This window comes from Anabaenopsis sp. NIES-4685, from assembly GCF_059725405.1.
In genome coordinates this window covers 403,506-461,176 of the sequence record NZ_AP043602.1, presented here as the reverse complement: position 1 = coordinate 461,176, position 57,671 = coordinate 403,506, and the positions used below count along the sequence as shown (strand labels likewise).

49 protein-coding genes, 1 tRNA gene, 7 pseudogenes and 1 CRISPR repeat array (2 of these 58 cut by a window edge) are annotated in these 57,671 nt (G+C 42.0%); of the genes and pseudogenes, 22 read left to right on the top strand and 35 right to left on the bottom strand.

From position 1 onward, the window contains the following. From AC6IZ0_RS02125 to AC6IZ0_RS02115, 3 genes are all read left to right on the top strand, one after another. Positions 1–684, top strand: the final stretch of a protein-coding gene (locus tag AC6IZ0_RS02125; protein ID WP_497724892.1) for a hypothetical protein. It extends 1,071 nt beyond the left edge of the window; the window shows 684 of its 1,755 coding nt (coding positions 1,072–1,755); its start codon lies off the left edge, out of view; its stop codon occupies positions 682–684. Between the two features lie 378 nt (positions 685–1,062). Beyond that, positions 1,063–1,641, top strand: a complete 579-nt coding sequence (locus tag AC6IZ0_RS02120; RefSeq protein ID WP_497724891.1) for a Uma2 family endonuclease — start codon at positions 1,063–1,065, stop codon at positions 1,639–1,641. A gap of 54 nt (positions 1,642–1,695) precedes the next feature. Continuing rightward, a protein-coding gene (locus AC6IZ0_RS02115) for an IS630 family transposase (RefSeq protein ID WP_497722827.1) occupies positions 1,696–2,570 on the top strand; the annotation gives its coding sequence in 2 pieces (ribosomal slippage) (positions 1,696–2,025 and positions 2,028–2,570; 873 coding nt in all). Between the two features lie 285 nt (positions 2,571–2,855). Here the strand turns inward: AC6IZ0_RS02115 and tsaE are convergent. Further along, the gene (tsaE, locus tag AC6IZ0_RS02110) at positions 2,856–3,314 is read right to left on the bottom strand and encodes a tRNA (adenosine(37)-N6)-threonylcarbamoyltransferase complex ATPase subunit type 1 TsaE (protein ID WP_271734359.1); all 459 of its coding nucleotides are present in this window, start codon (positions 3,312–3,314) and stop codon (positions 2,856–2,858) included. A 7-nt stretch (positions 3,315–3,321) separates the two neighbouring features. Next, on the bottom strand, positions 3,322–4,692 hold the full coding sequence (locus tag AC6IZ0_RS02105) for a gluconeogenesis factor YvcK family protein (protein ID WP_497724890.1): 1,371 nt from the start codon (positions 4,690–4,692) through the stop codon (positions 3,322–3,324). 152 nt (positions 4,693–4,844) lie between these two features. Between AC6IZ0_RS02105 and ruvC the strand changes: the two genes are divergently transcribed. Both ruvC and AC6IZ0_RS02095 read left to right on the top strand, forming a co-directional pair. After that, positions 4,845–5,336 carry a crossover junction endodeoxyribonuclease RuvC gene (gene ruvC / locus AC6IZ0_RS02100; RefSeq protein WP_497724888.1) on the top strand — a complete coding sequence of 164 codons (492 nt, stop codon included), beginning with the start codon at positions 4,845–4,847 and terminating at the stop codon, positions 5,334–5,336. A gap of 636 nt (positions 5,337–5,972) precedes the next feature. Further along, the gene (locus AC6IZ0_RS02095) at positions 5,973–6,485 is read left to right on the top strand and encodes a hypothetical protein (protein WP_271734353.1); all 513 of its coding nucleotides are present in this window, start codon (positions 5,973–5,975) and stop codon (positions 6,483–6,485) included. Positions 6,486–6,542: 57 nt separating this feature from the next. Here AC6IZ0_RS02095 and AC6IZ0_RS02090 read toward each other — a convergent pair whose 3' ends face one another. Next, positions 6,543–7,124 (bottom strand): thioredoxin family protein, encoded by a 582-nt coding sequence (locus AC6IZ0_RS02090; protein WP_497724886.1) that lies wholly within the window; start codon positions 7,122–7,124, stop codon positions 6,543–6,545. 140 nt (positions 7,125–7,264) lie between these two features. After that, on the bottom strand, positions 7,265–7,480 hold the full coding sequence (locus tag AC6IZ0_RS02085) for a CAB/ELIP/HLIP family chlorophyll-binding protein (protein WP_271734349.1): 216 nt from the start codon (positions 7,478–7,480) through the stop codon (positions 7,265–7,267). A 566-nt stretch (positions 7,481–8,046) separates the two neighbouring features. Here AC6IZ0_RS02085 and thyX point away from each other — a divergent pair. Further along, positions 8,047–8,767: pseudogene (thyX, locus tag AC6IZ0_RS02080) on the top strand (FAD-dependent thymidylate synthase). Between the two features lie 27 nt (positions 8,768–8,794). Here thyX and treY read toward each other — a convergent pair. Genes treY through treZ form a run of 3 tightly spaced genes read right to left on the bottom strand, consistent with a single transcriptional unit; the run spans position 8,795 to position 13,486 of the window. Next, positions 8,795–11,320, bottom strand: a complete 2,526-nt coding sequence (gene treY / locus AC6IZ0_RS02075; protein WP_497724884.1) for a malto-oligosyltrehalose synthase — start codon at positions 11,318–11,320, stop codon at positions 8,795–8,797. A 19-nt stretch (positions 11,321–11,339) separates the two neighbouring features. Beyond that, on the bottom strand, positions 11,340–11,627 hold the full coding sequence (locus AC6IZ0_RS02070) for an alpha-amylase family glycosyl hydrolase (RefSeq protein WP_497724882.1): 288 nt from the start codon (positions 11,625–11,627) through the stop codon (positions 11,340–11,342). Between the two features lie 23 nt (positions 11,628–11,650). Beyond that, positions 11,651–13,486 (bottom strand): malto-oligosyltrehalose trehalohydrolase, encoded by a 1,836-nt coding sequence (gene treZ / locus AC6IZ0_RS02065; protein ID WP_497724880.1) that lies wholly within the window; start codon positions 13,484–13,486, stop codon positions 11,651–11,653. A gap of 371 nt (positions 13,487–13,857) precedes the next feature. On the opposite strand from treZ, the pseudogene AC6IZ0_RS02060 reads away from it, so the two are divergent. Further along, positions 13,858–14,824: pseudogene (locus tag AC6IZ0_RS02060) on the top strand (SDR family oxidoreductase). A gap of 32 nt (positions 14,825–14,856) precedes the next feature. On the opposite strand, the gene rppB reads toward AC6IZ0_RS02060, so the two are convergent. Further along, positions 14,857–16,233, bottom strand: a complete 1,377-nt coding sequence (gene rppB, locus AC6IZ0_RS02055) for a two-component system sensor histidine kinase RppB (protein WP_497724879.1) — start codon at positions 16,231–16,233, stop codon at positions 14,857–14,859. Next, positions 16,230–16,937, bottom strand: a complete 708-nt coding sequence (rppA, locus tag AC6IZ0_RS02050) for a two-component system response regulator RppA (protein WP_497724878.1) — start codon at positions 16,935–16,937, stop codon at positions 16,230–16,232. The genes rppB and rppA overlap by 4 nt, the downstream gene beginning before the upstream one ends. 151 nt (positions 16,938–17,088) lie before the next feature. Here rppA and AC6IZ0_RS02045 point away from each other — a divergent pair, with 151 nt between their 5' ends. Genes AC6IZ0_RS02045 through AC6IZ0_RS02025 form a run of 5 tightly spaced genes read left to right on the top strand, consistent with a single transcriptional unit; the run spans position 17,089 to position 23,602 of the window. Continuing rightward, complete coding sequence (locus AC6IZ0_RS02045; protein WP_497724877.1) at positions 17,089–17,673, top strand: permuted SH3 domain-containing protein; 585 nt, start codon at positions 17,089–17,091, stop codon at positions 17,671–17,673. 5 nt (positions 17,674–17,678) lie between these two features. Continuing rightward, positions 17,679–20,810: an efflux RND transporter permease subunit gene (locus AC6IZ0_RS02040; protein WP_497724876.1), complete on the top strand. Its 3,132-nt coding sequence runs from the start codon at positions 17,679–17,681 to the stop codon at positions 20,808–20,810. Then, positions 20,795–20,944: a hypothetical protein gene (locus AC6IZ0_RS02035; protein ID WP_497724874.1), complete on the top strand. Its 150-nt coding sequence runs from the start codon at positions 20,795–20,797 to the stop codon at positions 20,942–20,944. The genes AC6IZ0_RS02040 and AC6IZ0_RS02035 overlap by 16 nt, the downstream gene beginning before the upstream one ends. 16 nt (positions 20,945–20,960) lie before the next feature. Next, positions 20,961–21,911 carry an ABC transporter ATP-binding protein gene (locus AC6IZ0_RS02030; protein WP_497724873.1) on the top strand — a complete coding sequence of 317 codons (951 nt, stop codon included), beginning with the start codon at positions 20,961–20,963 and terminating at the stop codon, positions 21,909–21,911. Between the two features lie 44 nt (positions 21,912–21,955). Continuing rightward, complete coding sequence (locus AC6IZ0_RS02025; protein ID WP_497724871.1) at positions 21,956–23,602, top strand: hypothetical protein; 1,647 nt, start codon at positions 21,956–21,958, stop codon at positions 23,600–23,602. Positions 23,603–23,667: 65 nt separating this feature from the next. Here the strand turns inward: AC6IZ0_RS02025 and AC6IZ0_RS02020 are convergent, their stop codons facing one another. Continuing rightward, entirely contained in the window at positions 23,668–25,803 is a 2,136-nt protein-coding gene (locus AC6IZ0_RS02020; protein ID WP_497725979.1) for an NHL repeat-containing protein, read from the bottom strand. 194 nt (positions 25,804–25,997) lie between these two features. Between AC6IZ0_RS02020 and AC6IZ0_RS02015 the strand changes: the two are divergent. The 3 genes and pseudogenes from AC6IZ0_RS02015 to AC6IZ0_RS02005 all read left to right on the top strand — a co-directional run bounded on the left by AC6IZ0_RS02015 (position 25,998) and on the right by AC6IZ0_RS02005 (position 29,715). Further along, positions 25,998–27,166, top strand: a pseudogene (locus AC6IZ0_RS02015) (glycosyltransferase family 4 protein). Positions 27,167–27,258: 92 nt separating this feature from the next. After that, positions 27,259–28,389 (top strand): glycosyltransferase, encoded by a 1,131-nt coding sequence (locus tag AC6IZ0_RS02010; RefSeq protein WP_497724870.1) that lies wholly within the window; start codon positions 27,259–27,261, stop codon positions 28,387–28,389. 174 nt (positions 28,390–28,563) lie between these two features. Further along, the gene (locus AC6IZ0_RS02005; protein ID WP_497724869.1) at positions 28,564–29,715 is read left to right on the top strand and encodes a glycosyltransferase family 4 protein; all 1,152 of its coding nucleotides are present in this window, start codon (positions 28,564–28,566) and stop codon (positions 29,713–29,715) included. 95 nt (positions 29,716–29,810) lie between these two features. Here the strand turns inward: AC6IZ0_RS02005 and AC6IZ0_RS02000 are convergent, their stop codons facing one another. After that, positions 29,811–30,074 (bottom strand): hypothetical protein, encoded by a 264-nt coding sequence (locus AC6IZ0_RS02000; RefSeq protein ID WP_497725978.1) that lies wholly within the window; start codon positions 30,072–30,074, stop codon positions 29,811–29,813. Positions 30,075–30,320: 246 nt separating this feature from the next. Next, complete coding sequence (locus AC6IZ0_RS01995; RefSeq protein WP_497725977.1) at positions 30,321–31,928, bottom strand: mechanosensitive ion channel family protein; 1,608 nt, start codon at positions 31,926–31,928, stop codon at positions 30,321–30,323. A 417-nt stretch (positions 31,929–32,345) separates the two neighbouring features. On the opposite strand from AC6IZ0_RS01995, the pseudogene ahcY reads away from it, so the two are divergent. Further along, positions 32,346–33,622 (top strand): annotated as a pseudogene (gene ahcY / locus AC6IZ0_RS01990) (adenosylhomocysteinase). A 127-nt stretch (positions 33,623–33,749) separates the two neighbouring features. Here ahcY and AC6IZ0_RS01985 read toward each other — a convergent pair. The 5 genes from AC6IZ0_RS01985 to AC6IZ0_RS01965 all read right to left on the bottom strand — a co-directional run bounded on the left by AC6IZ0_RS01985 (position 33,750) and on the right by AC6IZ0_RS01965 (position 35,912). Beyond that, positions 33,750–34,286: a helix-turn-helix transcriptional regulator gene (locus AC6IZ0_RS01985; RefSeq protein WP_497724868.1), complete on the bottom strand. Its 537-nt coding sequence runs from the start codon at positions 34,284–34,286 to the stop codon at positions 33,750–33,752. A gap of 27 nt (positions 34,287–34,313) precedes the next feature. After that, positions 34,314–34,562: a hypothetical protein gene (locus AC6IZ0_RS01980; RefSeq protein WP_497724867.1), complete on the bottom strand. Its 249-nt coding sequence runs from the start codon at positions 34,560–34,562 to the stop codon at positions 34,314–34,316. 61 nt (positions 34,563–34,623) lie between these two features. Further along, complete coding sequence (locus tag AC6IZ0_RS01975; RefSeq protein WP_497724866.1) at positions 34,624–34,827, bottom strand: transposase; 204 nt, start codon at positions 34,825–34,827, stop codon at positions 34,624–34,626. Next, positions 34,812–35,009 (bottom strand): transposase, encoded by a 198-nt coding sequence (locus tag AC6IZ0_RS01970; protein ID WP_271733809.1) that lies wholly within the window; start codon positions 35,007–35,009, stop codon positions 34,812–34,814. Before AC6IZ0_RS01970 ends, AC6IZ0_RS01975 begins: the two co-directional genes overlap by 16 nt. Positions 35,010–35,453: 444 nt before the next feature. After that, positions 35,454–35,912, bottom strand: coding sequence for a hypothetical protein (locus AC6IZ0_RS01965; RefSeq protein WP_497724865.1), 459 nt, complete (start codon positions 35,910–35,912; stop codon positions 35,454–35,456). 238 nt (positions 35,913–36,150) lie between these two features. Between AC6IZ0_RS01965 and AC6IZ0_RS01960 the strand changes: the two genes are divergently transcribed. After that, positions 36,151–36,600 carry a type II toxin-antitoxin system RelE/ParE family toxin gene (locus AC6IZ0_RS01960; RefSeq protein WP_497724864.1) on the top strand — a complete coding sequence of 150 codons (450 nt, stop codon included), beginning with the start codon at positions 36,151–36,153 and terminating at the stop codon, positions 36,598–36,600. 14 nt (positions 36,601–36,614) lie between these two features. Further along, entirely contained in the window at positions 36,615–36,797 is a 183-nt protein-coding gene (locus AC6IZ0_RS01955; RefSeq protein WP_229476245.1) for a hypothetical protein, read from the top strand. 144 nt (positions 36,798–36,941) lie between these two features. Here AC6IZ0_RS01955 and AC6IZ0_RS01950 read toward each other — a convergent pair whose 3' ends face one another. The 4 genes from AC6IZ0_RS01950 to AC6IZ0_RS01935 form a co-directional block, all read right to left on the bottom strand. Next, a complete protein-coding gene (locus tag AC6IZ0_RS01950; protein WP_323216016.1) occupies positions 36,942–37,460 on the bottom strand; it encodes a helix-turn-helix domain-containing protein in 519 nt (172 codons plus the stop codon). Continuing rightward, on the bottom strand, positions 37,457–37,909 hold the full coding sequence (locus AC6IZ0_RS01945) for a DUF6932 family protein (RefSeq protein WP_271733807.1): 453 nt from the start codon (positions 37,907–37,909) through the stop codon (positions 37,457–37,459). Before AC6IZ0_RS01945 ends, AC6IZ0_RS01950 begins: the two co-directional genes overlap by 4 nt. Positions 37,910–37,969: 60 nt before the next feature. After that, on the bottom strand, positions 37,970–38,092 hold the full coding sequence (locus tag AC6IZ0_RS01940) for a hypothetical protein (RefSeq protein ID WP_271733806.1): 123 nt from the start codon (positions 38,090–38,092) through the stop codon (positions 37,970–37,972). A 398-nt stretch (positions 38,093–38,490) separates the two neighbouring features. After that, positions 38,491–39,207 (bottom strand): cyclase family protein, encoded by a 717-nt coding sequence (locus AC6IZ0_RS01935; protein ID WP_497724862.1) that lies wholly within the window; start codon positions 39,205–39,207, stop codon positions 38,491–38,493. Positions 39,208–39,317: 110 nt separating this feature from the next. Between AC6IZ0_RS01935 and trxA the strand changes: the two genes are divergently transcribed. After that, entirely contained in the window at positions 39,318–39,644 is a 327-nt protein-coding gene (gene trxA, locus AC6IZ0_RS01930) for a thioredoxin (protein ID WP_271733804.1), read from the top strand. A gap of 158 nt (positions 39,645–39,802) precedes the next feature. Here trxA and AC6IZ0_RS01925 read toward each other — a convergent pair whose 3' ends face one another. The 5 genes and pseudogenes from AC6IZ0_RS01925 to AC6IZ0_RS01905 all read right to left on the bottom strand — a co-directional run bounded on the left by AC6IZ0_RS01925 (position 39,803) and on the right by AC6IZ0_RS01905 (position 43,796). Further along, positions 39,803–40,969, bottom strand: coding sequence for a pyridoxal phosphate-dependent aminotransferase (locus AC6IZ0_RS01925; RefSeq protein ID WP_497724860.1), 1,167 nt, complete (start codon positions 40,967–40,969; stop codon positions 39,803–39,805). Positions 40,970–41,048: 79 nt separating this feature from the next. Continuing rightward, positions 41,049–41,190, bottom strand: a pseudogene (locus AC6IZ0_RS01920) (class I fructose-bisphosphate aldolase); the annotation flags it as partial. Between the two features lie 470 nt (positions 41,191–41,660). Further along, positions 41,661–41,963: a DUF1816 domain-containing protein gene (locus AC6IZ0_RS01915; protein ID WP_271733802.1), complete on the bottom strand. Its 303-nt coding sequence runs from the start codon at positions 41,961–41,963 to the stop codon at positions 41,661–41,663. A gap of 251 nt (positions 41,964–42,214) precedes the next feature. Next, complete coding sequence (gene rlmB, locus AC6IZ0_RS01910) at positions 42,215–43,183, bottom strand: 23S rRNA (guanosine(2251)-2'-O)-methyltransferase RlmB (RefSeq protein ID WP_497724858.1); 969 nt, start codon at positions 43,181–43,183, stop codon at positions 42,215–42,217. Between the two features lie 97 nt (positions 43,184–43,280). Further along, on the bottom strand, positions 43,281–43,796 hold the full coding sequence (locus tag AC6IZ0_RS01905) for a Mini-ribonuclease 3 (protein WP_280805616.1): 516 nt from the start codon (positions 43,794–43,796) through the stop codon (positions 43,281–43,283). A gap of 394 nt (positions 43,797–44,190) precedes the next feature. Here AC6IZ0_RS01905 and AC6IZ0_RS01900 point away from each other — a divergent pair, with 394 nt between their 5' ends. Then, positions 44,191–44,523, top strand: coding sequence for a hypothetical protein (locus tag AC6IZ0_RS01900; protein ID WP_497724857.1), 333 nt, complete (start codon positions 44,191–44,193; stop codon positions 44,521–44,523). Between the two features lie 188 nt (positions 44,524–44,711). Here the strand turns inward: AC6IZ0_RS01900 and AC6IZ0_RS01895 are convergent, their stop codons facing one another. The 5 genes and pseudogenes from AC6IZ0_RS01895 to AC6IZ0_RS01875 form a co-directional block, all read right to left on the bottom strand. Then, a complete protein-coding gene (locus tag AC6IZ0_RS01895; RefSeq protein ID WP_497724855.1) occupies positions 44,712–45,107 on the bottom strand; it encodes an STAS domain-containing protein in 396 nt (131 codons plus the stop codon). 653 nt (positions 45,108–45,760) lie between these two features. After that, positions 45,761–46,898, bottom strand: a pseudogene (gene carA, locus AC6IZ0_RS01890) (glutamine-hydrolyzing carbamoyl-phosphate synthase small subunit). A gap of 337 nt (positions 46,899–47,235) precedes the next feature. Further along, entirely contained in the window at positions 47,236–48,309 is a 1,074-nt protein-coding gene (gene trpD, locus AC6IZ0_RS01885; RefSeq protein WP_497724853.1) for an anthranilate phosphoribosyltransferase, read from the bottom strand. 492 nt (positions 48,310–48,801) lie between these two features. Then, the gene (locus AC6IZ0_RS01880; RefSeq protein WP_280802029.1) at positions 48,802–49,068 is read right to left on the bottom strand and encodes a DUF7219 family protein; all 267 of its coding nucleotides are present in this window, start codon (positions 49,066–49,068) and stop codon (positions 48,802–48,804) included. Positions 49,069–49,235: 167 nt separating this feature from the next. Further along, a complete protein-coding gene (locus tag AC6IZ0_RS01875; protein WP_271733360.1) occupies positions 49,236–49,418 on the bottom strand; it encodes a hypothetical protein in 183 nt (60 codons plus the stop codon). Between the two features lie 129 nt (positions 49,419–49,547). Here AC6IZ0_RS01875 and trmFO point away from each other — a divergent pair. Both trmFO and AC6IZ0_RS01865 read left to right on the top strand, forming a co-directional pair. Then, positions 49,548–50,862, top strand: a pseudogene (gene trmFO, locus AC6IZ0_RS01870) (FADH(2)-oxidizing methylenetetrahydrofolate--tRNA-(uracil(54)-C(5))-methyltransferase TrmFO). A 128-nt stretch (positions 50,863–50,990) separates the two neighbouring features. Further along, positions 50,991–51,063, top strand: a tRNA-Arg gene (locus tag AC6IZ0_RS01865). A 211-nt stretch (positions 51,064–51,274) separates the two neighbouring features. Here AC6IZ0_RS01865 and AC6IZ0_RS01860 read toward each other — a convergent pair. From AC6IZ0_RS01860 to AC6IZ0_RS01845, 4 genes are all read right to left on the bottom strand, one after another. Further along, a complete protein-coding gene (locus AC6IZ0_RS01860) occupies positions 51,275–51,742 on the bottom strand; it encodes a restriction endonuclease (RefSeq protein ID WP_280793303.1) in 468 nt (155 codons plus the stop codon). A gap of 2 nt (positions 51,743–51,744) precedes the next feature. Beyond that, positions 51,745–52,215: a hypothetical protein gene (locus tag AC6IZ0_RS01855; RefSeq protein WP_497724851.1), complete on the bottom strand. Its 471-nt coding sequence runs from the start codon at positions 52,213–52,215 to the stop codon at positions 51,745–51,747. Positions 52,216–52,481: 266 nt separating this feature from the next. After that, positions 52,482–54,060: a CRISPR direct-repeat array (repeat unit 36 nt; unit sequence GTTTCCATTCAAATAATGTCCCCAGCGAGTGGGGAC). A gap of 751 nt (positions 54,061–54,811) precedes the next feature. Next, positions 54,812–56,116, bottom strand: coding sequence for a murein transglycosylase A family protein (locus tag AC6IZ0_RS01850; protein WP_497724850.1), 1,305 nt, complete (start codon positions 56,114–56,116; stop codon positions 54,812–54,814). A gap of 382 nt (positions 56,117–56,498) precedes the next feature. Beyond that, a protein-coding gene (locus tag AC6IZ0_RS01845; RefSeq protein ID WP_497724849.1) for a M61 family metallopeptidase crosses the window boundary here: on the bottom strand, positions 56,499–57,671 show its 3' portion. It continues 612 nt past the right edge of the window; 1,173 of the gene's 1,785 nt are visible here — the last part of the coding sequence; the start codon falls outside the window, past its right edge; its stop codon occupies positions 56,499–56,501.

Genomic DNA, 57,671 nt, shown 5'->3' with positions numbered 1-57,671 from the left:
ATTCCGGTTCAAATCCAAGAAATTTACACCATTATGCGGAGTGTTGCCCCCGCGGTCATCTATATGCCCAGTATTGGCATGGAAATACACACAGTCTTGGCCGCCTCTCTGCGTTTTGCCCCCCTACAGATCATGAGCGGCGGTCATCCCGCCTCCACCCATTCCCAAGGCATAGACTTTATTACCGTACGAGACGATGTTGAGTTGACAACATCCCTATTCAGTGAGCAACCTTTGTATTTTCCAGTCAACAGTTTCCCCTGGGCAGATCATCCCGATCTAGCTGAGATCAAAGCCAGTCAGCCGGAACGGGGGGCAAAACTCCCCGGAGAAGCGGTAATAGTGGCAGTATCAGCCACCTCCATGAAACTCTCCATGCCCTTCCTTGCAGCCTGTCGCTCCATCCGCGATCAAGCCACCCAGCCCCTGCACTTCCGCTTTTTCCTAGCCGAGGGTAGGGGCATCAGTTACCATTATATCAAAAGAATCATCCACTCTTTTCTGGGCAACAGCGTCACTGTATTCCCCCAACAAGATTATAAAGATTATATGCGCCAGTTAAGGGAGTGTGATCTTTCCCTCAGCCCCTTTCCCTTTGGGCATACCAATACGATTTATGACTGCAGCCACTGTGGTGTGGTGAGTATCTGTCTGGATCGGACCGTTTTTCCCCCAGACCGCTGAAAAAGCTCTGTTCAAAAGATTAGGACTACCAGCCGAACTGGTTACCCCGTCTGTAGAAGAGTATATTGCCAGGGCTGTCAGCTTGATTGATGACCACGAAAAAAGATCACACCTGAGTCAATATATTCAAACTAAGGTGGAAGAGTCCCCCTTCACCCAGGGAGAACCGGAAAAATTTGGGGAAATTGTTTACCAAAAATACCTAGAGACTTGCTCATTGAAGTAAGAAATAAATGTCTAGACTTGTCTAGGATTTATATAGCAGGGTAGTTAATATAGCAATCCTAAATGATTCATGAACAATTTCTGTTCCCTGTTCCCTGATCGGTGTGTTCCCTTTCCTCACTGATAATTTCTCAAGTCAAATAGGATGACTATATGACAGCACTAACATTAAATCTCAATCCCATTATTCAACTAAATAGAGAGCAGTTTTACCAACTGTGTGCAGAAAACCCCGATTTAAAATTAGAACGCAATGCCCAAGGACAACTAGTTATCATCCCACCAACGGGAGGGGAAACAGGAAAAATTAATGTTAATTTAATATTTCAACTAACATCATGGAATGAAGCAACGGGGCTAGGAGAGGTTTTTGATTCTTCCACAGGTTTTACTTTACCAAATGGTGCTGATCGCTCTCCTGATGTTTCTTGGGTAGAAAAATCTCGTTGGGATGGGTTGACTAAAGAACAAAAAGAAAAGTTCATTCCCCTATGTCCTGACTTTGCTATTGAAATTATGTCACCATCGGATAATTTGAAAAAAGTTCAGGAGAAAATGCAGGAATATATCTTAAATGGTTGTCGTTTAGGTTGGTTAATAAATCGGAAAAAACAGGAAGTAGAAATTTATCGTCCTGGACAAGAGGTAGAGGTTTTAAAATTGCCATTAACCTTGTCTGGTGAGGATGTTTTACCTGGGTTGGTAGTTATAGCAACCGCCAAGGTAATTTAAGCATAAACTATAAGTAGTCCCTTTTCATGTGAAGCGATCGCTTGCTACAGGTATATGCCCAAGCCGTACAGTTACGACCTTCGTCAAAAAGTAATCCAAGCGATTGAACTCGATGGCTTGAAGAAAACTGAAGCCAGTCAAATGTTTAATATTAGTCGCAACACCATCACCCTATGGTTGAAGCGAAAAACCGAAACGGGGGACTTCCAAGCCTTGCCTAGTAAGCGTCCTGGGAATGGTCACAAAATTACCGATTGGGAAAAATTTCGTGAGTTCGCTTCCGTGCATGGCGATAAAACCCAAGTAGAGATGGCCTCACTTTGGCCTGAAGAAATTAGCGAGCGCACAATCTCAAGAGCTTTGAAAAAAATTGGTTTTACGCGAAAAAAAAGACTTATGGCTACCGTGAGCGCGATGAGGTTAAACGACAGGCTTTCGTAACGCAGTTGTCTAAGTTACCTGTGGAGAAGATTGTATACCTCGATGAGTCAGGAATGGACAACCGAGACCAGTATGATTACGGTTGGAACTCAAAAGGACAGCGCTTCCATGCACTTAAATCAGGTCGTCGTCAAGGTCGGGTGAACATAATTGCCGCGCTGTGTAACCATCAGCTGATAGCTCCTTTCACTGTTGAGGGTGCGTGTAATCGAATAGTATTTGAGACTTGGCTTGAAGCTTGTTTGCTTCCCACACTCAAACCGGGACAGGTTGTGGTGATGGATAATGCTACATTTCATAAAGGTGGGCGCATTCAACAACTGATTGAGTACGCAGGGTGTGAAGTGTTGTACCTACCACCTTATTCTCCAGACCTGAATCAGATTGAAAAATGTTGGTCTTGGTTAAAAAGTCGAATCCGCAAAAAACTTGAGCAGTTTGATTCTTTACGAGATGCCATTGAGGATGTCTTACTTTTTGCGTCCTAACCTCCTTGGCGGTTGCTATAATTTGGGGAAAATTTGGGGATGATGTCTAACCGGTAAGAGGATGTTTGTCAAGTCATGATTAGTGTATCGAATATTATTTGACCCCTCCCTCCCCTTTCCCTTTATAAGGGAAAGGGGACTGGATTTGATTGTTTTTTGTGTGTCTTGGGTGTATTCCCTGTTCCCTGTTCCCTGTTCCCTGTTCCCTGTTCCCTTTTGGTCGATCGCTTTTTGAACTTGTGTGGCTTAAGGCGATCGCTCTTTCAGCCTACAGCTAAACCATACCTAGAGCCTAGTAATTTGGGCTTGACGAGTCCCGTCTTCCCCATAGGTCAATAACACCCTCAGATAACTATCCGGCTTGTAGCACATTCGTTCTGGCCATTCAATGGCCACAATTCCCGGTATCACCTCCACACCTTCCCAATAGGTTTCTAGGTTCAAAGCCACAACCTCAGCGGGTTCTAGGCGATATAAATCTAAATGGTATAGAGGTATACGCCCTTGGGTATACTCATTAATCAGGGTAAAAGTAGGACTAACAATTGATTCAGTGATGCCTAAACCTTGACCAATTCCCTGCACTAGGGTAGTTTTACCACTGCCTAAATCACCTTCTAATAAAATTACAGTCCCAGGAGTGAGGTTTTGACCAAGTGCAATGCCTAAGCTGAGAGTTGCCTGTGCATCTGTAAGTACAATATTCCCAGACGGGTCAAAATGGGATATTTTTTCTGGTTCCATTTTGAATTCACTTGCCATGATGATTTCCACTGTACCACCGTAATAACACTCGTGCTAGTTTCTGGGGATTGTGACGCACGTAACCTGTTTCATCTTCATGTAAGACATTAGCTAGAACAATTCGCCGCCCTAATAGGGTGACATTTTCTCTATCCAAGAATACTGGATGGGAATTTTGTTGAGCATAACGGATGAGTGATGTCGCAGAGGGAGATTTTTTGTGTACTAAAACCGCATCAAACAGTTGTCTGTTTCCGCAGACTGCATCAATAGCTTGAATATGGTCACCAACAGTATATCCCTGGGTTTCTCCTGGTTGAGTCATAATATTGCAAATGTAGATGCGAGGGGCTGTAGATTTGGCGATCGCATCGGCGATTTCTGGTATAAGTAAATTCGGAATGATACTAGTATACAAACTACCAGGGCCAATAATAATATAGTCAGCCTCCTTAATGGACTTAATCGCTGCGGGCAAAGCCGGTGGATTTGGCGGAATACAGCCAATTTTGACAATTTTACCCCCCGCTTCAGGAATACTAGATTCTCCCTGAATGCGACGACCATCCTCTAATTCTGCCCAGAGGCTCACATCACTTAGAGTAGCCGGTAACACTTGTCCTTGTACGGCTAGCACCTTAGAACTTGCTGCTACCGCCTGTTCTAAATCCCCAGTAATATCACTCATAGCAGTTAAAAACAAATTGCCAAAACTATGGCCTATCAACCCATCCCCAGCCTTAAAACGATATTGAAATAATTCTGTTAATAACTTTTCTTCATTTGCCAGTGCTGCTACACAATTACGAATATCCCCCGGTGGTAAAACACCAAATTCCTGACGTAACCGCCCCGAAGACCCACCATCATCAGCTACAGTTACAATAGCGGTAATATTGGCGCTATAGGTTTTCAATCCCCGTAATAAAGTAGAAAGTCCTGTACCACCACCAATCACGACAATTTTTGGACCGCGGTATAATCGGCGATGTGCCATCAGAACGTCAATTAATTCCTCTTCGCTATCTGGTCGTAGCACCTGAGTAATTGAGCCTACAGTCCGAGTTTGACCCCAAAGCAGCAACAGTAAACCAGCCAGTAACACCAACGGTCCACTAATATAGTGGGGTAAAACCTCAGCAATTACTGCCAAAAAACTCCTAAGCAACTCTATAGCCCAAAAAATTGGGGTTAGCTTCACCGATATTGCTAACCCCAAAATTGCCAACAGTACACCCCCCAGACTGATAAGTAACCAACGTTTTATAGCTAGTCCTGGGGATAACCACTTGAACCACTGGTTGAGACGGTGAGAGGTGAAGCAGGTAGACTGCTTTTGCAGGGCTTTAAGAAGCCGATTGAGAAAACCAATTGACATACCTGATTCAGACCAGTGCTACAAAATAAATGATTAACAGGAAACTTACCCTACTTGGTCTTAACATCAAATGTGAAATTTCAACTTGATTCAGGATTTTAGATTAGCAGCAAGTGGTCAAACTTGCCAGTGTGACTTTCAACTTGAATTTAATGGAAAAACGTATTTTAGGATTAGATCCGGGATTAGCAATTTTGGGCTTCGGGCTAATTAGTTGCACCCAGAATCCGGCTCAAATCACCGATACATCGGTGAAAATGGTAGATTTCGGGGTCATCCAGACCTCTGCTAAAATGGAAATGGGACAGCGCCTGTGTACGTTATTTGACGATTTACACACTGTGATTCAGGAATTACAGCCAGATTTGGTAGCGGTAGAAAAATTATTTTTCTATCGGATGTCGAGTACAATTCTTGTGGCACAGGCTAGAGGTGTGCTTTTGTTAGCTTTAGCACAGCATCAGCTGACCTATGTGGAATTTACTCCCGCCCAAATTAAACAAGCACTAACGGGTTATGGTAATGCCGATAAGTCTGAAGTGCAAGATGCTGTGGCGCGGGAATTGGATTTAGATGAGATCCCCCGACCAGATGATGCTGCTGATGCTTTGGCTGTGGCTTTGACGGCTTGGTATAAACTATAGCACTACGCATACACGTTAGGACATCATAATTGTGGTTTTAAGGGAACAGGGAACAGGGAACAGGGAAATGTCCTAACACTTGTGGTTACTGCTATACCTCCAGTTTAGGGGAAGCCAACTAGAGGTAGTTCCTTCTAATTGTGGTTTTAAGGGAACAGGGAACAGGGAAATGTCCTAACACTTGTGGTTACTGCTATACCTCCAGTTTAGGGGAAGCCAACTAGAGGTAGTTCCTTATAATTGTGGTTTTAAGGGAACAGGGAACAGGGAAATGTCCTAACACTTGTGGTTACTGCTATACCTCCAGTTTAGGGGAAGCCAACTAGAGGTAGTTCCTTCTAATTGTGGTTTTAAGGGAACAGGGAACACACCGAACAGGGAACAGGGAAATGTCCTAACACTTGTGGTTACTGCTATACCTCCAGTTTAGGGGAAGCCAACTAGAGGTAGTTCCTTCTAAAATATTTTAGATTTTTTGATTTTTCTAGGGATTTTTGTGTTAACTTATTTCACTTACCCAATCAGCAAATTCAGTTAGTATTGAGGATGTTTGACCCTTTACTTGCTGATTGTCACAGCTAAAAGTATTAGTGTTATTTTTATCTCATTCAATAGCGTTTAGCTCCCATCGCTCCCATGCTCACCCATCACCGCAAACCCGTATGTTTATCACTTATTTCCACTGATCTGCCCCTCCGGTCTGTGGTTGAGACTGACGGTACACTGTATCAAAAAGATACGGATAAATTCCATTTACTGTTGACAGTACCGCCCCTAATTACCTGTGAAGTGGCCAGTTCTTTAGGTTCACAAGACATCTATCACGGAAATCACAAGCAAGCTCAAACCCCCAGAAGTCCGCGAATTTTGTGGCTGGAGATTTCGCCCTACCGCGTAATTATGACTATGCAAGGTCATGATCAAGTTAGTTATCGTCATTTCTGGGAACAAGGCGTTTATGGACTGAGCCGTTATTGGTTACCTACAGAGTCTTTGCAATCTCATACCCCCATGCGGTTACGAAATTTTACGAAAATCCTCTCACTCAAGGGAAGTTATTTACCAGAGTATTTGCATCTGGAATATGAATTATGGGCTGAAAAAGTCCAATTGGGAAGTTACATCTTGAATCTGGAAATTCATCACTAACCAAGGTTTTTTTGGGACTGGGAACCGGGGATGAATTGCTTTCATCCCCAACCGCAATCACCCAAAATAACTGGGTTCGTTACCGGGTCTCCATTTAATATTGCAGCCAATACTAGGCTTTTGTTCTATGGTAATGGGTTGACCGGCCAACACTGCGGCGATCGCACTGCGTAAATCTGCACCTGTCACCGGTTGATTATTACTGGGACGGCTATCATCTAGTTGTCCCCGATAAGCCAGTTTACCTTCTGAGTCAAATAGGAAGAAATCAGGTGTACAAGCTGCTGTATAAGCTTTTGCAGTTTCTTGGGTCTGGTCGTAACACAAAGGAAACTTCAAATCAAGTTCTCTGGCCATTGCTTTCAAAGACTCTGGCCCATCATCTGGGTATTTTTCCGCATCATTGGCACTGATAGCAAGGATACCTAACTCACTGTTGAAATAATCTTTTCCTAGCTGGGCTAATTCCGTTTTAATATGTTTGACAAATGGGCAATGCTGACAAATAAACATGATTAACAATGCTTTTTTATCAGCAAATGTATTTAGGGAAATTGTTTTTCCAGATACCACTTCTGGTAGATGAAAATCTGGTGCTTGTGTGCCTAATGGCAACATTGTGGAAGCAGTTAAAACCATAGTTCACCCTGATAATTTAATCTGACAACGGCTCTTGCTGGTGCGTTACTGTCAAAATACCATCGAACTCTCCATAAAATTAAAGACGTTTATAGTAAACGTCTTAATAATATTTTATATGTTAAAGTCAAGATTAATTTTTACAGGCTTGCCAAAAGGCCGAAGATACCATGTCCTGTGAATACTTCTAAGGCTATAAGAGAGACAAAACCAATCATTGCTAAACGACCGTTGAGTAATTCGGCGTAGGGAGTAAACCCGGTGCGATCGCCTTGCTCATCTACATAAACCTTTGGCTCAATGGCAAAGTTGTTCATTAGACCTTGGTCGTCAACAATGCTTGTGTTGCTACGCATATAATTTTTCCTGTTTTTTACTTCTTATGTAAATAATTATAACAAACAGATTAATTTTTGTAAACTATCTGAACTGAATTAATTTTGAGGATGCTCCCTGATCTTGGTTGCGTAGTGGGTTAAATTGGGTTGACCAGAAAACGAGACCTGAGCCAATGGCTTTTAGACATGGGGATAAGTCGATAGGGACTTTAGTCGCATTAGAACGATTGACTGGCTTTAGCCACAGTGGTATAATAGTCAAAGGGAGTAAGAATAACCATCTACGTGATGATTCATCCTAGTGCGGAGAAATCCCGGCAACGGACATATCCAACTTGATTTGGAATAGTTAAAGGGCGAATAATGGCAGGATGTTGAGCGTACCTAACTGGCATTGCGATGGACTCACCAAAGCAAAAAAAAAGTAAGCGCAATTGCAATACCTTTTGCATTGATGTTGTTATGAGCGTGTAGGGTGTTTTTGCCAGCACCATTGAAGGTCAGTTTGGTGACTCTTCAAGAATCCCCCGGCTTTAGACGTGGGGAGTGTCAAAGACATTTAACGAACAGGCTGCAATTTATCAATGGATCGATTTCGAGTAGAGGTGATTGCCAAAACACCAAATCCTCAGCAGGTGATTTACGCTGCCATGCACCAAGATTATAGTGATGGCTTGGTGTATGATCAGCGTGACTCCTGGCCTACAGAGTCAAAATGTGGCGAAATTATTCTTAAGCGACTATTAGCGGGGGAGAGGGGACATTATGGACCTGGAGCATCCCCAAATTGTTTTCAACTGTGGTTATTTCCCCCATAGTGTGATGCAGCAGGCTCGTACTCATAGAATATCTGTATCTTTCGATGTACAGTCTTTTAGGTATACGGGTAACCAGTTTATTGATGTAGTGGAAGGAAAAAAAGACATTGAAGAGGTTTTTTACCTGCGTCCAGTTGGTTATTACTCCGATAGAAACGGTAAGAAATATTACTACTCTCCCGAACAACGCACAGCGGATTTAGCATGGTGTCTGGAAGCTGCGAAGCGTTATAAAGCCGATTTTGAAGGGGGAATGTCTGAGGAACACGCTAGAGGTAAGGTACCTTTTGATTATCGCCAGCATTTTGTGGTCAGTTTCAATTTACGCTCCTTCATGCACTTTTGCGATATGAGATATAAAAAGGATGCTCAATTGGAAATTCAAAAGTTGTGTGAACTGATGTGGCCTCATTTTGTAGAATGGACACCGGCGATCGCACAATGGTATGAAAAGCAGCGTCAAGGTAAAGCTCGGTTAGCTCCTTGAATTTTGTCAAGGTATAGTTTAATCCACCTATCGCCAAGTTTTTTGATCTGAGTTACAATTTTTTAAAAGTGCTACGGGGAAGTTTTGCAGTGCTTCCCCAACTGCGATACTTTTATCAGCTTTGAGCTTTTCCCCGGTAATGCTATCTTGCCACATCAAAGACGCGGATGGTGGTAAACTAATATAAGTGTCATCCCAGACTGATAAACCAAGAGGATATTCACCTGGTTGAATTACACTGGTAAGAAAGCGGGGTGCAATGGTAATTATTTGAGCATCACCATGTATTCTCGCAAAAGCAATGATATGGTCTGAAAAATTTCCCCCAGTTTCTAAGGGAATATAGCTACCCTCTTGAAAAACCCTGATGTTTTCCCTTCTGGCTTTTAAGGCTTGGATAGTGAGAAATAACTTTATTCTACCATCTTCTTTGGTGGCTAATAGTTCATCTATCAACTTAAAAATATCCCTCTGGATTTGTTGTTTAATGAATTTGAGATGATCCTGGCGAATTTCAAAATCAACTTGACGACGATTATCCGGGTCTACCATACTCAAATCCCAAAGTTCAGTTCCTTGATAAAAGTCTGGAACTCCTGGGGAGGTGATTTTTATTAATGTCTGAGATAAAGAGTTAAAAATACCATAGTAGGCGACCTTTTGCTGAAAGGGTAAAAATTTCTGCCAAAATTTATTTTCTGGGGATAATTTTAAGACTTCGGCCACAAATTTAGTTAAAGCATTTTCATAGGTTTGATTGGGTCGCAGCCATGCTGTATAAACTTTAGCTTCTCTAGCAGCTTTGAGTACATAATCTTGAATGCGTTTATTAAAATTGCTATACTCATGTTCAAAAAATGGCAATGCCCCTATGAGCATCTGATATAATTGATATTCGTCATTAGTATCTGGTATGGATAAAGTTTTATTTATACTGGTTTTGTGAACACGGTTGATTTCACAAAATCCATAAACTTGTTTTTGCCATTCTTCGGGAATTTCTGATAAAACATTTAATCTGGCGCGAACATCTTCACCTCTTTTGGTATCATGGGTAGAGGTAGTATTCACCGAGTGTAGCCAACGAGTTTGGCGCTGTTGGTTAAAGTCGTGGAAATCGGTAATACTCAAACCAAATTTAGCAGGGTTTCCACCGACTTCGTTTAAGGAAATAAACCGGTTATAAACATATAATGCAGTGTCTTCAACGCCTTTAGCCATTAACGGACCAGTATACTGTTGTAGTCGCATGACAAAATACAGCCATTGCTCTTGGTCTTCTGGTGTGAGAGAATTTTCATATTCCAGTAACAGGACTTTTTCAATAAAAGTTAATTCATGGTGTAATAGAGGTAGATTTGATTTAGCTTGTTGAATTACTGCTGTGATATATTGGCGGTCTGCAGCTAAAATCTCACTCTGATGGGTATAAGTGCGGTAAATGGGAAATAAAGTGAGGATTTGGGCGATCGCTCTTTTTAAACCGTTAATGGTAAAATCATTACCATAACGATGTTTACTCGCTATTTTCTTAAAAATATAAGTTAAATTATCAACATCTCCTGCTAAATTTGTTTCTAAAATTAAGTGCTTCTTATCAACAGTCAGTTGCTCATAGTCTGTTCTAAACCCCGTAATATTACAGTAAGTTTTGGTTAAAGCTTGTGCGCTTACAGATTGACAAAAAATACCATTCAGATAATTTAAGAAATCATAACCCGTAGTCCCCTGAATTGACCAGTGGTGAGGTAAATCTTCTCCCGCTTCCAGAATCTTTTCAACTATAATGTATGTATCACCTACTTTTGCTTGTAATCTCTGCAAATACTCAGTTGGGTTATAAAGACCATCAATATGGTCAACTCGTAAACCGGTAATTTGATTTTCCTTCACCAAGTTAGTAATTAAACTGTGGGTGTGTTCAAATACCTGAAAATCTTCACTTTTAACAGAAATTAACTCGTTAATAGTGAAAAACCTCCTGTAATTAATCTCTTCTGCGCCCACCTTCCAAAAAGCGAGGCGGAAAAATTGTTCAGAGAGTAAACTATCTAAAAGATTAAAGCTTTCTGGGTTACCGGGTTGACCATTAAAAAAATTGATATTATTATCAATAAATCCTTTAAAATCTCTATTATCTGTATAAAGTTCCCACAACAATCCTTTGACAAAATCAATTTGGTCTTGTCGTTCCTTTGCTGTGACATCAGCAGGTATATGTTTGACTACATAAAGAATACCTAGAAGTCTGACAAATATAGGATTATTTCTACCTAAAACTTCAGATAATTTAGCTATATTTTGATTCAGAAACGTAGCGTAAGATTCCAGTTTCAGTGGGAAGCTCAAATCATAATAATTAACACTCAAGCCATTTTGACCATATTTAAGTTTAATTTCCCCATTTTCCAAAGAATCACCATAAAAGTTACCAAGTAAAGGTGCTAATAGTTGTTGTTGATTCTCACCAAATCCATTAACTATGGGAGAATTCCAAGAAATATCAAAATAGTTTGCATAAACAGAATTACTACCATTTTCTAGAACATTCATCAGATATTGGTTTTGGCTATCATAAAGCCATATGGTTAGGAACAATATCTTGTAACCACCCCATATTATGCTGTTTTAGTTCTGCAACTAAAGCCGCAAAATCTGCTGGTGTTCCTAACTCTGGGTTTAACTGATTAGGGTCAACTATATCATAGCCGTGAGTACTAGCTATTCTGGCTTTAAATATTGGTGATGCGTATAGGTCAGAAATACCTAAATCATCCAGATAATTGACAATTTTTTCAGCCGAATTAAAATTAAATGTACAATTGAATTGAATGCGATAAGTTGCTGTAGGTATGCGCATAGCAAAAATAACTCCTTTTTAGGTTATTCTTTGTCTGTGGGTGTTGATTTTTGATAAACTACAAAACTTTGCTGAGGTAGGGTTAATTGCTGCTGTAATTTAACTTTATCCGGTAACTGTGAACCCCTACCTAACCATTTAGTTGCAGCAGAATCTAAAACTTTAACCCAATTATTACTTGCAAAGTTATGGTTAAATCTAACTTGATAATTATGAAAATTCATGGCGCAAAATATCTGGTTATTTTCCCGACATTTACACCATAAAATTAGCTTTTTATCTTCATAAAATCCTATTTCTAAATTTTGTCTGCTGCTTTGTAATAAAGAGAGATTTTCGCGGCGTATCTGAATCAAATTTTGGTAAAATGATAATAAAACTTGATGCTGACCTGCTTGGCGTTTTTCCCAATTCAGCTTACAGAGGTTAAAGGTGTTAGTTGACTCTGGGGGGGGTGGTTCTCCTTGAGCAGAAAAACCCGAAAATTCCTGTTTACGTCCCTGTTTAACTGCTTGAATTAAATGGGGGTCTGAATGACTAACAAAGTATATAAATGGTGATTGTTCGCCATATTCTTCACCCATAAATAACAGGGGAATATAGGGAGAAAGTAAAACTATACCAGCAGCTAATTTTAAGGAGTCAAAATTTACCAGTTGCGATAATCTTTCACCTAAAACTCTGTTACCTATCTGGTCATGATTTTGGCTGTAAACTATAAATTGAGATGGAGGGCGATCGCTGGTGTTATTTCCGTGATAACGTTGGCGATAATGGGAATATTGCCAGTCATAAACAAAAGTATCTTGGTAAGCTTTTACTAGATGTTCACACAGACCAAAATCCTGATAGTATCCTGTGCGATCGCCTGTCAACAAACTATATAATGAATGATGAAAGTCGTCACTCCATTGAGCATCAATACCATAACCACCCAACTCAGGTGGGCGAATAATACGCGGGTCATTTAAATCACTTTCAGCAATTAAATAAAGTTTCCGTCCCTGTTGCGCAGAAAGCACAGCTACATTTTCAGCCAGTTCAGCTAAAAAGTGTTTTGCACCCAAATCATAAATAGCGTGAATAGCATCTAAGCGTAAAGCATCAATATGAAATTCAGTTAACCAATATATGGCATTTTGAATAAAAAATTGCCGGACATTATAGCTATGTGCATGATCAAAATTAATCGCACTACCCCAAGGAGTGCGATAAGTTTCTGTGAGATAAGGTGCGAAGCGACTTGTATAATTACCCTCTGGGCCAAAGTGGTTATAAACCACATCTAAAATTACAGCTATTCCCTCTTGATGACAAGCATCAACTAATTGTTTTAACTGCTCAGGGGAACCATAAGAATTATGGACTGCAAAGGGATAAACACCATCATAACCCCAATTGCGTTCTCCGGGAAATTGGGCTACAGGCATAAGTTCAATAGCATTTATTCCCAATTCTCGTAAATCTGGGAGTCGGGGAATAATCGCCCTAAAGGTTCCCTCCGGGGTGAAAGTACCAACATGCAACTCATAGATAATCATCGTTTCCAATGGAATACCAGACCAACTGTGATCACTCCAACCAAAACTATGATTTATCACTTGGGAAGGTCCATGTACATCTAAAGGCTGAAAATGTGATGCTGGGTCAGGTCGAGACTCACTATTATTTAATAGATATAAATATTGTGTTCCTGGAGCAATATCTCTCCCGGTAAATTGCCAATATTCCCCTAACTGCTGCATCGGAAGTAAACGCCGCTGGGGGGAGATAATTTCCAGTGAGACTGTTGCTAAATTGGGACCCCAAACGGTAAATGTACAAACACCATCACCTAAATAATCAGTGCCAATTTTCATAACACCGCCAGAGAATGATTGTAATTTGACTTTAGCTCGGTAATGATGCTTTTTATTCCATCACTGGAAATATTCAGAGGTAGATTTATATAGCATTTCCCATGGTCGTGAGATACAATTTTTTTTAGTTTGAGGGAACAGGGAACAGGGAACAGGGAACAGGGAATAGGGAATTGGTGTGTACTTCATGAGCCTGAAAAAGGCTTTAATGAACTGCAACTTACTCCTGGACTGGGGATAATCATAATTAGAAATATCTATCTTAAGGTTGTGATAAAAATGTCAATATTTTCTATAGGATTGGTACGAGTATTTTTAAGTAATTAAAGGCAATAACGCTAAATCATACATTTTCTGGTGGAGAAAGAAATATGACACGACCGATTAGAAATTCAGTCATTGTAATTACAGGTGCATCAACCGGTATTGGACGGGCGACAGCTCTAGAATTTGCCAAAAAACGGGGAACATTAGTTTTAGCAGCACGGAATCAAACAGCATTGCAAGAAGTTCCAAGAATGTCAACACTTGGGTGGAACGGCTCTAGCCATACCAACCGATGTTAGTAATGAGTCGGAAGTTCAAGAATTAACCCAGCGGGCGATCGCATCTTTTGGCAGAATTGATGTATGGGTAAATAATGCCGCTGTTAGTTTATTTGCCAGATTTGAAGAAGCACCCCCGGAAGTATTTCGCCAGGTAATTGAAACCAATCTATTTGGTTATATTTACGGTGCGCGGGCTGTGTTACCGTACTTCCGAGAACAAGGTAGCGGTAACCTGATCAATGTTTCCTCAGTAGTGGGGGTAACCGGTCAGCCATACACCAGCCCTTACACCATCAGTAAATATGCGATTCGTGGTCTTTCCGACTCTCTGCGCATGGAATTGTATTTAGATAATGCCAAAGACATTCATGTTTGCACAGTACTACCAGGTTCTATAGATACACCAATTTTTCAACACGCTGCCAATTACACCGGTCGCCAAACTAAGGCCATGACCCCTGTATACCCGGCTAAACAGGTAGCTGATGCCATTGTCGAGTTAGTGAATAAACCACAGCGAGAAATTGTCGTTGGTCAAGCTGTATACTTGCAGATATTACAAAAAACCTTAGCCCCAGACCTATATGAACCGATGATGGCAAAGCAAGTTGATCAGGATCACTTTCAGGATCACAAACCAGCCCACATCACCGACGGTAACGTATTTCAGCCCATGGGAGATTATACAGGCATCAGTGGCAATTGGCGAGGTACGGGGGGCATCACATCCCAAGATGTCTGGGATATGGCCAGGGAGACAGCACAGAAAATTGGTTTACCGCTGTCATAGTTTCTGATAGCGATAGCGTGGCGCTAGCCATACTACTCGTGAGGTAGTTCAGTGCCACGTGTTTCTAGCCGTTGTATTTTCAATACTAGCGTGAAAATGCTACCTTTTCCCACCTGACTTTCAACTTTGAGAATCCCCTGATGTTTTTGGGCGATCGCCAGAGCAATCGCTAGCCCCAACCCTGTACCTCCGGTTTTACGAGAGCGATCGCCATCAACACGGTAAAAGCGCTCAAAAATTCGCTCCTGATCAGCAAGCCCAATGCCAATCCCTGTATCTTTCACCGCAATCACAGCAGTGTAATCACTCTTGACTAGGCTAACAGTTACATATCCCCCAGTGGGTGTGTACTGAATGGCATTGGCAATCAAGTTTGACACTAAACGGTAAAGTTGGGATTCGTTACCTAAAGTATAAACCTCGTAAGTGGGAATTTGGCAGGTTAAGTGAATATCACCAGCAGTAGCCATCTCTAAAAATTCTTCGGTCAAATCGCTCACCAAATCATTTAAGCAACAAGGAACCGAAAATTGCTCTCCATCTGAATTTTGCTCAAGACTGGTTAACAAGAGTAAGTCCGCGATCAAATGGCTCAATCGTCGTCCTTGGCGCTCAACAGTATAAAGCATTATTTGCATATCCTGTGGATTTGATTGGGGTATGCGCAGAATAGCTTCCACAGTTGCCAACAGGCTAGCCAGGGGCGATCGCAATTCATGGGCCGCATTGGCGGTAAATTGTTGGTGTTGCTGATAGGAGTGGTAAATCGGCTGCATTGCTAATCCTGAAAGCCACCAACTAGAAGTAGCAACCAAGCTCAAAGCAATAGGCAAACCAATGGCCATAATCGATTGAATTCGCCTGATTTCCTGATCAAAATGTTCTAAAGTGCGCCCAATTTGCAAATAGCCCCAGGATGAATCAGCATTGGCACTATGTAAAATCGTGGTGAATTGGTGATAGCGAATACCCTTAGCGGTGCGGAAGGTTTGCCATGAATTGCGGTTGAGAGTTGGCGGCACAGATAGGGGTTGATTGGGTGAAAAAGCCAGGAGTTTCCCTTGATGATTGAACAGCCGAATATAATATGTGGTGCGATCGCTGATACCAATGGTGTGTCGTTGAATCAGGGTTGGCGTAGCCTGACAAGGTTCCCCACTCAAACACAGATCAGGAAAAATTTGTTGCAGCACAGCAGTAGGTTCTTCCCCAGCGGGTAGTAGTGGTTCGACGCTATCGTGTAAAGTTCCCGCAATTGATTCTATTTCGCGCTCCATTGCTGCCCAGTTTGTTTGTACCATTGCTCGATACATCCCCAACCCAGAAACACTCAAAATCACACCCATGACCCCAGCATACCAAAGGGCTAGCCGTAGACGACTGCGCCAAAAAAGTGAGTAGCTATTCATAGCCGAGAATCAAGTTGAGAGTTAAAGCGATAGCCAGCACCTGGAACAGTTTCAATAGGACAGGGACAGCCATGATTTGCTAACTTACGCCGCAATAAGCGCATTTGCGCTGCAACTACATTACTAATAGGTTCTTCTTCCATGTCCCAAAGTTGATGACGCAATTTGCTACCGGGAATGATCCGATTGGGGTTCTGCATCAAATACATGAGCAGCTGAAATTCTTTGGTAGTTAAGGGAATCAGCAGGGGCGTAGACCGATCTAAATTCACTCCTAGGACATTGTTGGCTGTATCCAGAGTAAAACCTGCAACAGTCAGGGTGGATGGTTGTAGTTGAGGCGATCGCCTCTGTAGCGCCCGCAACCGCGCCAGCAATTCTTCCATGAAAAACGGTTTGACCAAATAATCATCAGCTCCCGCATCCAGCCCCGCCACACGATTTTCCGGCTGTCCCAAAGCAGTGAGCATCAGCACTGGTAAGGGATTTTGGTGCAGTCTCATCTGCCGACATAACTCCAATCCCGACATTTCCGGGAGCAGCCAATCAACAATCGCAACTGTGTAATCTGTCCACTGGCTTTCTAGGCATAGCCAGGCTTGAGTGCCATCTGTCAACCAATCCACTACATATCTTTCGCTAATTAAGACTTGCTTGATTGCCAGTCCCAAATCCGCTTCATCTTCTACCAGTAAAATTCGCATTGCTCCAGAGAATCAACTATGAGGGAGCTTCATATATTTTACAAAAACATCTGCCATTTCACCTGAATTTCATCTGGCCTTTGGCAAACTTATGGAGAACTTTTGTTTAACCCCTATCTTGTGAGGAGTGATCATGAAATCCTTTGGCCTAATGAGTTCGATTCTGGCAGCCAGTTTAATTGTTTGTGTCCCTACAGTTGGGTTTGCTCATGTCGGACATGGTGATGAATTTCAAGCAACCGGTGGCATTAATCGGGTGAAAGTCAATCCCCAAACCGATCAACTATTAGGTATTGTGGTCACAGCGATCGCCTCCTCTGCTCAAGGCGGGTCTGCCGTGATGATTCCGGTGACAGCATTGGTTGATGCCAACGGTAAACAGATAGTCTTTGTACAGTATGAGAATTTTTATGAGCCTGTGGAAGTCACCACCGGTGCGACCAAAGGCGAACTAATCGCAGTCACCACAGGATTGTCAGTTGGCGAAAAACTGGTTACTCAAGGTGCTTTGTCCCTATATGCTGAATCGCGCAAAACCCAAACTGCGGATACCCCTGGGACTCCAACAGCCAGTGAGACTCCCACAACCCTAGCTGAAGCAGACAATCAGGATACTACACAGCAGGCCAGTGGATTACCAATGGGTATCTTAGCAGGAGTCGGTGGTGGAGTCGTCCTTGTGGGCGGTGCGATCGCTGTTATTGCTGGGAATCGCAAAAACAAGGGAGGCGTTTAATTGAGATGTTGAACTCCATTGTCAATCAGATTCTCAAAAACTCAATTACCCAGCGTTGGTTCATAGTTATCTGTGCGATTTTAGTGACCCTGTGGGGAGTGTTCACTGTCACTCAGATGCCACTAGACGTGTTTCCTGAATTTGCGCCTCCCCAGGTGGATATTCACACCGAAGCGACTGGACTAGCTGCAGAGGAAGTGGAATCACAAATTACCGTGCCGATTGAAAGCGCGGTGAATGGTTTGCCAGGGGTAACTACGGTGCGTTCTTCCTCCAAAGTCGGTCTGTCAATGGTGCAGGTGGTGTTTGACCAGGATGCCGACATTTATCAAGCCCGGCAATCAGTGACCGAACGACTCCAACAGGTGACCAATCAGTTACCTGAAGGGGTGCATCCGCCGGCAATTTCACCCTTAGCATCACCATTGGGGACAATTTTACAGTATGCCTTAACTGTGAATGGCCAGGGTAAAACCTCCCTGATGGATTTGCGCCGTCTGGTGGATACTACCCTGAGCAATCAAATTTTGTCTGTGCCGGGAGTCACCCAAGTTAGCGTTTACGGTGGGGATGAACGACAGGAACAAGTGTTAGTTGATCCGGCAAAATTGCGATCGCTCAAGGTTTCCTTGACAGAAGTTACCAATGCTGTTAGGGGTGCAAATTCTAACGCTCCTGGTGGATTTCTCATTGGTGGCGGTCAAGAACTTTTGGTACGCGGTATTGGCCAGGTAAAATCAATTGCAGACTTGCAGCAATCGGTGGTCAAGGTGCAAGATGGGAAACCGATTTTGCTTCAAGATGTGGCGCAAGTAAAAACCGGTGCTGCACTCAAGCGGGGAGATGCTAGTTTTAATGGACAGCCGGCTGTGGTGATGATGATTAACAAACAGCCTGATGTTGATACTCCCACGGTGACAAAAGCAGTAGAAGCGGTAATGCAATCCTTGCAACCAACCTTTCCCCCTGATGTGCAAGTGAAACAAACGTTCCGGCAATCTAACTTTATTGATACTGCCATTGTCAATGTCAGCAGTTCCCTGATGCAAGGCATCATCATTGTATCAGTGATTATGCTGTTATTTCTGATGAATTGGCGTACTGCGGTAATTACTCTGAGTGCAATTCCTCTGTCACTGTTAATTGGCTTAATGTTCATGAAAGCTTTTGGCTTAGGCATTAACACTATGACCTTGGGTGGTTTAGTCGTAGCCATTGGCTCAGTTGTCGATGACTCAATCGTGGACATGGAAAACTGTTATCGGGGTCTGCGAAGCAATCAGGCCCAGGGCAACCCCAAGCATCCCTTTCAGGTGGTCTATGACACATCTGTGGAAGTACGGTTAGCCGTGATTTTTTCTACAGTGATTATCGTCGTCGTGTTTGCACCAATTTTTAGTTTGACAGGGGTTGAAGGCAACATTTTTGCCCCAATGGGTTGGGCGTATTTGCTTTCCATCTGTGCTTCTACTTTGGTGGCTATGACCCTTTCCCCTGCCCTGTGTGCAATTCTGCTGGCAAACCAAACCCTACCGCCTGAAGGTACATTCATTTCCCGTGGGGCAGAACGGTTATATCGTCCACTGTTAAATCTGTCCCTGCGATACCCTCAAATCATTCTGGGTGTGGCCCTGGCTGCATTGGTTGCCGCTTTTGCGATTATTCCCTCCCTGGGACGGGTGTTTCTGCCGGAATTTCAGGAGAAATCATTGGTAAATTCTATGGTTTTATATCCAGGGGTTTCTCTGGATATGACCAATCGGGCGGGGATGGCTCTGTCTAGTGCGCTTAAAGATCATCCTTTATATGAGTGGGTGCAAGTACGGGCGGGACGCACTCCAGGGGATGCAGACGGGGCGGGAGTAAGTATGGCTCATGTAGATGTAGAACTCAGCGATCTCGCTCTCCAAGACCGGGAAGCCAGCATTAAACAATTGCGGCAAGAGTTCAATAAACTGCCTGGTGTGGCATCTAATATTGGTGGGTTTATTTCTCACCGCATGGATGAAGTGCTGTCGGGGGTGAGAAGTGCGATCGCTGTCAAAATCTTTGGCCCTGATTTAATCGAACTGCGGAAGATTGGCGAACAAGTACAAGATGTGATTCAGCCCATCCCTGGGGTTGTAGATTTGCAGCTCGAACCCCAACTGCCCATTCGTCAGGTACAAATCCATTACGATCGCGCGGCGGCCGCTAATTATGGATTGAGTATGGAGCAGTTATCGAAGGTGGTGGAAACTGCCCTCAATGGTCGTGTAGTCTCGCAAGTGGCAGAAAATCAGCAACTCATTGATGTTTATGTCTCCTTGACGGAGAAAGCCCGCAATAGTTTAGATGCCATTCGCGCTATTCCTCTGATTACCCCTACTGGGCAAACCATCGAACTGGGTGCTGTAGCCACGGTAGACTACGGTATGGGAATAAATGTGGTGAATCGGGAAGATGTATCGCGGCTGATAGTTGTTTCGGCAAACGTTGCCGAGCGTGATTTGGGCAGTGTTGTTAGTGATATTCAATCCCAAATTAAACAGAAAATCAAACTCCCCAATGGCTACTTCATCCAGTACGGCGGACAGTTTGAATCGGAGCAACGGGCTACTAATAATCTACTGGTATTTAGTATCTTGGCAGCGATCTTGATTGCGGTGTTGATGTTCTTCTGTGTTAAATCCCTCAGCGCGACCATCGCCATCATGCTCAATCTGCCTTTGGCTTTGGTGGGTGGTATTGTCTCTATTGCCTTGAGTGGCGGTGTGATGTCCATTGCTTCTTTGATTGGATTCATTACCCTATTTGGGGTTGCTGTCCGCAATGGCTTGTTGTTGGTAGACAACTATAACCATAAGTTGGCTCAGGGAATGCCCCTCAAAGATGTGATTGTCAACGGTTCTCTAGAACGAGTTAATGCTATCCTGATGACCGCGTTTACTTCCGCACTAGGTATGCTGCCTTTGGCGATCGCCGGTGGAGCAGGAAATGAAATTCTACAACCCTTGGCAATTGTGGTTTTGGGCGGTTTATTTACTTCTACCGCTTTGACTTTATTAGTCATTCCGGCTCTCTATGCCAAGTTTGGCAAACAGTTTATCCCTCTACACAAACCTGCTTTGATTAACCAAACATGGTCAAACTATTGACACTCCCCACGGCTAGAGTCCGGGGGATTCTAGTTTCACGTTATCGCGATCGCTTTGCTTCGCAGTCCATCGTAATTTTGTCACAATATTTATCAAAGCTGTATCTAAAAGGTATGTTACTATCTCAAACATAACTGCACCAAAACAGCTATGGTAAAAGAATTAGCGATTCGTACCTGCGGATTAACTAAGCAATTTGATCAACATATTGTTGTCAACAATGTTGATTTAGAAATCCCAGAGGGTGAAGTATATGGATTAATTGGCCCCAATGGTTCCGGGAAAACCACTCTCATCCGGATGTTGGTCACTGCTGAACAACCAACCACGGGGGAAATTTATCTTTATGGTCATCCCCTAGAATTTGACAAGAGTAACTCAACTCTCAAGCGTCGTCTTGGCTACTTACCCGATAACTATCCCCTATATGAAGATTTAACAGTCTGGGATTACTTAGACTATTTTGCCCGGTTGTATCATTTGCGGGAACCATATCGTACCCAACGCTTACACGCAGTTTTAGAACTTATCCAACTGGAGAATAAACGTCAAGCCCTAATTTCTACCCTATCCCGGGGGATGAAGCAGCGCTTAGGTTTGGCGCGGGCGATTATTCACGAACCAATTTTACTCATTTTAGATGAGCCGGTTTCTGGACTTGACCCTATTGCTAGGATGCAGTTTCGCGACATCATTACAGCTTTGCAAGCTGCGGGAATGACTATTTTAATTACTTCCCATATTCTCAGTGATTTAGCGGAACTATGCACTAGTATAGGCATTATGGAATTGGGGTGTTTGGTAGAAACCGCTTCCCTGGAAGAAATCTACCAACGATTTTCTCAACAACACATCATCTTATCAACCCCTGGAAGTTTAGAGTTAATCGAGCAGGAATTACAAAACTATTCCTTGGTGCAAAGTTGGCAAAAAATCCCCGGTGAAAACAGTCTCAAGGTCAGTTTTACCGGAACACCAAAAGATGGCGCTGATTTATTGCGTTCTCTGGTTCTATCGGGTTGTTCTATCAGTAACTTTGACAGTACACAAGAAGATTTAGAAAGCATTTTCTTAAAATTAGGGCACAAACAAGCATCCTAACAAGTCAATAATTATCTGTGTATATCTGTTCGGGGAGTAGGCTCATGATGCGGAATATGATCTCTGGTTTAGGTGAATTAAACCCCCAATTCTTACGAGAAATTAAGGGACGTTTAAAAACTCGCAACGTTTTATTAGCATTATTTGTCAGTGTTCTGGTTCAGTTGATGGTGTTTAGTTCCTTCCAAGCTGAACTACCAACAAACGAAAATCTCGAATATCTCCATCCAGCTTATTGTGAATATGAATGGACGACTTCATCACAAATTGTTAAATGTGCTGTTGATCAGTATGGTAAGGTAATTATTGATTGGCGAGCATGGCATGATGATCTTTTCTCCTCTCTGAGTCTGATCATCGTTTTTGCTCTTGTGTTGGTCGGAGTTTATTTACTCATCGATGATTTAGCCAGGGAAACCAGGCGAGATACCCTCGGTTTTATACGTCTAGCTCCCCAATCACCTCAAAGTATTCTTGTGGGTAAAATCCTTGGGGTTCCCATCAATTTATATATTGCCATTTTATTCGCAATTCCTTGGCATTTGTGGTTAGGTTTAAATGCTGAAAAATCCTTATATCAGATACTAACTTTTTATGGCATTTCCCTGGCACTTACCATTTTCTACTATAGCGGTGCATTACTATTTAGTTTAATAGCTTCTTGGTTAGGTGGGGTTCAAACTTGGTTAGGAACTGGTTTACTTGCAGCTATTTTTCTATTCTATAACCTTCTAGATATTAACAATGCTCGACTAGATAATATACTCACATTGCAGCTAATTATGCCGCAATATTTTATTCCTGACTCTTATTATGGTGGTTTCAGATTGACCTATTTCCATTGGTTCGGTGTAGCACTAGGAGAGAATGTTGCCATAACCATCAGCTTTAGTTTATTAATTTCCCTGGTTGGCACTTACTTTTTCTGGCAATCTATCAGACGTTGCTATAGTGTCTCCCATACTACCATGTTAAGTAAACAGCAGAGTTATTTATTAACTAGTATTTTTACCATCATAACTGTAGGATGTGCTAATTGGCAAAACTTGACATATATCCATGGGGATATATTGCTTTTAATGTTTGCCAATTTCTGGCTATTTTTATATCTGATTGCTGCATTAACACCCCATCGGCAAACAATTCAAGAGTGGGCGAGATATCAGCACGTTTATAGTCATAGTTATCCTGGAAAGCACAAATTAATCAAAGATTTAATTTGGGGTGAAAAAAGTCCCAACATATTGGCGATCGCCATCAACGCTCTAATTTATGTCATCGGTAGCAGTATATTCATTTTAGCCTCATCGCTGCCTGTATTGCATAAGTTAAATATTCTTCTTGCCTTAACTTTTGTCTTCACTTTAATAGTAATTTATGCAGCGGTAGCACAGTTAATGTTATTGATGAAAAATGGGCGGCGGTTGTTATGGACTAATGTGATTTTAGCCGCTGTGATGATCGTACCAACGATTTTGTTAGCAATGCTTTTTCGGGACTCTGCTCACAGTTCACTATTGTTTTCTGTGTTGGCACCGGTTGTAATTATATCCTCAGAAACTGCTGCCATAACTAATGCGATCGCAATTATGGGACATATAGCTATTTTCGGGCTATTACTCTGGCAAATTAAACGCCAATTAAAAACATTAGGGGAGTCAGGAACAAAAGCATTATTAAAATCAAGTTAAGGACTAACACAAACAAAAAAAATGGGTGACTAGAGAATGTCCAGAAACCCATTTAGATGATATAGTTACAGTCTGAAGCGATAGATAATCACTTTACCTTTGGCATTTTCTTCTACAAATAGGAGATACTCACGATTATTTCGTCGCATAGCACGAAGACCATAGGGGATATCAATCCAACCACTTTCCGATGCAACTTCTGGACCGGGTGTTAAGTTTTTCACAAACGCCCCGGTTCTGGCATTATATATATATACTTTTGCGGTTTTACCCGTCACAGCAAAAACATAGTCACCCGTTACACTCATGGCTGAGGTAGAAACTTCACGTTTACCGGTATTATCGTAGGGAACTACTATCGGCCAACGGGGTGTTCTATTTCCCCGACTCCAATTATCAAAACGCACAATCTCAGAACCCACAACTTTAGTATCATCTCCAACCGCTGGATGATCTAGCGTAAAGCCTGATAAATACATGGTATCGGTTTCGGGTAAATACTCAATCCGCCGCAAATCGGTAAACATAGTCGGGGTTGCTTCCTTTTCCATGGATGCGTAGGTATAGATGGGGTTACCATGGTCATCTAGTCCCTGTAAAGGATAGTGTCGGATACCCTCCTTAGTTCGTACGGTTTTCCACACATCCCCTTGAGTATCTACCCACCATCCGCCAATGTAGGGATAATCTTTGGTGTTGTCGTATTCAATCCGATCAAACTTACCGTTATTGTTGCGATCGCGCCAAATCCATTCTCCCTCTTGTGGCTGATCAGGAGGCCAATTTCCCGGAATTGATTTTCCCCCACCCCCACGAGTACCCACAAACATTCCCGACGGAATCGCGATTTTACCATCCGTCTGAGGATTAAAGCGATAAATTTGCAGAAAACTTTCATACATATCAGTCAGGAAAACAAAAGGTTTACCTTGAATGCGACGCACCCAGGTAGCATCTGGGGAGGTATGTAACCGTGGATCTTGGGGATATTTGAAAGGATTTAAGGTGTAGGCTTTATAAGTCCATTGCTTACCCGCAGGTTGACTATAATCCATCAAGAATTCTTCTTGTTTGGTAAATAAGCGTACTCCATCACTGGTGGGGTCAGCATCAGCATTATCAACAAACATCAATCCCATTAACTGCCATAATAACTTTGCTGATGATGAAAACTTGCGTAAATCTGTACCTGAGTTGTTAAACCCATTACTATTTACATAGATATTACCTGCAAAATCTGTACCGACTCCCGTCAAACCGTACAGTTTTAAATCTTGGATTTCACCAGGAACACCCGCATAAACTCCCCCCGGAGTACCGAAGGTACTCACCAGAACAGGTTGATCTTTAACTTGGTAAATCAGCACTTGCTGACGAGGGCCATTTTCTCCTACCAAAATTCGGTTTTGCAGATCAACTGCGATCGCACTGGGTTCTACAATCTTGGTTATTTCCTGGGGTAACCGCTTTCCTTCCCGGGAATAATGGACAATTTTAGCGGGATTACTCCCATGTTTGGTTTTAATAATCCAGAGGTTACCCTGTCTATCAACAGCTATCCCCCCCGGACTACCAACGCTAAAGCTGCGTATTTCCTGCATGGTTTCTGTATTATACACACGCAGACGGTTAGTAGCAGCATCACTAACATATAATTCATTTCCCCTAGTTGCTAATCCAGTAACTGGACTTTGGTTACTGACAATTAACATACTTTTATCCCAGCCACGTCCTTGAGCAAAGGGTGCGGATTTCCCAGATAAGTGGTAGCGTCTGACACAATGCCAAGTTGTCCCTTCTGGGGGATAGTCTTGATCTTTCCTATTCACAAAATCTTGGCGCATGCCAATATAAACATATTTATCATTGGCTGTCACAGCCTGTCCTCCGAGACGACCCCAACCGTGAAGATCCGCCAATCTCCCAATCACATCACCATCTTTGTATATTCCCGCCTCTCTACCTGCTTCATCCCAGAGACTATTAGTATAAACTGTACCATTGGGTGCCACATACATGGCCTGAATATAATTTTGTACCCATTTTTCTCCACCACCAAAGGTATTACCAATCCAAGAAGTTTGATATGTCCGTTGAGGGGTTCTGCTATTAACCTCATGATTGGCAAATACCAGAGAAGTCAAAATTATGACTACAGCTATAATAGATACAAAATTTACCAGTTTAAATCTGTGATACATCATACAGAATTTATATTATATCAATCATTAAATACCTTATTTCATAACAAATAATCCTCATGAAAAAATGAATATTCATGCAAAAAACACATACTTAAAGACTCTATAGATTAGGGGATGAAAATGACTGATTTTCTAGATAATAGCAGGAGATAAGACTAGCATCCATCTAGATCATAGGAGCTAAGTAGTAGGTGGAAAGTAAAAAAGAAAAATTTAAAACAACACCTGCATCTATTCTCACCCTGGGAACAGGTTGGTTTCCTCAAAATCCCGGCGGATTAGAAAGGTACATTTATGAACTAACTCATACATTAGCAGCCAATCAAGACAAAGTGGAACTGTGCGGAGTTGGTCTACCAGAATCTAAACTAAATTTACCCATAAAGTTGACTAACTTAGCCGATCCAAATCAGGGAATCTTGCAACGACTAGGAACTATTCGTAATAACTTTAAAACAACACGAGTTAGTCAACCGGATGCTGTTAATCTGCATTTTGCATTATATAGCTTTCCAATTTTGGATCTTTTACCCAAAGGCGTACCCATAACTTTTAACTTTCATGAGCATGGGCTTCTGAAAGTCAGGAGGAAACAGTTAGTAATAAATTCAGTTTTTTTGTGAAGCGATGGCTGATAGAACAAGCAACTTATAACCGTTGCGATCGCTTTATTGTTCTCAGTCAAGCATTTGCTAATATTCTACATAGACAATATGAAGTTCCATTAAAGAAAATCCATGTAATCCCCGGTGGAGTTAATATTAATAAATTCCAACCTAAGCTACTGCCAACTGCAGCTCGTCAACAACTCGGCTGGCCAGAGAATCGCCCGATTTTATTTACATCCCGGCGTTTAGTTCATCGCACAGGTGTAGATAAATTATTGGCCGCTATGGCGATTATTAGACCAAAAATACCTGATGTTTGGTTGGCGATCGCAGGTCGGGGTCATATGCAAGAATCTCTAACACAACAAGTTAAAGATTTAGGCTTAGAAAACCATGTCAAATTTTTAGGTTTTTTGCCAGACGAAAAGTTACCTGTAGCTTACCAAGCAGCTAACCTAACTGTTATACCTAGCCAATCTTTTGAAGGATTTGGATTAGCAATTGTGGAATCTTTAGCCTGTGGAACACCAGTTATGTGTACACCAGTGGGTGGTATGCCAGAAATTTTACAACCGTTTTCCCCAGAATTAATTACCACATCTCACACAGCTTCAGCTATTGCTGAAAAATTAGAAGAGATATTACTAGGACAAATATCAACCCCTTCGCGTGAGAGTTGTCTTCAGTATGCTGTCACTAACTTCAATTGGGAAAAAATCGCTCAACAAGTGCGTCAAATTATCTTGGCTTAAAAGCAACAAAAAAATAATAATTGCTGCTGCAAAATCCCTAATTCAAATCACTGTAACCAGAAATCCTTACATACTACACCCCAGAGCGCACCATGGTTGTGAATACTTTACTAGCTAATCAATACTACATCTACATCAAAAAAGGTCAAAAACCAATTCCTTGGGATATATACCAGACCAATCCACCAATTAAATTTAGCTTGGCTGACTATGTTTGTAAAGTATTTCAAGCCATAGAAGAAAATTCGACTCTAACTGGTCTAGTATTTTACGTCACCTGGGATGCAATGGATGAAATCCCCTCCTATGGTGAGAATGTGGTTGTTTTGATCATCGGAGACGAATGGTATCGTATACCAAAATATTGTCATAAAGTAAAAGCTGTATTTAAGTGTATAGGTACCCGCCCCATTTTAGGATGTAATCCTATACTTCAGCCTTCTTGGCTCAACTTACTGACATTAATTCAATTTATCAGAATCTTATTTGTTTGCTTACCCGGCTTAGTCAACTATCAATTTCAAAACTTCAAAAGTTGGTTCTTAGGTAAAGGTAAAATAACTCAAATTTATGATATTCCTCTAGGGTATAATAATTCTAAACATTTACCTATCAAGCCTCTCCAAGAACGTCTATATGATACTTACTTTTCTGGTAGTGTTGTCCACGTAAATTATCCGATATGGTGTTTTAAGCGTTGGTTAGGAACTCCCAAAAGTTTAGCACGGAAACTGATGATCTCAAACGTCATCAAATTCCAACGCCAAAACCAAAATTTTAGAGTTGAATTAGGGATTACCGCTGGCTTTCATGATCGAACTAGCCAAGATGAGCGCAGCTATAGTGAAATTATGATGGATACAAAAATATGTCTTGTTCCTAGAGGCACATCTTTTGAAACAACGCGCTTATTTGAAGGGATGAAATATGGTTGTGTCCTAGTCACAGAAGCTTTACCTTCTCGCTGGTATTTAGATGGAGCACCTGTAATTCAAATTAAAGATGGGCGCGAATGGTCAAAAGTCTTAAAACAACTATTACACAATCCACAACTTATGGAAGAAATGCACCAAAAATCGCTAAATTGGTGGCATAATAAATGCTCAGAAACAGTTGTATCAACATACATAGTTGAACAGTTAAATGGTACGATAAAAGTCAATAATTTAGCTGTAGATGTAGTTTCCAGATCCAATTTCTCTATGTCTTTAAATCGGCCTTGAAATTCAAATCAGCCGGAGGTAGTATCGAGCATAAAGATCATACATCTTGTGGGGTGGGCATCTTGCCCGCCCTTGTACCTACTCAGATGAAATGTGCTGTATTTATGTTCTATATCAACTCTAATTGCCGACACAGAAGAGCTTTAATAACTTTATCAATAATCAGATATTTCTATGAAAATTTTATTTTTAGACCAGAGTGGTAAACCTGGCGGTGCAGAACTTTGTCTAATAGATATTGCTAAACCCTATAAACAACAAGCCTTGGTCGGATTGTTCGCAGATGGCCATTTTACAAACTTACTTCAACAGCATCATATCCCTGTAGAAGTTTTCGCCGCTCAAGCAATACCAGTTCATAAACAAAGCAATTTTCTACAAGCTTTGGCTAGTTTCAGACAACTTATACCACTGTTAGCTAAAGTGGTACAAACAGCAAAGAAATATGATCTGATCTACGCCAACACACAAAAAGCCTTAGTTATTGGCGCACTGGCTAGCTTGTTAGCTCGTCGTCCCTTAGTTTATCATTTACACGATATTCTTTCCTCAGAACATTTTAGCCCAACCAACCTGCGGATTGCCGTTACTTTAGCAAATCGTTTGGCCTCATTAGTAATTGCTAATTCCCAAGCTAGTCAAAGGGCATTTATCCAAGCAGGGGGAAACTCAAAACTCACCACAATTGTTTATAATGGGTTTGATAGCGAAAATTATCAAACTTCTGCATCTGAAGTTAAAGAATTACGGGAACAGTTAGGACTAGAAGGAAAATTTATAGTTGGACACTTCAGCCGGTTTGCACCTTGGAAGGGTCAACATATTTTAATTGCTGCTTTGTCTCAATGTCCGCCAGAAGTGTCAGTAATTTTAGTTGGCGATGCTCTGTTTGGTGAACAAGATTATGTCCAAGAACTCCATGAACAAGTCACAAGGTTAGGACTAGAAAACCGGGTTAAATTTTTAGGATTTCGTGGGGATGTCCCCCAGCTAATGGGAGCTTGTCACTTGGTAGCACATACATCAATAGCCCCAGAACCCTTTGGAAGAGTTATTGTTGAGGCTATGTTATGCGGTAGGCCTGTGGTAGCTGCAAAAGCTGGGGGAGCGATGGAATTAATAGAACACGGGGTTAACGGTTTTCTGGTCACACCAGGTTTACCTGAAGAGTTAGCACAAGTGATTAATACCTGTCTTCAAGATACAGAAATCACTACCAGTATAGCCAGTTACTCCAGGGAAATCGCTTGTCAGCGTTTTGATATCAAAGCTATTAATCAGCAAATAGCTCAACTATTGTCCCACAGGGTGGGACAATCGGTATAAGGTGTGTAGCCCTGACACTCTTTCGACACATCCCACAAGGTTTGATGATAGTTCAGGGCTAATGAACACTCCTGTTAAGGGCTGGGGTGATTTTACTACGCCACTTCTCGCATTTGTGAGGGGATGTTTATTTCTGGGAATGGTCGCGACAGTTGTTCCGATGCTGGCGCTACAGCTTGCTCTAAAACTTGTACTTCGATATTCACACTCACTAAATAACTACCAGTTTCATTACCAACAGCTTCAGCTATTAATTGAGCAATATCCGGACGTTTCGCCGTCAGTGGGTCACGTAAAGTACACCTGTCCCATTCGTGCCGGGCAGTCGGATCGAGGTTGAGAATATAATGCTTGATCATTGGACTAACCCTTAAATCCATCTTCCAGAAGTCTGTTGCAGCAAACCTTTGCTCTTTGTTAGGCAATATTCGCGCTGCAATCTATTATAGTACAAATGTTCTAATTTGTCTCCTATAAGGTTTAGTGATAAAAAATACTATTAGCCTAAGTTGAATTATTTAATCGCTCACTAATAAATCATATAGGTACAGAAGACTCTGACTCCCCGACTTTTGCAAAGAGTCGGGGATCTGTCAATTACTTGATCACTCAGATTTGCCATTGATTTTTGAGTGTGGCAATTCACCTTGATTGAGCCAAATACCTTGTTGAGGTACAGGAATCGAGAATCCGGCTTGATCAAAGGCGATTTTTAAGCGCCGACGAAACTCGCGCCCCACATCCCACTGTTTAAGTGGTAGTGTCTTGATCCACACACGAATCATTAAACCGCGATCGCCAAAGTTATCTATGCCTAACACTTGAGGCATTTCCAGTATTTGAGGTTTCCACAGAGGATCTTGATTCATCTCCCAGCCTACCTGTTTAATCAGATCCATGGCATCATCAATATTATTTTCATAGGCAACTGGAATAGTTAAATCCGCTCGTGACCAGCGGCTAGAAAGATTCGCAACCACTTTAATTTCACTATTGGGAATTGTAATTAAACGCCCTTCGGCATCCCGTAGCTGAGTAATCCGCAGATTGAGATTTTCTACTAATCCTCCTACATCCCCCACAGCAATCACATCACCCAAGGCGTACTGGTCTTCAAAAATGATCAGAAAACCGTTAATCGCATCTTTAATTAAGCTTTGGGAAGCTAGAGACACAGCCACACCAATTAAACCCGCACCTGCTAGCAGGGGAACAATATCTATACCCAAGGACAGCAGAGATAGTAAAATGCCGACCACTAACCAAATTCCAGTGATAATGCTTTTAGTGACACCAGAAAATGTAGAAACTCGCAATTCCATCCGTTTGGAAGCTTCTGTATTTAATAAAACACCAGTGCTGATCAAAGTGGAGGTCAAGCGGTCAATCAGCGCATAGGTAAACCGGGTGGCGACATAAACTCCTACTATGATCACGACCAATGCTATGGGAATTTGAGCCGCTGTAATGATACCTACCTGAAATACTCTGGTATAGGGGAATAGACCCAATATGAACAGAAATCCACCGGACAGAATCCCGGTTTGAGTTAATTGAAACAGTCTAGTTTTAACCTCTTGAATATCTCGATCTTGCTGTTGATGTAGTTGGTTGGTCAGCTGTTGAGCATTATCTGCTATGGGTAGGATGGGGTGTTGCGAATGTTCTTTTAAACGGCGTTGAAGGTAATAGACTCCCCCACTCAACACAATCATTAACACTCCCACCCCAACCGCAACTTTACCTTGATTCATTAAAATTTCAGTTGTGCGCTCTTTGTCTGCTTGTTGTAAGGCTTTTTTTAACTCTTCGGTAATTTGAACTGCCGATACTGATGCCTCTTCTCTACGCACTCTGGTATCTTCTACTGTCACGGTCATCAGGTATTGACCATTGACATAAATTACTGGTGAGTTCTTCAGTATTCTGGTGTCAAGGTTAATATTTCGTTGAGGGGAACCAAGGTAGTTTTGGAGAATTTGATTGAGATTTTGTTGTATATTCCGGGAACGCTCTGGAAAATTCGTTCTGGTTGCTGCTATTTGAAATACTGGGCGACCATCCAGATAAATCCAGCCAGAGACAATTCTACTATCTGCATCACTACCGATTGCACTAGGAGACTGTAGAAAGGGTAAAATAGGCAGTTGAGCGGAGGCTTTTGATATAGAAACAACAGCGATCGCCATTGAACTGGCAATTGTCACTATCATACCTCTAGCTAAAATTCTTTTGGAGGATACCCCCTTTCTAGGTGTGAGAGAGGCTGGATGAGATACCTTGTTACCTGATTTATACTTGGCAGCACTGCGGGTATTATTGAGGCGACCTTCCTCTAAAAGTGCCTGTTTATGCTCAAAATAACCAAAATTTGACCATAGGACTTGCTTGGCGATCGCCAAAATTTGAAAGCGCACTCAAATACCTCCCTAAAGTAACAGATGATCTTAATCTACTCCTCACAAAAGTTAGGGATGAGGTTAACCTGAAAACCATGCAATGTCAACCTAGAACAAAGTACAATTAACAAGCTTGGTGGTAAATACAAGCCAAAATCATCAGCTGTACAATACCCTAGTAAGGTACGTGATTTTTACGTAACTTTTTTGATTTTTCTGAGGAAATTTTTAATGACTGCAACTTCTCCCCGACTAAAGCACGAGGTTAAAGACCTCGCCCTAGCTCCCTTGGGAAGACAGCGTATTGACTGGGCTGGACGGGAAATGCCAGTATTAAAGCAGATACGCGATCGCTTTGAGCAAGAAAAACCCTTTGCTGGTTTACGCCTTGTAGCTTGCGCCCACGTGACCACAGAAACAGCACATTTAGCGATCGCCCTCAAAACCGGCGGTGCTGATGCAGTTTTAATCGCCAGTAACCCCTTATCAACTCAAGATGACGTAGCAGCTTGCTTAGTCACCGATTACGAAATTCCAGTATTTGCCATTAAAGGCGAAGACGCAGCGACCTATAACCGCCATGTGCAAATCGCCTTAGATCATCGCCCCAACATTATCATTGATGACGGTAGTGATGTAGTTGCCGATTTAGTGCAACACCGTCAACACCAAATTGGCGATTTAATTGGGACAACCGAAGAAACCACCACCGGAATCGTGCGGTTACGCGCCATGTTCAACGATGGCGTTCTCACATTCCCCGCCATGAATGTTAACGACGCTGACACCAAGCACTTCTTTGATAATCGCTATGGTACAGGTCAATCAACCCTAGATGGTATTATCCGGGCGACAAATATCTTATTAGCTGGTAAAACCATCGTAGTTGCTGGTTATGGCTGGTGTGGTAAAGGTACTGCTTTACGGGCCGTGGTTTAGGCGCTAACGTCATTGTTACCGAAATTGACCCCATCAAAGCCATTGAAGCGGTTATGGATGGTTTCCGGGTATTACCCATGTCGGAAGCAGCGCCCGAAGGCGATTTATTTATTACTGTCACCGGTAATAAACACGTGATTCGAGGCGAACATTTCGATATCATGAAAGATGGTGCGATCGTTTGTAACTCCGGTCACTTTGATATTGAAATTGACCTTAAATATTTAGCCGGTCAAGCCAAAGAAATTAAAACAGTCCGTCCCTTCACCGAACAGTACATACTCAACAGTGGTAAATCTGTAATTGTCTTAGGTGAAGGTCGTTTAGTTAACCTCGCCGCCGCAGAAGGACACCCCAGCGCCGTTATGGACATGAGTTTTGCTAACCAAGCCTTAGCTTGTGAATACCTGGTGAAGAATCAAGGTAAATTAGAGCCTGGGTTACACTCTATTCCTGTAGAAGTTGATCAAGAAATTGCTCGTTTGAAGTTGCAAGCTATGGGTATTTACATTGATAGCTTAACTCCTGGGCAAGTTGAGTATATCAATTCTTGGCAGTCTGGAACCTAATCTTAATTAACTAGTTGATTTTTGGGGGATGGGCGTTTTGCTCCTCCCTTTTTTTTCGCACCAAGGAAGAAAACAAGATATGAGTCACACATTGATACCTTGTTTATGAATTGACAACCCTAAATATTTATTTCTTAGCACACACAAGATCCTGAAATTTTCTGTGCGTGTCAGAGTCGAGCATTTGCAACTGTTTGACAAGATTTAAACTCTTAGTGGTTTTAGCAATTTCTACCAAAGATTCGTCGATTTGATAGTTCTTGTGTTCAATCAGCCAGGTAAGGATATCAAGGAGATACCAGACAGACTGCGCCCCTCCGTAGATAGCAGGGGGAGGGTCTGAAATGCTTTTTGATAGTAACTTTTGAATATTTTGTCGAGAGCATCCCAAAAGCTTCGCTACATCTGTCACACCAACAAAATTGGGTGATGCCTCGATAATCTCCGCTTGTGGAATAGCCTTTCTGACATCATTTATGGCGCTAGAAATTGCATCATAGGCCGATGGTGCTTCACGAATAAAATCAAGAGCGATAAAACCCTTTGTCCCAGTGCCAATAATAGCATCATCACAGCCCGATTCATAAAGGGCATCGACAAACATACCAGTATCAGTCATAGGATTTGGGACTTTGAATTTCAGAGTAAATTCATATTCTCGCATCTAATATTACCCTTTCCTCAGAAGTAATCATTTCTTTTCTTGTTGATAAATACACTTATCAACTACTCGACGAATCTGCTTTGCATGGTTAGTAGGATTTCTAGGGGTACTCCAAATACTAGTAATGCAAAATTCCCCACATCTACATTCAGAATCTTTGTAAGGGCAATAGATTTTACCCCAAGCATGAGAGCCTCCTTCTTCAACTTCCCAGCCTTGCTCAACAGCATAATTCAACGCCGCTCGTATCTCTTTATGGGGGTGTTTATTTGCCATTACCTAATACATACTATAATTTTAAGAGTGAATTGTCAACTGACAACTTACTCCGTCCATTTTACAAAAAACCACAGCATATAAACCAACCAAAACTACGCTCGACAACCCAACGCTTTGGTAACAGAACAAAGCCTTTAGTATTAACCGGACGACGTATAACCTCCAAAACCCAGTGATACGTATCCATCACCCATCTCATAAAGCCTTCACCTTGATACCCAGCATCAACCCAAATCAGCACCAATATTATACCGTTTGCCATTTTGGGAAGTCATTTGGCAACATCCGCCATGGACAACCCGCACAGAGAACATAAAATATGGCACTAATCACAGCGCGTAGGTCAACCCGACGGGGACGACACCCCAAATTTATTGGGGGTATCAGCACTGATAGCAATTCCCACTGTTCATCGGTCAAGTCTGTTGGGTATGATTTAGACATGGCTCAAGTAACTCTGTCGCGTTTTTATCTACTGACAGAATATCGTTACTTGAGCTTTTCTTGACTTTCCAAACATCCTCTTAGACCATCAGATTTTCCCCCTCACTTCTGTCAGCAGTCCGTAGTATTGATCTTGATGAATTTCTCAGCGACATGATTCCACAACCCAAACCCGGTGGTCGCAAGGGTGAAGTCGATATGTGGTCTGTATTGATTTCGGTGGTTGAGCGAAGTCGAAACCACGATCCCCCCAATAATCTCTAAAATCTCTTGCGGTTCTCTTAACCTCACTTCCTCGCCCTTATTATTGTTCCCTTCGACTTCGCTCAGGGAACATATTGATTTCGGTTTCGCTCCTACTATCGAATATTATTTTACCCCACCCTCACCCTCCCCTTGTAAGGCTATTCATTACCCACATTTTTCTTAACAATCTTGGAACATTTATGTGGACACGGTTTCAACGCTTGAAAATTTCCCTACTCTTGACAAAATGTACCTTATTCTTCTTGATAAAACCCTTATTTTCTTGAGAATCATCAACGGAGGATTAAGGTTTGGGGGTTTGCGAGCGATCGCTCTCACGAATGTTAAGAAAGATCCGGGTAATGGATAGGTAGATAGCAGGGGAGGGTCTGAAATGCTTTTTGATAGTAAGTCCTGATTTTGTCGAGAGCATCCCAAAAGCTTCGCGACATCTGTCACACCAACAAAATTGGGTGATGCCTCCATAATCTCCGCTTGTGGAATAGCCTTTCTGACATCATTTATGGCGCTAGAAATTGCATCATAGGCCGATGGTGCTTCACGAATAAAATCAAGAGCGATAAAACCCTTTGTCCCAGTGCCAATAATATTCACAGAACACAGAACGTATAAAAATTTAAAAATGAGCAAAGTCATTGATAGGCGTTATATTGACATTGACAACAAGGCAATGTTACATTTGTTCTGTTAACCCATATTTGTCTAGTCAAGTTACAACCCCAGTTGTGCTTGTGACTGGCAAACAAGTAGTTCGTTGAGTTGTTTATCGAGGCTTAGTGCGGCGATGACTTAGTTGATTTCTCCCATTTTGTTCAACACATAAGAATCGGAATCCATAGGATTCGTGTGTCTGAATGTAAACAAGGGAGGAAACATGGTAAATCGCAGCCAACTCAAGAACCGGGGTCAAAACGCAAGTTTTAAGAAAACTAAAAAGTATTCTCAGGTACGATGCTCCTTCCCCACTACGGAACAAACAACGGAATGGTGCATAGAGTATACTGACAAATTTGGTGCGTGGTGGGATACTTTGAGCGAGGAGGAACAAATCGACGTTAAAGCCGTAGTCGGTTTACTTGAAAAGATGGGCCCGATACTTCCCCACCCCTATAGCTCTAAAATCAATGGTTCTCAGGTTTCTCGCCTGCGCGAATTGCGTATTCAGCACACAGGTCGTCCTTTTCGCGTACTTTATGCTTTTGACCCCAACCGTACTGCCATTCTCCTTGTTGGTGGAGATAAGACTGGAGATAATCGGTGGTACGAGAAGAATATTCCTGTAGCAGAGGCGCAGTATGCATCTCATATGCTTACTTTGAAATAGGGGGATGAACTCTAATGGCTAAATCTTTTAAAATACTTCAAGCGAAAATGTCACCAGAAGCTCGCAAAAGAGCCGAGCAGAAGACGCAAGAACTTCTACAAGAAATAGAAAAACTCGCTTCAGAAACAGCATCCGCTTCCGAGGACAATCAGGAATCTTCCGGTAGACCACCACCGTCAACACCGGGGGACGCATAATTGTGTTTTGAGATTCAGGTGTCGAAACGTCTATTAATAAACTAGCATTGCGACCAAAATGCTGCTTATATCGGTTTTCTGTTCAGGTGCTACTAATTCCCCATCATATAATTTTGAACTTATTAATTAAAATGTCAACCATACTTATGAGGCTTTAGTTTTAATATTCATTTTTTCTTTGCGCCATTTATCCACGCTTTTTTTAACTGCTTCTATTTCCGCAAAATCTACTTGCACAGTTGCCGTTTCAAATTCGACACCCAAAGCGGTGCTGACTTCGAGAATTTCTACAAAACTGGCACATTGATAATCTGTATCCTCATATTCCTTGACTCTTTGTTCAGCAATTCCTAATCTATCAGCAAGTTCTCGCTGAGTAATTTTGGCTGCTAACCGAACTTTAATTAAAGCATCTGGCAGTTTATTTAAAGAATCGACTTGAATTTTTAAAGGTTTACTGGTGTCGCAATTAATCAGTCTTTCGTATTCGGTGATTTCTGACTTTAACTCGTCAACTTGACTCTGATATGAATCTCTGTGAAGTTTCCACCGTTTTGGTTCTGCCTTCAATTGTTCATTGTTATCCAATTCCGCTATAGACTGTTCAAAGCGTTGCAACCAAGCTAAGGAATTTTGATACTGTTGCTCATTTTTGATCATCATGGTTTCCACCTTTGTAAATCTATAGCAATAATTCCTTTGCGCGTATTCGTCCTGGTATCAAATTGAAAAAAATCTATGTAGGCTGTACCGGAATCATTAGCTGGATAATTTGACGGAAAAATTTCACCCTTGTACTTAATTTTTTGTTCGGCACGCCGCAGCGCAAAATTAAATAAACTAGGAGCAATCAATTCTAGGTAGTTTATATCAACTCCATTATCCTCCCAACAGGCATCAAAGTCTCCTGGTTGTGGTTTACTGGTAACGAAACTACCATCAATATAAATAGTTCTACAGCCTGCTGCTTTTAGTTGCGTCATTGCCAGTTCAAGACCGTCTATCATGCGCTGTCTAATCAAATTTGTCCCAAATATTTCTAAAAAGTCCGACCATTCTGCCCAATGCACCCCTGATGGTAAATTACCATTTACGTCAAATTCTGGAATCATTTCTCACACCCTAACACAACTTTATTATCCAGTTAGGAGTGTCCCATAATTCTTTAAAAATCACACTTCAAAGCAAAACTCCGCACAAGGACTAAAGTAATTGAGGAGTAGTGAGAAATCCGGGTTACGCCTATCACCTGCATCCTTGAGAACCACTACAGCACCACAGAGGTTGAAATGCACTGCGTTCTCCTCATCGACATCGACCCCCAAGCATCCTTAACCAAATTCATGGGGGGTAGTGCCATCTCAGTTACAAAAAACCATTGCTGATGCCATTATCGATGTCTAAGTCCTCAATGCGATCGCTCTAGCTATGTGAGAAAATATGACCAAGGAAAGCCAACATCTTCAGGAATCACAAATAAACCAGGTGTTTCACCCAGGTACTGCATGGGGAAAACACGGTTATTTGGCAATTTGGCACACATACCGGTTTTGACAGTGGTATCTTTTGATTGTGCAAGGGGTGTAGCAGGAGTAGTCGAGATTAATCAATCTGGACTGCTCCTGCAATTTTATGTACAGGTTCTAAATTATGACCATCCAGGTCATAGAAGTAAAAACCACGAATTCCCATTCTATGGGACTAAAGCTAACACCCCCACAGGAGAACCCGAACCATCCCGCAACCTCAACACACCAATGATTAAAGTAGTACCCTTTGGTGGTAAGTGCTGTAAGTTGGTGAGATTTTCCAAAATAATCCTCTGCTGTGCCAATACCAGACGGTTAATATTAAAACTGTCATCTTGTCCAGGGTCTACCCCATGGGTATCAGTTCCTAAACCAGCAATTTGTCTTTGTTCTAACAGAAACTCAGTTGCATCATAGCTAAAACCGGGAAAGTGCATTTTTCCTTGAGGATCTTGGTTAAAAAATTGCTTTTTATCTAACCATTTATTTTCCCAGCCAGTATGAAGCAATACTAAACTACCAGGAGGAATTTCACCATGTTTTTTCTCCCAAGCCAAAACATCAGCAACAGTCAAGGCGTAATCGGGATTTAACTTTGCAGCTGCGCAGATGTCGATCACTACCGCAGGTAAAACTAGGGACTCACCTGAGTATTGGTCAATTCCCGCACTATGAGGATAAAAACTTTTGGGTGCATTGATGTGAGTAGCACTGTGTTCTCCTATGGTCAACCGTCGTAGGTAATAGCCATCCTCTGGGATGTTGGCGAGGGTGGTAAATTCCACTGGGGGATCACCTGGCCATTGGGGAATGTCTATGTCAATTATATGACTTAGATGTATTACCTGTGAGTAAGTTATAGTCTTTTGATTTTGTTTCATATATGAAAATAGAAAGCCAGTCATAGATGATGGTTTCTTGACTCGCAACAAAGTAGTATAGTTTTTACAGTTACGTTTTTACTCTCAGTTTTAATAGGAGACTTTAATTAATGTCCACTGATACAGTTGCTTATGTTGAAGGTAGTGAATTTGATACTCTTTTAGGTACTGAAAAAGTTGTTGTTGTTGATTTCACTGCTACTTGGTGCGGTCCTTGTCGTATTATTGCTCCCTTAATGGAACAACTCGCTGAGGAATATCAGGGTCGCCTTCAGGTGGTAAAGGTAGATGTTGACAATAACAAGCCAATTTTTAAAAGGTTTGGTCTGCGTAGCATTCCAGCAGTTTTAATGTTCAAGGATGGTGAGTTAGCAGAAACTATTGTGGGAGTTTCTCCTTATGAAGAGTTTACTGCTGCTGTTAACAAGTTGCTTTAGGTGGTTCAGGGTTGAGATTTACTGGTAAGTTATAAGACTTAAACTTAATTGATTTGAGGTAGCGCCAGTATTTAAAATAGCCTAAATTATATGTCAATTTTTAACCTTACTCCCGCCAAACTTGTGAGGTAGACTGAGGAGTAAGGTTATACGGTTGATTAAACCAGGGAACTCACAAATTTCTCTAACCTGTCCATTCCTTTTTGGATCGTGTCCATATCCGTGGCGTAGGACAAACGAATGTTTTGATCAGCACCAAAGGCAATACCTGGAATGACAGCCACTTGCTGTGTTTCTAACAGGGCGTTAGAGAATTCCAGGGAGTTCAGACCTGTTTTACTGATATCGGGAAACAAGTAAAAAGCACCATCTGGTTTACTACAACTCAATCCCGGAATGGCGTTGAGTCTATCCAACATTACCTGTCGCCGCTGGGTCAATGCTTGGCGCATTGATTCTACACAGTCTTGAGAGTTTTCTAAAGCTGCGATCGCTCCATATTGAGCAAAAGTACACACATTAGATGTACTATGTCCCTGAATAGAAATAGCAGATCGAATAATCTCCACAGGTCCTGCTAAATAACCCAGTCGCCAACCGGTCATAGAATAAGCTTTAGCAAACCCGTTACTAATCAAGGTGCGCTCAAAGATGGCTTCCCCCAGGGAACCAATGCTGATATGTTCTGCGCCGTCGTAGAGAATCTTTTCGTAAATCTCATCAGACACTACATAAATATCTGCATCCACTATCACTTGGGCCAGTGCTTTAATCTCATCTGGGGTGTAGACCATCCCAGTAGGATTAGATGGAGAGTTAAGAATAAATAACTTAGTTTTGGGTGTAATTGCTTGACGTAGTTGTTCAGGGGTAACTTTATAATCCGTCGTCGCATCTGTGGTGAGAATTACTGACTTCCCACCAGTTAAGGTTACCATTTCTGGATAACTTAGCCAATAGGGGGCACCGAATATTACCTCATCCCCCGGATTAATCAGGGCTAACATCAGGTTAAATAAAGAATGTTTACCACCGTTGGTGACAATCACATTCTCCGACTGATAATTCAGACCGTTGTCGGTTTTCAGCTTCTGGGCGATCGCTTCCCTTAACTTTGGTTCTCCAGCTGCTGGGCCATACTTGGTTTTACCTGAATCCAAGGCTTTGGCTGCTGCGGTTTTGATGTGGGCCGGAGTGTCAAAATCTGGTTCACCAGCGCTGAAACTACAAACGTCTATTCCTTCAGCCTTCATGGCCTTAGCTTTAGCTGCGATCGCTAAGGTCAAAGAAGGGGTCACCTTACTTACTCGTTCTGCCAGCTTCATGCTTAATTTATTTGGCAATTCTCTCACTTATCTAAGGATATCTTAGAATAATTACCAACAGTTATCTTTTTATAATTCCTCAGCAAGTCACATCTGGGGACAAGTAAACACCCACTAATGGCGTGAAACACTTTCACACCTTCCCCAAAGATCCCCTGGAAGGTTTTCCGACCGGAAATTAACCCAGTATCGCCGGTCTGCTGATTAATCACCGCTGTGCGATCGCGATTCGCTATTATTCTCATGAAAAAACCACAGATAAACTTAGATGTATTCCTCATGGGAAGGCATTCCATCTTTGACAATGGCTCTACAACTACGTTTATCTGTGATTACAAGTAATAATTAGGATTCTTGCCATAATTCTATTTTAGATTTTTCACCATGCAAGTCATATACCGAAAGACACAAATCCCGGCGTTGTCGAATCCGAATCTGCTATATCAAACCTAGACAAAACTAGACTACCACTATCATTGCTTGGTTTGCCCGTCGGCAATGGTCTTAATTCAATAGTTCATATCTGACGATTATATATCAGGTAGTTGATTTTTTAACTCAAGAGAAATTAACTTTTGTCTATATAAGTATAGGTTTGTCTAGAAAATTTTCAGCTTAGGAATAGCTCAAATACCAAAAGCATAGTTCCCAGAGGAACCGACTGAGAACCATGATAGCCCTTGAATTTTGATTATATCTGACCGCTAAAGACAGGCTTTACTTTGCGGTCAATCCTTTCCCCCAAGTCTTCAGCAATTGTTAAAGTACCGGGTTTACACCGCTTGACATTCACAAGTATTCCTTGTGCCCCTTCAACCTCCAAATCTTCTACATAGCCCTTGATTGCCACTTTAGCATCAGCAGAATTCAAAAATGGACCGAAGTAGTAGGTACACCGGGGATTTTGCGTCACAATTTCCACCCACCAGGCTAGACCCATGTTGTGGAACTGATTAGTTAATGATTCCTTCAGGTTATTCCAAATTGTTTGCATAGTTGTAGCCGATTTATCAATGTGGTACTGAATATTAAAGGAAAGGATATGGTACTGATCTTGCTTTTACATTATGTTAATATTCTACATATATTGTAGTAAAAGTCCAGATGAAGAGAAGCTATTTGTGACTCTATGAACACCTGACTCTCTCATCAACCTGCGTTTGCATCAGTCCCATCTATTTTCGTTATCACCTGGCTTTTATCCCCATCTAGCATTCCTATGGGTGGAAACTTACCCCTATTTTTTTAAAGGGGTTTTTGTAATTTATCTAGGTACAAAGTGTTTAATGACCTTTGGCGATAGATTTCGTAAAGCGCCATACCAGCGGCTACTGAGGCGTTGAGACTAGGGGTTTTGCCTAACAGGGGTATTGAAACCAAGACATCGCAGGATCGCTGCGTGAGCATACTCAGCCCTTCGCCTTCCGAACCAATAACTAAAACGATAGGTTCAGTAAATTTAACTGTATGCAGGGGTTCACTGGCTGTGCTAGCAGTACCATAAATCCAAAATCCCGCCTCTTTTAATTCTTCTAAGGCACGACTGAGATTAACTACTCTAGCTACAGAAAAGTTTTCTAAAGCACCTGCGGCCACTTTGACCACAGTAGAAGTAATTCCTGATGCCCTTCTTTGAGGGATCACCAAACCCTGAGCGCCTATGGCTTCGGCTGTGCGAATAATTGCTCCCAAATTATGGGGATCAGTAATTCCCTCAGCCACGACAATTACAGGATCCGTTACAGATTTCGCTTGTGCAATTAAATCAGGTAACTCAATATATGCGTGGGGGGCTACTTGCGCCGCAATACCTTGGTGATTGGCCTGATCGGTGATTTGGTCTAAGCGTCTTGGCTCTACTTCATCAATGACTGTGCCATTTTCCTTCGCTTGCAAGAGCAAATGATGAAAGCGGTGGTCGTAACGTAAACGAGTAGTAATCCAGATGCGGTTCAGTCCCCGTTCACTTTCCAAAGCAGTCAAAACTGGATGGCGACCGTAGATGAGATCACTATTTTCTGGCGATTGTGCTACTGGGGATGAATGGGTATTAATGGGATGTTGGCTTGTGCTTCTGGAGACAGGTTTTTTATCCCTGTCACTGAGGCGGGGACTGCGCACCGCACTAGTAATAACACGCTTCCCCTTTAATTTTATAGGTTTGATGCGATTCGCTTCGCTAGGAGTCTGGACTTTCCTGGGTTTGTTAGCCATATAAGTTTTGGGTATAGTTTATGAGTGGGAGATTGGGGTTCTTTGAATTTAGTCAACCCCAAGTGCTGACTTTCCTATCTTGAGACTGAGTCGCTGACTATTTCTCTAGATGGAGTTTTTGCAACAATTCGGTTAATCGGGGGAAATCCGTAAGATAAAGGTAGCCAATTAAAGTTTCTAAACTTGTTGCTTGTTGATAAATTTGGGGTTCAACCCGCTTAGTCCGTCCTGAAGCAGCATTACGGCCTCGACGGACGATTTCTAATTCGGCTGGACTCAGATGCGGAGTCAGCGATCGCAAATGTAGCGCTTGTGTTTCAGCTCTTACCTGTGCTACCACCAAACAGTGGTAGGTTTTGGTCTGTTGCACTGGCAACAGATAGAACATCCTAACATACAATTCATAAATTGCATCACCTATATAGGCTAAGGCCAAAGGCGACATTTGTTGTATTTGTGACTGAGAAAGCACAGGTAGTGTCCCGGTGGTAGCCAACAGTGCTTGATGCCAAGACGAACTGGGCGGGGGGGGTTCATTTTTCCCTTCTAATAGCTCTTGTCCCTGTGATGTCACAAATTCATCATTCCTCAACGGGCTATAGTTAGCAGGCATCTTCAACAGAGCTTTCATAGATTGATGACTTCTGAAGCCAGCCATGTTGGTACACCGAACATAAAAGAGACTGTCAAATATTACCGACTAATTGTAACCTTTTTGATCCACACTTGATTTTGAGTATTAATGTATTTTATCAAACTATTGGGCTATTATAGGCATCTCAAAGTGACAATACCACCCGTCATGTCTTCCAAGGTTGACACCCAGTGACATACTCCCCTAACTGAATTTCTTTGAGAAATTGAGTGTAGGCTTCTCACCCAATCCAGCTATTGCTATGGCTAGGCCTCCCATAGACTGGGTGGCGATGGGCTTTGTTTTAAGTGCACTTAATGCCCTACTGCCGACTGTAAATTTCTTACCTTCCTACAAATTTCACTGACCACCGATGATATGCTGGCTTGTTCGCGAGCTGATGACCAACCCGGAGGCGACTTATATTAATCAAGATGTGCCTACTGACTTCTACTCTGTGGAATACAGTCGCTTACCAATAATCGCAATGCTAGTGGACAGAGGCTGCTCAGACACCGATGGGGGTGAGGTCTACCCGACTTATTCTATCAAATTTATGGGCGCAAACAAAATATTTTGCTCATTTCCTCCATATCCTGTGATCTGGTTTCCGGCATTAGTTCACAGGGGTGTCGTCAACTCCTGTGTAACTGAGTGCGATCGCCTTCCTGACGTTAGCCCAGAGGCTTCTTGCTGTTTTAGCTAATTGTTAAACCTCTCTCACCAGGAGAGAGGTTATGTTTGAGCTTCGGTAAATTACCCACACTCTCCTGTAGGTAAGTGTAGGCTGCCGGTTTCATCGACAGACACCTTTCTAGCTTGGGATTTTTCGGTCTTACTCCGCATCAAATCGACGATATCGGCATTTCCCCGGACTCTATAAAGCGATCAAGATTACTTGATGTTTTCTAAAGCCGTATCAACTGAAGTTTGCAGGGCTAGAAACTTTTCCAAGCGAACCAGCTTGACCGTTTGAGTTACTCGGGCATTTGTCACAATTTGCAAAGTACCGCCGGCGGTTTGAGCTTGTTTAGCCAGTTGCACCAGAGCGCCCAAACCGGAGCTATCAACAAAGTCAATTTGTGAGAGATCCAGAATAATGTGCTTTGGACGATCATCAATTTTAGTGCCCAGTACTTTGCGAAACGTCGGCTCAGAAAATGCGTCTAACAAACCTGTGAGGCGGAATAGCTGACAGTTATCCCGGACTTCGCGAGTGCCTCTCAGGCTCACGGTTAGATTCAGTGATTCAGCAATAATTCCCTCCTCATGGTTAAAGTGAACGCTCAAGTATAGATGGTTTTAGCGCAAGTTGTCTACAACTTGTCCAGATAGGGGAAGTCAGGGGATGAGTAGATACTCCATTAATAACTTCTGTGGTTATTCTGCTCTACTAAACTTCCTCAAACTCACCTAAAAGTCCGAAATCATCTTCCTGCTTCACTTTAAGAGCGAAGGCGCTGACTTAATCCACAGGCTTTAGGATTGGACCGAGCTAGCCATACCCGGAAATTTTCATAGTTCCAGGGGTGGTTATTACCTCTGCGCGATTTTAAATTCATTAATCGCCCTTGTCAAGGCATTTTACCGCTCAATTTTGAGTAAATTTGGGCATATTTGAGGATAAGTCTGGTGAGAGTGGTCAACCCCTTGTACCTGCTATATAAAACCTAGACAAAGCTAGACTTTACTTTCTACTTCAACGGGAGCATGGGAGCGGTTATCCCTTAGTAGACTTGCACGCCTTAGCCAGACGCGATATTTCTCTTAAGATTTACAAGAAAGACTACCGCTATCATTGCTTGGTTTTCGCGTTGGCAATAGTCTTAATTCAATACTTGATATCGTAGGATTATATATCAAGTGGGCGATTTTCTTAACTCACTTATGTCAACGCTTGTCAACATAAGTATAGTTTTGTCTATAAAATAGTCAGATGAGGACTAGCTCTTTTGCATAGCTTGGACAAATTTCTGGAATAAGTAGTCACCATCATGAGGTCCAGGACTAGCCTCAGGGTGATACTGAACAGAGAATACGGGCAGAGACTGATGTCGTAAGCCAGCAACGGTGCCATCATTGAGATTTAGGTGGCTAACTTCCACAACTCCGGCAGGTAATGAATCTGGGTTAATGGCAAAACTGTGGTTTTGGCTGGTAATTTCTACCTTCTGCTGTAGTCCGGCTGGCTGATTTAAACCCCGATGACCAAATTTGAGTTTATAAGTTTCTGCCCCCAGGGCATGACCTATAATCTGGTGTCCCATACAAATGCCGAATATGGGTTTTTGACTTTCCAGCAATGCCTTTAGCGGTTGTAATCCCTTCTGTGACCGCTGCTGGATCACCAGGACCATTGGAAAGAAATATCCCATCTGGGTTATATTTGAGGATTTCCTCTACAGGTGTATCTAAAGGAACAACTATTACTCGGCATCCGTAACTGGCAAGGCGGCGCAAAATATTACGTTTTATACCAAAGTCTATGGCAACAACAGTCAAAGTTTCTGTGTTATTAACTACAGATTCTGAATTGAACTCCCAAGCAGGAATTGTCTTTTCTGTCCATTCATATACCTTGGGTGTGCTAACTTGACGCGCCAAATTTAAACCAGCCATGCTGGGTGCTGCTAGTACCTGCTCTAACAATTCTACTTCATCCAGAGATGTAGAAATACCACCATTCATAGCTCCTACTGTGCGAATTTTGCGCGTGAGGGCACGAGTATCAATGCCGTAGATGCCGGGTATTTGATGCTGATTGAGGTAATTAGGCAAGGATTGGGTTGACCGCCAGTTGCTGGGGCGATGACAAATATTGCGGGCGATCGCCCCAGCACACAGAGGCCGGTTCGATTCCTCGTCTTCAATATTGATCCCAGTATTTCCTAATTCAGGATAGGTAAAAATGACGATTTGACCGCAGTAACTGGGGTCAGTCAGGACTTCTTGATATCCAGTCATACCGGTGTTAAATACCACTTCCCCGATTTTGGTTCCCGTTGCACCAAAAGACCAACCGCGATAAGTAGTTCCATCGGCTAAGACAAGTAGAGCAGGTATTGTGTTAGACAGGGGCATAGGTGATTAAGACAAAAAATAATGTAAGTTTCACGCCATGAAGGCATAACCCAGGTTTCTCACCTGATAATTCTTTGCTCCACCGCCACGCCGTCAAAGCTTGACTTTGGGGATAGTGGAACAGTGATCCTATGTGGACATTTGTTAATGGTAAGCAGTATTTTGTCGCTAGTTCAGCTATTACTGCAAATATTAATTATCTGCTATATAAAACCTAGACAAAGCTAGACTTTACTTTCTACTTCAACGGGAGCATGGGAGCGGTTATTCCTTAGTAGACTTGCACGCCTTAGCCAGACGCGATATTTCTCTTAAGATTTACAAGCAGGCTCAAAAGTTAATCCTGCAGAAACTCAACTAGCTGTTCTAATTTTTGCCAAGCAGCACCACTCTCAAGAATTGCCCTAGACACATTCACCCCTTGGGCATGGTCTAATAAAGGAATTACACCCGCCACTTGCAGGGCTAGGGAAGCATTTAAGGCCACAGCGTCCTGTTGAGCCACAGTTCCCTTACCTTGTAATACTGCTTTGAGAATCACTGCATTTTCTTGGACATCCCCACCCCGCAGCGCACTAATGGCAGCGGGAGTTACACCTACTTCCAGGGGATTAAGAGTAGTTAATTCTACCTTACCTTCTGATAAAACTGCCAAGTCGGTTATATCTCCTAAGCCAGCCTCATCCAGTTTTTCTCTCCCATGCAGCACAATTGCTTTTTGTTTACCTAAATTATGTAATGCTTGGGCAACAGTTGTTAAAAGCTTGGGAGTAAATAGCCCCACTACTTGACCCGTGGGATATAAGGGATTGACTAAGGGCCCTAGTAAATTAAATACGGTTCTGACTTTGAGAGTCCGTCGTAAACCAGCAACGGCTTTGAGTGCCGGATGCCACCCAGGGGCAAACAAGAAAGTGATCCCCACCTCTTTTACTGCGCCCTGCACCTTTTCACTAGCAGCAGTTAGATTTACCCCCAATGCTTCCAACACATCCGCACTACCAGTCAGACTGGAAGCGGAGCGATTCCCATGTTTAGCAACGGGTACACCATAGGCAGCAGCTACAAAAGCCACTGCTGTAGAAATATTAAAGGTTGATGAACCGTCCCCCCCAGTACCACAGGTATCTATGAGGTTCATCATCCCTTGGGTAGATTCTCGGTTAGTACCCTGTTTTGATTGAGACTGTAACACTTGAGCCATGCCTGTCAACTCTTCGGCGGAAATGCCTTTAAAGTTCAGCGCTGTTAAAATTGCCCCTGATAATTCTGGCGGGACGGTTTCAGTTAACCACCCTTGCATCAACTCAGCAGCTTGAATGCGGGTCAATGATTCACTGTCCATTAATTGTTGTAGCAGGAGATGCCAGTTAACAGAGGATTCTTGAGTCGGGATTGGGGAAGTTGCCATAGGATTACTTTGTTGTGACGTGTCCCTCACTAGTTGAGGATATGGGAGCTATCCTACCGAAAAATGGCAAAGCAGCCAATCATCAGGTATGGAAGTCAAAAACCCATTCTGACTATTTGATGGCGGTTTTTTTCGGGGTGCTGGCAAGAGATAATGCATTATTTATGCCCATTTTGATTAAGATAAGGTTATGAAATGTGCAAGTTTTAGTTAAAGTTAAATATTTTTGGGGTTTTACTTATATAATTTCATCCTGAAGTGTAGAATTTATAGGCGGAATCTTGTATACCTCACACAGTGTTAAAGTCGGGGATCAGGTTTTAATACTATGTCCAGCTTACGTAATGGGCAAAGTAGGCGTGGTTTGTGGAATGGAGTCAAGTTATGACAGTCAAGCCAACACCCGTTGGATTATCAAAATCCCATCAGAAAATATGGTGGTGTCACTCACCCGGGATGAGTTTGAGACACTTAGCCCGGGTTTTAAATAATTTAAGGTATGCTTGGGGGTTCCACCTTGTTACCAATGCTTAGTTCTTTTTTGCTGCGTTTTAACTGTTTCCAAAGAGTTTTAATTTGTTTATAAGCTTGTTGGGGTGTAAGTTTCCCAGATGTCTCTAAATTGGAGATGTAGCCGACTTTTTGAGCAAATTCTTGAAGATTGGCGTTAAATATTAAGTTGTTTGGCTCAAATTGACCATAGTATCGGCTACGAGGGTAAATAAAATTCTTTTTATCGTCCTGATCAGGCTCTGCCATCAGTTGACCCCCTATAAATTAAAGATGAATAATTAACTAATGTAACAACTGGCATGATGAATTTTCTGCCACTTTGTCAAAAGTCTATCCCTAATGTGCATCGATGAACTGAAAAAGAGTAGAGACAAGAATACTCATATCTCTAACAGCCAAGGAGGGTAATATTTCTACCAGAGGTTTTCTGCATCATTAGAAGCTAATGCTACTATAACTTGCTGTGGTGTTAATTCACTTACCGGAGCTGGTTTCATATCCCGGTAGTCTAGCAATTGCACTAAAACAAGGTAGGCGATCGCTAAAATCACAGAAATAGCACCTGTAATAATTGCAACTATTTTAGACCATTCCATAAGTATTCACTCCAAAAATTTTTCTTATGCTCAAACTTTAGTTTTAGTATAGAAAATTAGTATGACACCAAATATCTCAAAATTGATATACACCACCAATTGGAAATTGGCTAACCTCAACCTATAAATATGGATAAACAATCAATACAAGTAATTGGAGGTGGACTAGCTGGGACAGAAGCAGCTTGGCAAATAGCCCAAGCTGGCGTACCGGTAATACTCCATGAAATGCGCCCAAAACGCTTTAGTCCAGCCCATCATACAGAAGATGTCGCCGAGTTAGTATGTAGTAATTCCTTTGGGGCTATGGCTAGCGATCGCGCCACAGGACTCTTACACGCCGAACTACGTCAACTCAATTCCATAGTCATCTCCAAAGCCGATGAACACGCAGTCCCTGCTGGGGGAGCCCTTGCGGTAGATAGGGGGAAATTTAGCCAAGACCTAACCGCCACCCTATGTCAACATCCCTTAATTGAATTTCGCCGGGGTGAGGTAACAGCCATTCCCGAAGGAATCGTAGTTTTAGCTACAGGTCCCTTAACCAGTCCCGACTTAGCCGCCGATTTACACCGGTTCACGGGGATGGAATACCTCAGCTTTTTCGATGCTGCTAGCCCCATTATTGTGGGAGAATCCATAAATCATGATATCGCTTTTATGGCATCCCGCTATGACAAAGGGGAAGCAGCCTACCTCAACTGTCCCATGAATAAACAGCAGTATCTGCACTTTTGGTCAGAACTGCGCCAAGCAGAACAAACGGAATTAAAAGACTTTGAACGGGAAACAGCCAAATTTTTTGAAGCTTGTTTACCCATTGAAGAACAAGCCCTCCGGGGAGAAGACACCATGCGCTATGGTCCGACTCAAACCGGTGGGACTCTCGGATAGTCGCACTGGGGAACGTCCCTACGCCGTGGTACAACTACGCCAGGAAGATAAAGCCGGTCAACTGTGGAACATGGTAGGCTTTCAAACTAACTTGCGCTGGGGTGAACAAAAACGAGTTTTCCGCTTGATTCCTGGGTTAGAAAATGCCGAATTTGTGCGGTTGGGGGTCATGCACCGGAATACTTTTATTAATGCCCCCCAGTTAATCCACTCCACCTTACAATTTAAGCAGCGTCCTACTTTATTCGCGGCGGGACAGTTGATTGGTACTGAAGGTTATACCGCTGCTGCTGCTGATGGTTGGTTAGCGGGAACTAATGCGGCGCGGTTGGCTTTGGGTCAGGAACTTTTAACAGCACCACCCACTACTATGATGGGGGCGTTATTAGAATTTATCAGTTCAGCATCACCGAAGCACTTTCAACCCATCCCACCTAATTTTGGGATTTTGCCGGATTTAGGTGTCAAAATTAAAAGTAAGCCGGAGCGTTATGGGCGTTATCGCGATCGCTCTTTGGCTGATTTAGCCAGCTGGAAAAATCAGTTTTAAATTTTTCTCCCTCACTAAGGGAGGGTTGCTGATTTTTTCAGTACATGGGTAGGTTACCGGGTATTCTTTAATTCTGTTCACCACCCTACCAATTATTTTTTAACTTGTGCTATAATAGGACAAAATTAGGGCGCGTGGCTCAGTGGATAGAGCAACAGATTCCGGTTCTGTGGGTCGGGGGTTCAAATCCCTCCGCGCTCGTTGTGTGAATTGCCAAATAATTTGACTGGGTTAACTTAACGTCGTTTATAAACCACTGTACCCAGTAGTTAGAAACAGTGGTGTAACCGGCTTTCTTTATATTACCCGTTCCCCATTCCCCAATTATTTACCTGTGGTAGTAAATGATAGTGAGGAAAGGGAACACACCGAACAGAAATTGTTCAGAAATCAAATAGGAGTCCTATATATCCTATTTGTGTTTAGCCCATTCTCCATTACTTAAATCTCTCAAAATAGGTAAATCTTTACTCGCTTTTTTAAATGTAGTCGTTTCTCCAAAAACATCCTCAAGGTTTAATAAATGAATCTTTGGTTGTATATTCAGTAGCTTACTTTGAGAAGCTTGCTCTAAACGAGAACGAAATCCATCTGTATAACCAATACCAGCCAACATTATTCCAATATCAGCTTCATGAACTATAAGATTTCCAACAAAATCTGCTGTAAAGGAAGCATCCAAGATATTCTGAGATAACTTAGATTGAAAATAAATCATTTCATTATTTACTGTTGCATAACCATCTATTCCACCATCACTACCAGATTTTCCTGGGGTTAAACCAAGATAAACAGCAAAACGCCTACCTAACTCTTGTTTAACTGCGTCATTGGAATAAATAATTCCATTTACTAATGCATCAATCTCTAAGTAATCCATTCTTAGTTTTCTGATTTTGCTGGTTTTATATCAATTAGTTGTTCATAAAGTAAATTAATTCCAGTAAATAAGCATTCATTTATCTTCTCTTTCATGTTTAACTCATCTAATTTTTGAGATGTTTCAGGTGATAACTTTATTTTTCCTTTAAGTCGATCACGTTCCTTTGGTGGTATATTATGTTCAATCTCAATTTTCTTTGACTCATCCATATACTTTGCTGTTTGATGATGTATAGTCTTTTGTGTATTTTCTTGATCGCTAGTAAAACGAAAATGTAAATAGCTAATTGCTGATTCCATAAACGCTTCTTTTGATAATCGAAGAATCTTCGTTAATTTCTGAATTTTGTCTAATTCTGAATTTGTATATTTGATGACATATTCTTCCTGTTCAGTTTCTTTTAATTTAATTCCATGATTAATAGCGTGTTCAGCTAAATAGTCGTCCTTTTTTTTATTGTCTGTGGACATCTTTAATCTCCTTTAACTTTCCAATAAATCGGCAAAGTAATCATATAAAAAATCTAAACCTTCATAATCCCAGATATATTTTCTATGCAGTAGACTCAAACACTCTCCCCAATGGGTTTGTACCAATACATAAAAGTTAAGCCCCTGTAACAGAGGCTTAATTGTTCTACTAAAAATGATAGCCAACATAAATTCAGATTATAACCATCAACCGCGCTCGTTGAGCCAAGTCTTAACGGTCGTTGAGCGGAGTTGAAACGTCAATAGTATTAATTCGATTAATGTCCCCAGCGAGTGGGGACTCAGCAGATTTTGAAATTAAGGACATATGCTACAATGTCGGTTTCCATTCAAATAATGTCCCCAGCGAGTGGGGACGGCTGATCAATTTCGTGCTATTCCAGAATGGTATGACGCTGTTTCCATTCAAATAATGTCCCCAGCGAGTGGGGACAGATAGAAGAGCAAGTGTGGAAACTAATTTTCCGAAAGTTTCCATTCAAATAATGTCCCCAGCGAGTGGGGACCGTTACATGGTAGTTCCCAACCTGTTTTATACGCTTTAAGGTTTCCATTCAAATAATGTCCCCAGCGAGTGGGGACTGATGATGACCTGAAAGAACTAGCTCGCTGCTACGGTTTCCATTCAAATAATGTCCCCAGCGAGTGGGGACACACTTAAGGACAAAATTTACCCTTCTGTGGGTGCGATGTTTCCATTCAAATAATGTCCCCAGCGAGTGGGGACTACTGATTTTGTTTCTAGTTTATATACTAAGAGGTTTCCATTCAAATAATGTCCCCAGCGAGTGGGGACAAGTTTTAACTTTAGCCGCAGTACAACAAAACAACGCGTTTCCATTCAAATAATGTCCCCAGCGAGTGGGGACGTGGAAAACTTCGACTATATAAGCTTCTTCGAGTAAGTTTCCATTCAAATAATGTCCCCAGCGAGTGGGGACAAAGCAGTTGTCTCAAACGGACGTTTACCTTTTATTTGCGTTTCCATTCAAATAATGTCCCCAGCGAGTGGGGACTCTGGGCGCTATAACCCTCACAGTCGTGTCACTCGAATACGAGTTTCCATTCAAATAATGTCCCCAGCGAGTGGGGACTGCACAGTTAATTAAACTAGGTGGTCACCTAATAGAAGCACAAGGTTTCCATTCAAATAATGTCCCCAGCGAGTGGGGACAGGACTCCCAGCTTTAGCGGCGATGGTTCTTGTTTCCATTCAAATAATGTCCCCAGCGAGTGGGGACCTGGGAAAAGTTCCTGGAATACGAGGATTACGAAGAGTTTCCATTCAAATAATGTCCCCAGCGAGTGGGGACAAGGTCTCATTACCCGCGAGAAGACTTCGTGCTGGAATGTTTCCATTCAAATAATGTCCCCAGCGAGTGGGGACTTTTAGGTCAAAGGAACGGTCATGGATTTTACGAAGTTGTTTCCATTCAAATAATGTCCCCAGCGAGTGGGGACAGTATAGATAAAGGGATTTCCCACTTAACCTACGGGGTTTCCATTCAAATAATGTCCCCAGCGAGTGGGGACGAGGATGCGATCGCAGCTTTGTCTCAGTCAGTTACTCGTTTCCATTCAAATAATGTCCCCAGCGAGTGGGGACAGTAAAACCCCCCGCTAAAACCCTCACGGTTCCCTTGTTTCCATTCAAATAATGTCCCCAGCGAGTGGGGACATCCCACAATAGCAGATGAAGTACCAGCAGCAGTAGTTTCCATTCAAATAATGTCCCCAGCGAGTGGGGACAGTAACAAAACACCTCAAGGATGAGGAATACACCAACAAGTTTCCATTCAAATAATGTCCCCAGCGAGTGGGGACCCCTGCATTTTAACCCCTTACCCTGTAAGAAGTCTAGAGGCACTTTCCGAGGTTCAGAAAACTTAACGGCTGAAATGGCATTTAGCATACTAACAAAACTCCTGAAACCCTTACCCAGCAAGCGACCGAGGTTCAATACATTAGAATCACTATTTCAGGTATTTTGATTGAACCTCCGTAATAGTTAACTGGTGCATTACAACAGTATTTAGGCAATCGCTCTGCTGTAAGCCATATACCCCATCCTTTTGTAAGGTGAGGGGTCAATACTACTCTAAAATTTTTATATCCTCAAAAATCTATCTAAAGATAGATGACAAGATTACCTAAATAGTATTACTGAGATTGAATAAAATAAATGTGTCATTTATTTTATTATGTCCAGAGCATGGTATTATAAATTTCATTTATTTAAACTTTTGCTGTTTCTTCTTATAAGTACACATACCGTTAAATATTTAACTAAACATCAAAGGTAAAACCCATGGAATTAATAGGACTAACTAGCGCTGTAGCCTTAACAACACTGACATTCACCCTCAGAGGATGTTTTAAAAGTCTCTCATGATGTATCGAATATTTTCAGATACCCCTAAATCACCCTTTTGTTAAAAATTTAGCCCCCCTTTTTAAGGGGGGTTAGGGGGATCAATCAGTGTCATTGATGACAATAAAAAACTTATCAAATATCCTCTTAGAGAAGTCCGGGATATTGTACTGACTCAAACCCTTACCCTGCAAATAACAGCTATCACTTCTTCACTAAAAAGTATGCTGTGGCAAACTCAGGTAATTGTCTAATATGCTGGGTGAACTGTTGGCGATTCTTAAAGGTTCCCGCTAAAAAGTCTAGTTGATAAAGATTAGGTAAAAATGCTCCCCCGGTATCGGCAATCACGCCCATTTGTAAATGTTGCCGACCGCCTTTAGTATCTTCAATCACCACTATTCTACCTAAGCCCATATTCAGAACATCCCCAGCAAAAGTTACTCCTGGCTTGATAGATATTTTTGCATTTATATTATGTCCGTAACCTTTAATACCATCCACCTCTCTAAAGTACCAGTAACGCTGTTGTGCTGTGGCTTTTAATCCCCGGACATAGGAAATACCATTATTTCTATCCACATTGAAAAATCCTTGAGTACCATCGGTAAAATTAATCAGAATTGTTCCCTGCATTAAAGCTTCTTCTAACCCATTGCGGGTCAAATAAGCCAGGGGTTGAACTCTACCATATTCTTTACCACCCGGCTCATAAATCCCTGATAAAACATCCTGTTTTGTATATCTAGTATAGAATTTATCAGCAATTTGGTCATCTTTTAAACTATAAATTGGGATATTATAAGTAGAAGTTTTAGTACGGGACCCAGTATGCTCAAAAACAGCATATTTGGTAATTCTTACCTGCTTCTGTCCCCGGTCACTAGGATTATGGGGAGTCCATTTAATCACCCGAAAATTATCATTAATAAAATCAGGATTTTTTAACCTGGTAATGCGATTGTTGGCGATATCCTCCCTTAATACAGCAATCATAAAATCTAAAGTTCTGACAATATCCTGTACACTCACTCCCTGAGTACCCAGCAGACCCCGGCGAAAAATATTTGGGTCTTTGTCTGCATTGTCTTGAAAATAATTTCTGGTGTTAACTAGAACGGTTAATAAATCTCTTTGTTGAAAACTGATATTAGATGTGGGTAGTTTAGCAGGACTGAAAACCTGGCTACCTTGAATACTAAACTTGAACCTTTGCCACTCGTCAACCACAGGATAACTTACAGGTATTCCCCCTTGAGATATTGTAGATGTAGAGATATTTGGGGAGATAATATTTAAATCAGATATTTGGGGAATAATAACAGGATTTTGCCAAATTTGAGCTTGGGAAATCTGTGATTTAGTTAAAAAATAATTTTTATTCTCATGTTCTGAAATTCCTGGTTCACTGTTTGAGTGACTGAATAAAGTACTAGTGGCTGTACTGATGACCACAAAAGCACCAAAACCTAATGTAAAGCCGAGTTTTCGGGTTGAAAAGATACGCATAAGCTCAAACATGAATTACCGGTAATCAATAATAATGGCAATTTATCGATTACCCTAGGGTAGCCACTAGCCATTAATCTGTAAAGCACCATTGACACTCTGAGGTCTAAAGCCGCTGAGTTTCCCGCTTACCGCGATATTTTTATCAAAAAGCCTGATTATTGGTAGCATCAACCGGTATAAGTTGAGCAACACACCATGATTAGACCAGGAGAAATTACTTAGTATAATGCTCATACATTCAGAAGGCGATCGCCATCCTCTAAGTGTAAATTGTATATTTTATATTTGCGTAACTCAACAACTGTAAGGATGTGTTGCTTGTAGCTGCAACAACCAGAGAATCAGGGATGAGAGGCAAAAAGAGCCTCCCAACCTCCTATCAACCAAGATTAACTATCGGTACTCCTAACCATCCTGCGCCATTCTCTGTTTGTAAGCTATCGGGATTAGCTACTGGCAAAATCTCAAATTTACCAGGGCGTGGTGTACCCAGGGTAACAGAATGGGTACGTAATTCATCTTGGTGAAAAACCGTTACTTCAATAATATCCTGTGGTTGGTAGTCTTGGAGGCGCTCATTAAGTTGACTAGCAGTTAAGCGCACACCCCCAATGGCCAACAACTCATCACCTGGATCAATTCCCGCTAGTTGCGCTGGTGAACCCACTTCTACAGATTTAATTACTTCCCGGCCATGTTCGGTTTTCACCTTGATACCTAAATAAGGTGCTTCTTCCCGTTCCGCTACCAGATGTAAACCGAAGGGTTGGAAGTAATGATTAAAAGGTAATTCATCAGTGCTGTTAATGTAGGATTCAAAGAAATTGGACAAATCCACACCTGCTACTGATTCAACTACCTCCTGTAACTCTTCCGGGGTGTAACCAAGTTCCGGTTCTCCAAATTTCCGCCACATTTGCAGCATCACATCATCAAGCGATCGCTTATTGCCATGTCGCGCTCTAATTAACAAGTCTAGCAACAAAGAAACCATTTCCCCTTTAAGATAATAGGACATTTGGGAATTGCTGCTATTGGCATCTGGACGATAAAGTTTAATCCAAGCATCAAAACTCGACTCCGCGAGTGTTTGCACCTTGCGCCCTGGCGTTGTCAGAAATCTAGTAATTTCCTTACTCAAATGATTTAAATAAGACTTAGCATCATAAATGCCAGCTCGCAAAGGAATCAGTAAGTCATAGTAACTTGTAGTTCCTTCACAGAACCACAAAGAAGGTGTATAATTTTCCTGCTCATAATCAAACACTTCTAACCCTTTGGGGCGAATCCGCTTGACATTCCACAGGTGAAAAAATTCATGTGCCACTAATTGCACAAACCGCTCGTAATTCTCCTGATTGCGAAACCCAAAACGCTGGTAAATTAATGAACAACAGTTTTTATGCTCCAATCCTCCATAAGCTTGGGCGAATAAATGCAGGAGAAAAATATATCTGTCATAGGGTAAACCCCCAAACATCTCAGCTTCTACCTGAATAATTTTTTTGATATCAGTAATTACCCGTTCTGATGGTAAATTCCCTTCTCCCCA

Bases quoted from the DNA above. Each gene is read 5' to 3' on its own strand.
- AC6IZ0_RS02120 (WP_497724891.1), top strand. From the start codon at position 1,063: ATGACAGCACTAACATTAAATCTCAATCCCATTATTCAACTAAATAGA.
- tsaE (WP_271734359.1), bottom strand. From the start codon at position 3,314: ATGGAACCAGAAAAAATATCCCATTTTGACCCGTCTGGGAATATTGTA.
- AC6IZ0_RS02105 (WP_497724890.1), bottom strand. From the start codon at position 4,692: ATGTCAATTGGTTTTCTCAATCGGCTTCTTAAAGCCCTGCAAAAGCAG.
- ruvC (WP_497724888.1), top strand. From the start codon at position 4,845: ATGGAAAAACGTATTTTAGGATTAGATCCGGGATTAGCAATTTTGGGC.
- AC6IZ0_RS02095 (WP_271734353.1), top strand. From the start codon at position 5,973: ATGCTCACCCATCACCGCAAACCCGTATGTTTATCACTTATTTCCACT.
- AC6IZ0_RS02090 (WP_497724886.1), bottom strand. From the start codon at position 7,124: ATGGTTTTAACTGCTTCCACAATGTTGCCATTAGGCACACAAGCACCA.
- AC6IZ0_RS02085 (WP_271734349.1), bottom strand. From the start codon at position 7,480: ATGCGTAGCAACACAAGCATTGTTGACGACCAAGGTCTAATGAACAAC.
- treY (WP_497724884.1), bottom strand. From the start codon at position 11,320: ATGAATGTTCTAGAAAATGGTAGTAATTCTGTTTATGCAAACTATTTT.
- AC6IZ0_RS02070 (WP_497724882.1), bottom strand. From the start codon at position 11,627: ATGCGCATACCTACAGCAACTTATCGCATTCAATTCAATTGTACATTT.
- treZ (WP_497724880.1), bottom strand. From the start codon at position 13,486: ATGAAAATTGGCACTGATTATTTAGGTGATGGTGTTTGTACATTTACC.
- rppB (WP_497724879.1), bottom strand. From the start codon at position 16,233: ATGAATAGCTACTCACTTTTTTGGCGCAGTCGTCTACGGCTAGCCCTT.
- rppA (WP_497724878.1), bottom strand. From the start codon at position 16,937: ATGCGAATTTTACTGGTAGAAGATGAAGCGGATTTGGGACTGGCAATC.
- AC6IZ0_RS02045 (WP_497724877.1), top strand. From the start codon at position 17,089: ATGAGTTCGATTCTGGCAGCCAGTTTAATTGTTTGTGTCCCTACAGTT.
- AC6IZ0_RS02040 (WP_497724876.1), top strand. From the start codon at position 17,679: ATGTTGAACTCCATTGTCAATCAGATTCTCAAAAACTCAATTACCCAG.
- AC6IZ0_RS02035 (WP_497724874.1), top strand. From the start codon at position 20,795: ATGGTCAAACTATTGACACTCCCCACGGCTAGAGTCCGGGGGATTCTA.
- AC6IZ0_RS02030 (WP_497724873.1), top strand. From the start codon at position 20,961: ATGGTAAAAGAATTAGCGATTCGTACCTGCGGATTAACTAAGCAATTT.
- AC6IZ0_RS02025 (WP_497724871.1), top strand. From the start codon at position 21,956: ATGATGCGGAATATGATCTCTGGTTTAGGTGAATTAAACCCCCAATTC.
- AC6IZ0_RS02020 (WP_497725979.1), bottom strand. From the start codon at position 25,803: ATGTATCACAGATTTAAACTGGTAAATTTTGTATCTATTATAGCTGTA.
- AC6IZ0_RS02010 (WP_497724870.1), top strand. From the start codon at position 27,259: ATGGTTGTGAATACTTTACTAGCTAATCAATACTACATCTACATCAAA.
- AC6IZ0_RS02005 (WP_497724869.1), top strand. From the start codon at position 28,564: ATGAAAATTTTATTTTTAGACCAGAGTGGTAAACCTGGCGGTGCAGAA.
- AC6IZ0_RS02000 (WP_497725978.1), bottom strand. From the start codon at position 30,074: ATGATCAAGCATTATATTCTCAACCTCGATCCGACTGCCCGGCACGAA.
- AC6IZ0_RS01995 (WP_497725977.1), bottom strand. From the start codon at position 31,928: ATGATAGTGACAATTGCCAGTTCAATGGCGATCGCTGTTGTTTCTATA.
- AC6IZ0_RS01985 (WP_497724868.1), bottom strand. From the start codon at position 34,286: ATGCGAGAATATGAATTTACTCTGAAATTCAAAGTCCCAAATCCTATG.
- AC6IZ0_RS01980 (WP_497724867.1), bottom strand. From the start codon at position 34,562: ATGGCAAATAAACACCCCCATAAAGAGATACGAGCGGCGTTGAATTAT.
- AC6IZ0_RS01975 (WP_497724866.1), bottom strand. From the start codon at position 34,827: ATGGCAAACGGTATAATATTGGTGCTGATTTGGGTTGATGCTGGGTAT.
- AC6IZ0_RS01970 (WP_271733809.1), bottom strand. From the start codon at position 35,009: ATGTCTAAATCATACCCAACAGACTTGACCGATGAACAGTGGGAATTG.
- AC6IZ0_RS01965 (WP_497724865.1), bottom strand. From the start codon at position 35,912: ATGACTTTGCTCATTTTTAAATTTTTATACGTTCTGTGTTCTGTGAAT.
- AC6IZ0_RS01960 (WP_497724864.1), top strand. From the start codon at position 36,151: ATGGTAAATCGCAGCCAACTCAAGAACCGGGGTCAAAACGCAAGTTTT.
- AC6IZ0_RS01955 (WP_229476245.1), top strand. From the start codon at position 36,615: ATGGCTAAATCTTTTAAAATACTTCAAGCGAAAATGTCACCAGAAGCT.
- AC6IZ0_RS01950 (WP_323216016.1), bottom strand. From the start codon at position 37,460: ATGATGATCAAAAATGAGCAACAGTATCAAAATTCCTTAGCTTGGTTG.
- AC6IZ0_RS01945 (WP_271733807.1), bottom strand. From the start codon at position 37,909: ATGATTCCAGAATTTGACGTAAATGGTAATTTACCATCAGGGGTGCAT.
- AC6IZ0_RS01935 (WP_497724862.1), bottom strand. From the start codon at position 39,207: ATGAAACAAAATCAAAAGACTATAACTTACTCACAGGTAATACATCTA.
- trxA (WP_271733804.1), top strand. From the start codon at position 39,318: ATGTCCACTGATACAGTTGCTTATGTTGAAGGTAGTGAATTTGATACT.
- AC6IZ0_RS01925 (WP_497724860.1), bottom strand. From the start codon at position 40,969: ATGAAGCTGGCAGAACGAGTAAGTAAGGTGACCCCTTCTTTGACCTTA.
- AC6IZ0_RS01915 (WP_271733802.1), bottom strand. From the start codon at position 41,963: ATGCAAACAATTTGGAATAACCTGAAGGAATCATTAACTAATCAGTTC.
- rlmB (WP_497724858.1), bottom strand. From the start codon at position 43,183: ATGGCTAACAAACCCAGGAAAGTCCAGACTCCTAGCGAAGCGAATCGC.
- AC6IZ0_RS01905 (WP_280805616.1), bottom strand. From the start codon at position 43,796: ATGCCTGCTAACTATAGCCCGTTGAGGAATGATGAATTTGTGACATCA.
- AC6IZ0_RS01900 (WP_497724857.1), top strand. From the start codon at position 44,191: ATGATATGCTGGCTTGTTCGCGAGCTGATGACCAACCCGGAGGCGACT.
- trpD (WP_497724853.1), bottom strand. From the start codon at position 48,309: ATGGCAACTTCCCCAATCCCGACTCAAGAATCCTCTGTTAACTGGCAT.
- AC6IZ0_RS01880 (WP_280802029.1), bottom strand. From the start codon at position 49,068: ATGGCAGAGCCTGATCAGGACGATAAAAAGAATTTTATTTACCCTCGT.
- AC6IZ0_RS01875 (WP_271733360.1), bottom strand. From the start codon at position 49,418: ATGGAATGGTCTAAAATAGTTGCAATTATTACAGGTGCTATTTCTGTG.
- AC6IZ0_RS01860 (WP_280793303.1), bottom strand. From the start codon at position 51,742: ATGGATTACTTAGAGATTGATGCATTAGTAAATGGAATTATTTATTCC.
- AC6IZ0_RS01855 (WP_497724851.1), bottom strand. From the start codon at position 52,215: ATGTCCACAGACAATAAAAAAAAGGACGACTATTTAGCTGAACACGCT.
- AC6IZ0_RS01850 (WP_497724850.1), bottom strand. From the start codon at position 56,116: ATGCGTATCTTTTCAACCCGAAAACTCGGCTTTACATTAGGTTTTGGT.